We start from the raw sequence: 57671 nt of genomic DNA on the forward strand, positions 1-57671 counted from the left end.
GTCTTTCTGTTCAGTTATCAAAGTTCATTGCTTTCAAACTCAGTATTTATCTGTGTTTGAGAAGCTTTTGTGTCGCTCATCTCTCGTGGCGACTTGATTATAATATCACTTGTTATTTACTTTGTCAACACTTTTTTACATTTTTTTGAATTTTATTTTAAATTGTTGTAAAAATAATTTAAAACTCACTCATTCTTCATATCAATGCTCTGATTGCAAACAATCAAGTCCATCAAAAACATTCAATAAAGATAATGTAAACTGCATTAACGCTTCTGGTTAAATATTAACCCTGCGAAGCTTTAAGTAAATAACTTTTCATAACCAGCTTAAGAAATTCCATAGAAAAAGCTCGCAACCATATGGTTGTGAGCTTGATCCTGCCAAGCGGAGAAAGAGGGATTTGAACCCTCGCGCCGGTTGCCCGACCTACACCCTTAGCAGGGGCGCCTCTTCAGCCTCTTGAGTATTTCTCCAGATTCCATATATAAACGATTATGAAATTATGCTTTGACGTACTCACGCGTCAATCGCATAGCTGATTATAGCAGAGCATATTATTGTTGTCAATACATTTTTTATTATTCTTTTCTATATTCTTTAATTGCTGTTTCATATAAGTTATTACCTTCGCTGTCTATTACTACGACAACAGGGAAATTCTCAACCTCCAGTTCTCTTATTGCCTCTGTTCCAAGGTCATCATATGCAATAACTGTTGATTTCTTAATACATTTGGAAAGGATAGCACCCGCTCCGCCAACTGCCGCAAAGTATACTGCCCCATTTCTTACAATTGCATCTATTACTGCCTTGCTTCTTTTGCCTTTGCCTATCATTCCCTTAAGTCCAAGGTCTAAAAGGTCTGGTGCATATTTATCCATACGACTTGCAGTTGTTGGACCTGCTGAACCTATTGGTCTTTGTTCTCTGGCTGGTGATGGTCCCATATAATATATTATGTTATTCTTCATATCTATTGGAAGCTGCTCTTTTCTTTCAAGAGCCTCTGCCATTCTCTTATGAGCTGCATCTCTTGCTGTATAGATAGTTCCTGTTATATATACATAATCTCCCGATTTAAGACTTCTTGCATCTTCATCACTTATTGGTGCATTAATATATTTATCCATATTAATCCTCATTTCTGTTATATTAGTCTTTATATACGATGTAAGGCTCACAATGTCAAAATATGTCTATGCCTGCATAAAATAATACTTCTACCTTTTAGATGTGCCTTACATCTATTATATATATTGTTATATAAGCTATTATATTACCCTATGTGCGTGTCTGTTTACGTGACAGCACATATTAACTGCTACTGGAAGACCAGCTATATGTGTTGGGTATGTTTCTATATTTATGGCAAGTGCTGTCTGTGTGCCGCCAAGTCCACCCGGTCCTATTCCTAACTTGTTAATCTTTTCAAGCATTTCCTTCTCAAGTTCATTGACATATGGTACTGGTGAAGGTTCTTCTACATTTCTTGTAAGTGCTTTCTTTGCAAGAAGTGCACACTGTTCAAATGTACCACCAATTCCAACTCCTACTACCATAGGAGGACAAGCGTTAGGACCTGCATCTTTTACTGCTGTTAATATAGCTTCCTTAACACCTTCTATTCCGTCAGCAGGCTTTAACATAAATACCCTGCTCATATTCTCACTTCCAAAGCCCTTAGGTGCAACAGTAATATCCACCTTATCACCTTCTACAATATTGTAATGAATAACTGCCGGTGTGTTGTCTTTGGTATTCTCTCTTATAATAGGGTCTGATACTACTGACTTTCTTAAATATCCGTCAACATATCCCTGACGTACCCCTTCGTTAATGGCATCTGTTATATTACCATTAGTAAAATGTACTTCCTGTCCGACATTTATAAATATAACTGCCATCCCTGTATCCTGACATATAGGAATCATATCATTACCTGCTATATCAAGATTCTCGTTGAGCTGGTTAAGAACCTTCTTTCCTAATGGTGATTCTTCTGTGGCAACTGCATTTTTAAATACCTTTTTCATATCATCTGTCAAAAAATGATTGGCTTCTATACACATTTCTTTAATGTTCTGTGTGATTATATCCACATTTAACTCTCTCATATCCACATTCTCCTCTTAATAATTGGTCTGAATAGGCAAAAGCCACCAATTGTAATTGTATACAACTGATGGCTCTTAATTATAATTAATATTATTTATAACTATATTATTTATAATTATATTATTTATAATTATATTATTGCTGCTGGTCTTTTTCTGCCGCGTCTAGTAATCTGTCAATTGATTTATCCTGTATGTCCACAGCATCTTCTTGTGTATCTGTTGCAATATTTTCTTCAGAATAACCATTTTCATCACTGGCTTCACTGCCATTCTCATCAGATGGGTTCTTTCTTACTTTGGAAACTGTAGCAACTTTTACACCCTCATCAAGATTAATAAGCTTAACTCCTGATGTTATTCTTCCTAATGTAGATATATCCCTGCATGCAAGTCTGATTATAATTCCCTCAGTTGTAATAAGCATTACTTCTCTTGTATCGTCTACAGCCTTAGCACCTATAACATTACCTGTCTTTTCTGTTATCTTGTAACATTTAACACCTTTGCCACCACGATGCTGTACTGCATACTCATTAATATCAGTCTTCTTACCCATACCATTCTCAGATACGATAAGCATAGTATTACCCTGATTATTAAGCTGTACTCCTACCACTTCATCTGTATCCATAAGATTCATACCTATGACACCCATAGCTGACCTTCCTGTAGGTCTTACGTCTGTTGCCTTAAATCTTATGCACATACCAAGTTTAGTTACCATCATAACTTCTGTTGTATCATCAGTAAGTTTAACTTCAATAAGCTCATCATCATCTCTTAAAGTCATTGCCTGAATTCCATTCTTTCTTATGTTGGCAAATTCTTTGCAAGGTGTCTTCTTAACTATACCATTTTTAGTCGCCATAAACAGATAATCGTCATCTTTGATGTCTTCTATCTTAACTGGAACGACTGCTGTTATAGTTTCGCCCGGTGCAAGCTGTAACAGGTTGATTATAGCTGTTCCTCTGGATGTTCTTCCTGCTTCTGGGATTTCATAAGCCTTTAACTTATATGCTCGTCCTGTATTAGTGAAAAATGTAAGTACATAGTGTGATGTTGTCATAAACAAATCTTCAATGTAATCTTCTTCAAGTGTCTGCATACCTTTAATTCCCTTGCCGCCTCTGTGCTGGCTCTTGAAATTATCCGGTGTCATTCTCTTTACATATCCCATATTAGTACGTGCAATAACACAAGGCTCATCTGGTATAAGATCCTCCATAGAAATATCATACTCATCAAATCCTATAGATGTTCTTCTGTCATCTCCGTATTTGTCTGCTATTATTGATATCTCTGTCTTAATAACTGTAAGAAGCTTATTCTTATCAGCAAGGATTGCCTTATACTCATCAATCTTCTTCTGTAATTCAGCAAGTTCTGCTTCTATCTTGCTTCTTTCCAGACCTGTCAGGGCACGGAGTCTCATATCTACGATAGCCTGTGACTGTGCCTCTGTGAGATTGAACTCTTTCATCAGGCTTTCCCTGGCTGTCTGGACATTTTCCGAACCTCTGATTATTGAGATTACCCTGTCGATATTATCAAGTGCAATTATTAAACCTTCTAATATGTGAGCTCTCTCCTCAGCTTTGTTAAGGTCGTATTTTGTTCTTCTTGTAACAACATCTTCCTGATGCATAAGGTAATATTTAAGCATCTCGTAAAGATTAAGCACCTTAGGCTGGTTATCTACCAGGGCAAGCATAATAACGCCAAATGTATCCTGAAGCTGTGTATGCTTATATAACTGATTAAGAATAATATTAGGATTAACATCTCTTCTTAACTCTATAGCTATTCTCATACCCTCTCTGTCTGACTCATCTCTTAAATCTGTAATTCCGTCAATTCTCTTATCTCTTACAAGCTCAGCAATCTTCTCAATAAGTCTTGCCTTATTAACCATATATGGAAGTTCTGTAACAACAATTCTGTTCTTTCCATTAGTCATAGGCTCAATGTTAGTAACCGCTCTTACCTTAATCTTGGCTCTTCCTGTTCTGTAAGCTTCCTCTATTGCTGTCTTTCCTATAATTGTTCCGCCAGTAGGAAAATCAGGACCTTTGACAATCTCTAATATCTCCTCTAGCGAAGTATCTCTGTTATTCTCTATCTTATTATCAATTATCTTAACTACTGCACCTATTACTTCCCTTAAGTTATGTGGTGGAATATTAGTAGCCATACCAACAGCTATACCTGATGTTCCATTAACTAAAAGGTTAGGATATCTTGATGGAAGAACTGTAGGTTCTTTCTCTGTTTCATCAAAGTTAGGTATAAAATCTACTGTGTCTTTGTTAAGATCTGCTGTCATCTCCATAGAAATTCTGCTAAGTCTAGCTTCTGTATATCGCATCGCAGCAGCTCCATCTCCATCGACAGAACCAAAGTTACCGTGTCCATCAACAAGTGGATATCTTGTATTAAAATCCTGAGCAAGCTTTACAAGGGCTTCATATATTGATGAATCACCGTGTGGGTGGTATTTACCCATTGTATCACCTACGATACGGGCACACTTTCTATGTGGCTTATCAGGACCATTGTTAAGTTCAACCATAGAATACAATATTCTTCTCTGAACCGGCTTAAGACCATCTCTTACATCAGGCAATGCTCTTGAAGCTATAACGCTCATCGCATAGTCTATGTAATAATCTTTCATAGTCTTTTGCATATCTACTTCCTGAACTTTATCAAAGATATGTTCATCCATTAATATATTTCCTTTCTTTAACACATATAGTAAATATTATTCTGCCTAAATATCGAGATTTTTAACATATTTGGCATTAGTTTCTATAAATTCTCGTCTTGGTTCTACCTTATCACCCATAAGTGTTGAGAATGTAACATCAAGGTCTGCCTCGTCATCCTCTTTCATATCTACTCTTAATAATATTCTCTTATGAGGATCCATAGTTGTATCCCAGAGCTGTTCAGCATCCATTTCACCTAATCCCTTGTAACGCTGAACCTTGTTGTTCTGGTCACGTCCGATTTCAAGCATAATATTATTAAGTTCTTCATCACTGTAGGCATACCATACCTTCTTGTTCTTCTCAACCTTGTAAAGTGGTGGCTGTGCAAGGTATACATGTCCCTGTCTTATAAGCTCAGGCATAAATCTGTAGAAGAATGTAAGAAGCAGTGTTGCGATATGAGCACCATCAACATCGGCATCTGTCATAATAATAATCTTATGATATCTTAATTTGCTTATATCAAAATCTTCGTGTATGCCTGTACCAAAGGCTGTTATCATAGCCTTTATCTCTTCGTTGCCTAATATTCTGTCAAGTCTTGCCTTCTCAACATTTAAAATCTTACCTCTAAGTGGAAGGATTGCCTGTGTTGCACGGCTTCTTGCTGTCTTAGCTGAACCACCGGCTGAATCACCCTCAACGATGTATATCTCGCAGTTCTCAGGGTTCTTATCTGTACAATCTGCAAGCTTTCCTGGAAGTGATGTACTCTCAAGTGCTGTCTTTCTTCTTGTAAGATCTCTTGCTTTTCTTGCAGCCTCTCTTGCTCTTTGTGCAAGAAGTGACTTCTCACATATAGACTTGGCTACTGATGGATTCTGCTCTAAGAATATGCCAAGCTGTTCTGAAACAATGCTGTCAACGGCACTTCTTGCTATAGTATTACCAAGCTTCTGCTTAGTCTGTCCTTCAAACTGAGGGTCTTCAATCTTGACACTTACAATTGCTGTAAGTCCCTCTCTTATATCATCACCTGAAAGGCTCTGGTCGCTGTCTTTTAATATCTTATTCTTTCTTGCATAATCGTTGAAAGTCTTAGTCATAGCATTTCTAAAACCAGCAAGATGTGTACCACCCTCAGGTGTCTTTATATTATTAACAAATGTGTCTACAACCTCGTTAAAGCCGTCATTATGCTGGAATGCTACTTCTACCTGTACGTTATCCTTAACACCCTCACAGTATATAACCTGACTATAGAGAGGCTCTTTGCTCTTGTTGATATACTCAACAAATTCCTTGATACCACCCTCATAATGGAAAGTTTCTTCCTGTTCAATACCTTCTCTTAAGTCAGTAAGAACAATCTTAATTCCTTTAGTTAGGAATGCCATCTCTCTTAATCTGTGCTTTAACACATCGTATTCAAATATTGTTGTTTCCTGAAAGATTTCTTTATCAGGTAAAAATGTAACCTTTGTTCCTGTCTGCTCTGCTGGACAATCACCGACAACTCTTAAATCAAAGCATACATTGCCTCTTTCATAGCGCTGTTCATATATATGTCCATTTCTCTTAACTTCAACTTCCATCCATTCTGACAATGCGTTAACTACTGATGCACCAACACCGTGAAGACCACCAGATACCTTGTATCCTCCACCACCGAACTTACCACCGGCGTGAAGCATAGTGTATACAACTTCAATGGCAGGCTTTCCTGTTTCGTGGTTGATATCTACAGGTACTCCTCTACCATTATCTGTAACCGTTATTGAATTGTCTTTATTAATAAATACCTTAATAACATTACAGTATCCTGCAAGTGCCTCATCTACCGCATTATCTACTATTTCATAAACAAGATGGTGTAATCCTCTTGCAGATGTACTTCCTATGTACATACCAGGTCTTTTTCTAACGGCTTCAAGACCCTTTAATATCTGAATCTGATCTCCACCATAATTCTGCTCTGCCATATTACCTCATTTCTGCAGCCTCATCGCCGCACATTATGTGACTTACTGTTCCATTAGTTACTTTAAATACTTTATTAATATTAATTCTATTATTAATAAATTCGTCCAATCCTGTACAGGTGACTATTGTCTGTATATCTCCTATGCTGTTAAGCAGAAAATTCTGCCTGTTACTGTCAAGCTCAGACAATACATCATCTAACAGTAATATAGGTTTGTCCTTAATAATCTTCTTGACAAGCTCTATCTCTGATAACTTAAGTGATAAAGCTGCTGTACGCTGTTGTCCCTGAGAACCGTATTTCCTGACATCTTTTCCGTTAATGTTAAATACAAGGTCATCTTTGTGCGGCCCTGCACAGGAACATTTATACTTAATATCCTTCTTGCGATACTCTGATAAAGCACTGCCTAATTCATCTTCATTGACAAATGGCACATACTCTACAACAAGCTTTTCACTTCCACCTGTAAGCTTTGAATGTATTTCGCTAATAATAAGATTAAGTTCCCTTATGAACTTTTTTCTGCCTTCTATGATACATTTACCGTATCGCTCAAACTGCATATCCCATATATCAAGTGAGCTTATCATCTCCTCTGACGGATTAAATGCCAGTTCTTTTAATAATTTATTTCGCTGTCCAAGTACTTTATTAAAATTAACAAGATTACTAAGATATATTTTGTTAAGCTGGCTTAACTCCATATCCATAAAACGTCTTCTCTGCGAAGGTCCGTCTTTAATAATGTTAAGATCCTCTGGCGAAAAAAGCACAACATTAATTATACCAAATAAATCAACAGCTTTCTTTATAGGTATTCCATTAACAGCTATACCTTTTGGCTTATTGCTCTTTAAGTGCATATCAATACGATAACTTATATCATTCTTAATTACATTAGCTTTAATATGTGACTCAGACTCTCCGAATTTGACTATATCTTTATCTTTGCTTCCCCTGTGTGACTTAGAAGTCGCACAGAAATATATAGATTCTAAAATATTAGTCTTACCCTGTGCGTTATCGCCATATATAATATTGACATTTTTATCAAAATTCATATTCAAAATATCATAATTACGGTAATTTTTTAAATCAAGAGACTCTATTATCACAATTACACCTGCTGTTATTAATTATTTTTAATTAGAAGCTTATTGCCCTCAAATTCTACTATTTCGCCGCCAACAAGCTTTTTGCCTCTCTGTGTCTCGACCTTTCCGTTCACTTTAACAAGTCCGTCCTGAATGACTATCTTGGCTTCAACTCCAGACTCAACAAAGCCTGCGGCTTTAATTGCCTGTCCTAATTTGATGAATTCATCACCATTTCTGATTGTTATTTCTTCCATAATACGCTCCATTTCTAATATTTACCATTAAGCTGTAAAGTTTACTGGAAGTATTAAATATATATAAGACTGTTCTTTATCTCTTATAAAGCAAGGTGCTTTAGGATTAACAAGATAAATATCAACTGTTTCATCATCAATAACTCTTAAAGCATCTAAGAGGAACTTAGGATTAAATCCAATCATTAGATCCTTACCCTCTTTCTCAATATCAATATCTTCGTTAAGAGTACCGATTGCTGAATTAACATTAACCTCTAATGAGCCATCTGTAATATTAATGATAATAGGCTTCTTCTCGCCCTCCTTAATAAGAAGATTAGCTCTGTCTATTGAATCAATAAATTCTTTCTTATTGATAACGACCTTAGTACCATAATCGCTTGAAAGCATCTGGTTAATCTTAAAATATTCTCCTTCAATAAGACGTGATACAACAGTTGTATTATCGAATTCAAATAAAATGTGGTTATTAGTAAAGTATACATTTACCATATTTTCTGCATCAGTAGATAATATCTTACTAATTTCCTGTAAAGTCTTGCCAGGAACAACTACTTTAACGTCATCTGCACGTCCTTCAAGATTGAAGTTTCTAATAGCGATACGGTGTCCATCAAGACCTACAACTTTAAGTACATTATCAGATACTTCAAAAAGTTCACCTGTCATCATCTTGTTGTTGTCGTTAGGTGCAGTAGAGAAAATAGTCTGATTAATTACTTCTCTTAAATTAAACTGGGAAATAGTTATCATTTTATCTTTCTCTATGATAGGTAAATAAGAAAAATCATCTCCGGATTTACCGGCAATATTAAATTTACTCTTCTCACAGGTAATTAAAGATGTGTAATTAGCATCTGTAGTAATAGTAATCTCACTATCTGGAAGTTTTCTTACGATTTCAGAAAATAGCTTAGCATCAATAGCAACTTTACCTTTTTCTATAATCTCGCCTTCAACGATAGTTTCTATACCAAGTTCCATATCGTTACCAGTAAATTTAATAACGTTAGTAGTAGCATCAATAAGAATACATTCAAGAATGTTCATAGTTGTTCTTGTAGGAACGGCTTTCATTACAATACCAACTGCCTTATTCAAATCACTCTTAGAAAATACAAGTTTCATAATTGTTCAAAACTCCTTTCGGTGCCGTAAAGTTAATAACAGGCACATATATAAATATATATAATTCAGTAGTAGTTATAGTAGGGGCTGTGAATATGTTAAAAAGTCATACAAACCCAGTAAATATCAGCATTACACCATAGGATAACCAAGTTATTAGTAACTGTATTGCGTGTTAAAAACAATAAAAAAATGTTGATAAAAAATAAAATGAAAAATTCAAAAAAAAGTTATTAAATTTAATCAACATAAAAAGCACAGGCTATAAACAACATATCAATAATAATATGTGGATAAATCCACAATATGTTGATAACCATGTGGATAACTATGCAAATACAGGTGTACAACTGTTAATAACTCATGAAGGATTTATCTTTTTAATGATAATATCTATGGTATTGCGCATAGAATCATTCTTGACAACTTCCTGAGCTATCTTTTCAGCTCCGTGGATAACTGTTGTATGGTCACGGTTACCGAGAGCCTTACCAACTGCCTGAAGTGGAGCTGTGGTCATCTGACGGCACAGATACATAGCAATCTGGCGTGGATGAACAATGTCAGCTGTACGCTTAGATGATAAAAGGTCATCATATTTGACATTAAAATGGTCTGCAACCGTCTGGATAATAAGTTCAGGGGTTATCTCCTTTTTCGCATCAGGTGAGATAAGATCCTTTAATGTCTGTTCTGCAAATTCCACAGTTATAGGCGTATGTGAAAGCTTAGAAAATGCTGAAAGCTTAGTTAATGCACCTTCAAGCTCCCTGATACTTGACTTGATATGGGTAGCTACATAATCAGAAACTTCATATGGAATATCAAGTCCTGAAATCTCTGCTTTCCTATTAATAATAGCCATCTTAGTTTCATATGTAGGGATCTGTATATCGACCGGAAGTCCCATTTCAAATCGTGTTCTTAATCTTTCGGAGAGAGTTTCCATTTCCTTAGGTGGCTTATCAGAAGATATAACAATCTGCTTGCCGTCCTGATAAAGGGAATTAAAAGTATGGAAGAACTCCTCCTGAGTAGATTCCTTACCTATAATGAACTGTATATCATCAATAAGAAGAACATCTATATTACGGTAACGGTTTCTGAATGCAGCATTGCCTTTTTCTGCATTCTCTTTATTACGGATTGCATCAATAAGTTCGTTAGTAAATGTTTCACTTGTTACATACAACACCTTCTTGGAAGGATTGTTTTCTATTATAAAATGTGCTATTGCCTGCATAAGATGCGTCTTACCAAGTCCAACACCTCCATATATAAACAGAGGGTTATATACTTCCCCCGGTGATTCAGCAACAGCTAAAGACGCCGCATGGGCAAGGTTATTGTTATTACCTACTACGAATGTTTCAAATGTGTAGTTAGGATTAAGATTAAGAGAAATATTCTTATTAGGAGAACTCTCCTGTGCTGTCTTTTTAGCAGTTTCTTCATTTAAAGTATCTTCTGAAATAATTCTTAATTTATAATCTTTTTTCATAATCTCACTAATGGTTACTTCGAGAAATTTAAGATACCTTTTTTCAACATAGTTAGCAGACATCTGTGTGTCTGAAAGAAGAGTTATTTCATTATCACTGACTGAAATAACCTGAAGCGGCTTAATAAATGTTGTAAAAGAAAGGTTCTGTATATCACATTCGTTCTTAAAGGTGTTAAGAATTAAATCCCAGTTATTAATAATTTCGTTCATATTATTCGCCTTTCTGGCAGTATTAGAATGATTACAACATTCCTTTATAATCATAAAGCATTTAAGTGTTTTTTTCAACAGAATTGTGGATAACTTTTAAAAAATAAGGTATTGTAAACATGCTGTGTATAAGTTTATGCAGTTGAAAAATGTCGAAAATACGCAATTTGTCAAGAAAATTATAGAGTTAACCACAATATCCATGAGAGTTATGCACAAGTTTTGCACAATATGTTGATAACTCGGTATAAGCTGTTGATATCTGTGTATAAATCCACATGATTAAAAAAACGTCAAAAAAAGTTATGTTTTGCTTGACTTTGCTATATATTGCGAATATAATTAGAACGATGTTTTAAAAAAAAGTGCTTAAGCACATTGAAACTTGAAGAATATTCTTACCATATATAATAATGGTAGTGAAGGAGGTGCATAGATTATGAAGATGACATTTCAGCCTAAGACAAGACAGAGATCTAAGGTTCACGGTTTTAGATCAAGAATGAGTACTCCAGGTGGAAGAAAAGTTTTAGCAGCAAGAAGAGCAAAGGGAAGAAAGAGACTTTCAGCTTAATTGATTTTACAGCAGATGAGTACGTCAGTATTCATCTGCTTTTTTCTTTATTATTATATTTATTGTAAATGAATTGCTTAAATGAGTTATTTATTAGAAATAATTCATTTATTGAAGATTAACCAGAATTTAATTTAAACAAATAATTATATGGTGGAGTGTTTATGAAGTACAAAGATTTTGAAACATTGAAGAAAAATGAAGATTTTAAAAAGGTATACAACAAAAGAAACTCTTACGCAAACAGAGAGTTAATTATGTATATCAGCAAGAACGGAACGGATACGAAAAGACTCGGTGTATCTGTGAGCAAGAAAGTCGGGAATAGTATTGTCCGACACAGACTGGCCAGATTAGTAAGAGAAGCCTTCAGGCTTAACACTAATCATATACTTGATGGCATAGATGTAGTAGTTGTTGTCAAGGCTGGTCTTAAAGACAAGGGTTATACAGAAACTTGTAAATCAATGATTCATCTTTTAAAGCTTCATAATATGTATAGGTAGATTATAATGGGAAAGAAGATAGTTATTAAACTTATTAGATTTTATCAACTGGTGCTGTCGCCATATAAAGGAAGAAGTTACTGTAATTATGTTCCTTCGTGTTCCCAGTATGCAGTAGAAGCTATAGATATGTATGGAGTTATATTAGGTGGATGGTTGGCATTTAAAAGAATATTAAGATGTAATCCTTTTCATAAGGGAGGATTTGATCCTGTACCTATTGGTAAATATAAAAGAAAAAGATTACATTAATAACCAGGAGGTTCGATTTGTTTAATGCAATTATTATGCCAATAGCTAAGGTGTTAGGTTATATATTTAACCTTTTATTTGAAGCTTTGAGCTTTTTACACATTGGAAATGTAGCTGTTGCAATCGTATTATTTACAATTATTGTTAAGCTTTGTATGCTTCCACTTAGTATTAAACAGCAGAAGCTTACTAAGCTTAATGCAGTAATGAGTCCGGAAATTAAGGCAATTAATGCCAAATATAAGGACAAAAGAGATGATCAGAATGCAATGATGAAGATGCAGGAAGAGACTAAGGCTGTATATGAGAAGTATGGCGTTTCACAGATGGGTGGATGCGTACAGATGCTTATACAGATGCCTATCCTTTTGGCATTATACCAGGTATTCAGATTTATCCCTCTTTATATTTCACAGTTAAAGAACTTATTTATAGCATTTCTTAAAGATAACGGCGGTATTATGGCTTTTGATGGTTATGCAGATACTATGAAGCAGTTCGGTGAGAATATAGACTGGACTAATGTTGATACAGCAATCACAGAGATTAATAAGTTCAGTGCTGATAAGTGGGAAGCTTTAAGAAATGCTTTCCCTGCATTTAGCGATACAATAGCTAACAGCCACTCAAGTCTTGAACATATGAATACATTTTTGGGTATTAATATGTCACAGGAACCAGGATTTGGATTTACACTTGCAATCCTTATACCTATCCTTGCTGGTGTAACACAGTTCATAAGTGTAAAGGTTGCTCAGTCTGGACAGAATACAGAAGTTGATGACGATAACCCAATGGCAGCATCAATGAAGATGACAATGTACATTATGCCATTGATGTCAGCATTTATCGCAATTTCAGTACCAGCAGGTCTTGGTCTTTACTGGATAGCTACAGCAGTTGTTCAGACAATTATTACTGTATTTATCAATCGTTACTATGACAAGCTTGGTGCGGACGAGATTGTAAAACGTAATGTAGAAAAGCGTAATAAGAAGCGTGCGAAGAAGGGTCTTCCACCAGAAAAGATAGCTAAAAATGCTACAACAAGCACTAAGAATATGTCTGCCAGCAGAGAAAAGGCTGTAAAGTCTTTAGAGCAGATTAAGGCTGAGAATGAAAAGAAGGTTCAGGAAATAAAAGAATCATCTAAGTATTATAAGACAGCTAAGCCAGGAAGCCTTGCAGAAAAGGCTGGAATGGTTGCCAAGTATAATGAGAAGAATACTAAGAATGGCGGCAAGAAGAATTAGTGTATACAGAGCAGATTAAAAAAGTAACAGACAATATTTTATAATTAGATAGTGAGGGTAAAACAATGGAATATATTGAAGTTACAGGTAGGACAATAGATGACGCACTTACTAATGCGTGTCTTAAGCTTGAAACAACAAGCGATAACATTGAATATGAAGTTATTGAAAAAGGAAGCAACGGTTTATTCGGTATTTTTAATTCAAAGCCAACAAAGATTAAGGCAAGAGTTAAGGCTGGTGTAGGTTCAGTAGATGATGAATTTAGCAAGTTAGAAGCTAAAGAAAAGAAGTCAATTGATGACACAATCAAGAGTGAGATTAAGGCCGAATCTAAGAAAGAAGTTGTTAAAGAGACAGAAAAGGCTGTTAAGAAAGAAACAGCTCCTAAGGCAGATAATTCAAAGGTAAGTGCAACACAGGCAGTTAATGCCAGTGAAGAAGATTTAGAAGAAAAAGCTAACAACAATGAACCAAGACCAGTATTATCTAATGAAGAAATCGAATCAAGAATAAGAACATTTCTTGGTGATATGTTCAGTGCAATGGATATTCCGGTTGAAGTAAAGATAACATTCGATACAGAAGAAGAATGTGTCAATGTTGAACTTATTGGCGAGAATATGGGACTTCTTATCGGTAAGAGAGGACAGACACTTGACTCAATCCAGTATCTTACAAGTCTTGTACTTAACAAGGGTAAAGAAAAGTATGTAAGAATTAAGGTTGATACAGAGAATTACAGACAGAGAAGAAAAGATACTCTTGAATCACTTGCAAAGAATATTGCATACAAGGTTAAGAGAAGCAGACGCTCAGTTGCACTTGAGCCAATGAACCCATATGAGAGAAGAATAATTCACTCAGCATTACAGGGTGATAAGTTCGTATCTACAAAGAGTGAAGGTGAAGAACCATTCAGACACGTCGTTGTATATCTTGACAGAGAGAAGGCTGGCAATAACAGATATTCAGAGCACAGATACTCAGATAACAATAGATATTCAAGATAATATGTTTTAATTTAAAGATTGCTGTGGTATTATTACAACAGCAATCTTTATTATTTAATAGGAAATTCCAATAGAATTTCCTATTAAATAATAGGCACTATGTGCCAGTGATGCGCACTCGCGTGAAGCTGTAGTTTGTCGCAAGCGACAGCACTCGGCGCGCAAAGAGTCACAAAGTGACTCTTTGTTCTTAAATAGCAGGAAATTATTACGATAATTTAGAAGGGAATATGTAGTATGGAGCAGACAATAGCGGCAATATCGACAAGTACAATGTCTAGTGGCGGAATAAGCATAGTAAGAATAAGCGGAGAAAATGCAATAAGTGTTGCAGATACAATATTTGAAGCTAAGAATAATAAAAAGTTATCAAAAGCAGACAGCCACACAATTCACTATGGCGTGATAAAAGATGGTGATGAGGTGATTGATGAGGTGCTTGTATCAGTAATGAAAGCTCCTAATACATATACAAGAGAAGATGTGATAGAGATTAACTGTCACGGAGGAATACTTGTAACAAGAAAAGTATTAGATACAGTGTTAAAGAATGGTGCAAGACCTGCTGAGCCTGGTGAGTTTACTAAGAGGGCATTTCTTAATGGACGCATTGATTTATCTCAGGCGGAAGCGGTTATAGATATTATTAATGCAAGAAATGATTATGCACTTAAATCATCAGTTAATCAATTAGGCGGAAGATTATCAGAGAAAATCACAGCTATCAGGGAAGTAATACTTGATAATGTAGCATTTATTGAGTCTGCATTAGATGATCCAGAACATTTTGATATTAATGATAATGTTGATAAAATGACAAAAGATGTGGATAACTGTGTGGATAAGGTTGATAAATTGTTGAAAACTTCCGACAATGGCCGTATTATGCGGGATGGAATAAGGACAGTAATATTGGGGAAAACTAACGCGGGTAAGTCAAGCCTTTTAAATGCGCTTGCGAAAGAGGAACGTGCGATAGTTACAGATATAGAGGGAACAACAAGAGATGTTCTTGAAGAACAGATTAATCTGTCAGGAATTACGCTTAATCTTATTGATACAGCGGGAATAAGAAAGACAGATGATTATGTGGAGAATATAGGTGTTAATAAAGCTAAGAAATATGCCTCAGAGGCAGATTTGATTATATTTGTCATAGATGCTTCAAGACCACTGGATAATAATGATTACGAGATTATGGACCTTATTATGAATAAAAAGGTACTTGTATTATTGAATAAATCGGATATACAGGCGGTTGTCACCAAAGAAGATATATTGAAGCATTTGTCGTGTAATGTAATATCAGTATCAGCTAAAGAAGAAACTGGTATTGACGATCTGGAAAATGAAATTAAAAATATGTTCTTTAACGGCGAGATAGAAACTAACGAAGAAATATATATAACTAACCTCAGACATAAAAATCTTTTAAGAGAGGCGTTAGAAAGCCTTAAGCTTGTTAAAGGTGGAATAGAGGCAGGAGTAAGCGAAGATTTTTTAACTATTGATATGATGAATGCTTATGAGAAGCTTGGTCTTATCATTGGTGAGGAAGTCGAGGACGACCTTGCAGACAGGATATTCGAGAAGTTCTGTATGGGTAAATAGTGTCAGGTTGTATAAAGTGTAATTGATTATATAAAGTATATTTAATTATATTAAAGATATTGATAAATATATATGTAAAGTTATTAAAGAAATGTAGTAAAAGTTACATAGAAAGGTTAAGGTTATGCCTAATATTAAAGAAACTTATGATGTAATAGTTGTTGGTGCGGGACACGCAGGATGCGAGGCAGCTCTTGCAAGTGCCAGACTTGGACTTGAAACAATTATATTTACTGTCAGTGTTGAGAGCATTGCAATGATGCCTTGTAATCCTAATATTGGAGGAAGTTCTAAAGGACATCTTGTAAGGGAGATAGACGCTCTCGGTGGTGAGATGGGTAAGAATATAGATGCAACATTTATTCAGTCAAAAATGCTTAATGCCTCAAAAGGCCCGGCAGTTCACTCATTGAGGGCACAGGCAGATAAGTCTGATTACAGCAGGCGGATGAGATGCGTGCTTGAGAATACAGATCATCTTCATATAAAGCAGGCAGAGGTGTCTGAGATAATAGTTGAGGACGGTGTTATAAAGGGCGTTAAGACTGTGTCGGGTGCTGTATATGAGGCTGAATCGGTTGTATTATGTACAGGTGTATATCTTAAGGCAAGGTGTATATACGGCGATGTAAGCTACCATACAGGTCCTAATGGACTTCAGGCGGCTAATCATTTAACAGATTCACTTATTAAAAATGGAATTGAGATAAGAAGATTTAAGACAGGTACACCAGCAAGAGTTGATAAGCGTTCAGTTGATTTTAGTAAGATGACAGAGCAATTTGGTGATAAGAGAGTAGTTCCATTTTCATTTGAAACAGACCCTGAGTCAGTTCAGAAGGAGCAGGTAAGCTGCTGGCTTACTTACACTAATGAGGATACACATAAGATAATAAAGGATAATATTGACCGTTCACCTCTCTATTCAGGAGATATACAGGGAACAGGTCCTAGATACTGTCCATCTATTGAAGACAAGGTAGTAAGATTTGCTGATAAGGACAGACATCAGGTATTCATTGAGCCAGAAGGCTTATACACTAATGAAATGTATCTTGGCGGAATGAGCAGTTCAATGCCAGAGGACGTCCAGTATGCAATGTATAGAACCGTACCGGGGCTTGAAAATGTAAGAATTGTCCGTAATGCTTATGCTATTGAATATGATTGTATAAGTGCAATACAGCTCAAATCTTCACTTGAATTCAAGAAGATTAAAGGTTTATTTGCAGGTGGACAGTTTAATGGAAGTTCAGGTTATGAGGAAGCTGCAGCACAGGGGATAATAGCGGGTATTAATGCAGCACTATATGTTAAGGGAAAAGAACCTCTTATACTTGACCGTTCAGAAAGTTATATAGGTGTGCTTATAGATGACCTTGTAACTAAGGAATCATTTGAGCCATACAGAATGATGACTTCAAGAGCAGAATACAGGCTTTTATTAAGACAGGACAATGCTGATATAAGACTTAGCAAATATGGTTATGAAGTCGGACTTATATCTAAGGAAAGATATGACAAGCTTCAGTTAAAGATTAAGCTTATAGACGAGGAAATTGAGAGAGTAAAGGCTGTTAATATAGGAACCAGCAGTAATGTTCAGGACCTTTTAAGAGAAAATGGAAGCACTGAGCTTTTAACAGGTGTTACTCTTGCAGAATTAATTAAAAGACCGGAGCTTTCTTATGAAGTGCTTGCACCAATTGATAAAGACCGTACAGAGCTTCCTTGGGATGTTAAGGAGCAGGTTAATATTAATCTTAAGTATGAAGGTTATATAAGCCGTCAGATGCGTCAGGTAGAGCATTTTAAGAAGCTTGAGAAGAAGATAATACCAGACGGGCTTGATTATTATGCAATCAATGGATTAAGAAAAGAAGCTATGCAGAAGCTTGATAAGTTCAATCCAAGGTCAATAGGACAGGCATCAAGAATATCTGGTGTATCACCAGCAGATATATCGGTGCTTCTTGTGTATCTGGAGAGCTATAGAAGAAATAATAATTAATATAAAATATATTATACCAGGGGTAAAAGGTCTAAAACTATATGGGCTTGCTCATAGTTGGTGCTTTTTCCCTCAACATCAATATATATGATGGAAATTATTATATAGTAAAAAATGTTAGTGTATTAGAGGAGAAATTATGCCAAGTGCTATATTTAAAAGAAATTTAGAAAGCATAAATGTAGAACTGTCGGATAAACAGCTTGAACAGCTTGATAAGTATTATGAAATTCTTGTTGAGTGGAATAGTTTTATGAATCTCACAGGAATTACAGAGTATGAGGAAGTTATGTTAAAGCATTACCTTGATAGTCTTGTGTTAAAGCTGCCTATAGATGGCGGTAACCTCAATATTAAGCTTATTGATGTGGGAACAGGGGCAGGATTTCCAGGACTTCCATTAAAGATAGCTTATCCTGATACAGAGGTTGTGCTATTTGATTCTCTTAATAAAAGAATTAAATTCCTTGATGAAGTTATCGCACAGTTAGGCTTAAAAGGAATAAGCACAGTTCACGGACGAGCTGAGGATGGTGGAAAGTCTAAAGAATTAAGAGAACAATTTGATGTCAGTGTATCAAGGGCAGTCGCTGATTTATCAGTGCTTGCAGAATATAATCTTCCATTTGTTAAGGTTGGTGGATATTTTGTTGCATACAAATCAGGTGAGATTGATGAGGAGCTTGAGAAGTCTAAGAAAGCTATATTAATACTTGGAGGGCAGATTGAGAAAGTTGACAAATTCAAATTGCCTGAAACGGATATTGAGAGGTCACTTGTATATATAAAGAAGGTTAAGAATACGCCTAAGAAATTCCCGAGAAAAGCGGGATTACCTGCTAAAGAGCCGATAGGGTGATTGAATTAAAATAATATTTTATTGTGGTAGTTTGTTATATAGAATAACGCATATGTCCGATTTATTCAAAGTACTGATTAAGTAATAAGTTGTAGAGATAAAATGTATTGTATGTCTGATTTATTCAATAACATATTATATATGAAATGTTATATATAAAATATTATATATGAAAATACCTGTTAAAACAGTTAGGTGTGTTAGAAATTAGTTCTAATGTATATTTCTGTTTTAGCAGGTATTTTTATATATCTATGGCAGAAATTATTTAAGTTACTTAAACATAAATTTCATTTTCTTGCCAAACATATCTACAATAGTAGAAATTATTTAGGTTACTTAAACCTAATTACCAAATCTACTTTTTATCTGATATCTACAATAGTAGAAATTATCTTAAATATCAAAAATAGGTGTCACGCACCAATTTACATATCCAGGAAAATATCAGCCTGTTTGGCAAATTCTACAGGTTGTTCTATCTGTGGAAGATTCTTGCTGTTCTTAATCTCAACAACTTCTATTGCAGGGTTAAGATAAAGATACTCTGATACAGAAGTATCCTTGCTGTTCTCGCCAGTTATTATATATATGCAGTTATCAATATCAGATACGGCTTTGGCAATTGAGGCAGTAGTAAAATTGCATTCTGTGCTTGCAAAAAGAAATTTGCTTGAAGCACCAGAAAGATGTGCATTTTCATAATAAGCATTAAGGTAATCAACAGGAACTATTCCGTTGTCGAATACATTTTTGGAAAGAATATTATTCAGGCGGTCTTTTCGCATACATATATTGTATATAGTAGTCCCAATTACAGGTATATCAAGAAGTCTGCGTCTTATGCCAGCACGTCTGCCAGGTACGGCTTTGGCTTTAGATACAGCCTTAGGACTTACAAGAATTATTTTATTATATAAATCTTTCTTGATATATACTGAACTTATGACCATAGGAGCGGAGTCGCCGGTTGCTATTATATCTGTCTTTTTGCCAATTACATTTGTTATAAAATCATTTAAAAGCTGTGTATACATATAAGTTGTATATGTTATCTGTGGTTTATCAGAATGTCCACAACCTAATAAATCAACAACATACAGATGATGTTTCTTGGATAAATAATGGACTGTATTATCCCATTCGTAGCCAGAGCTATAAGACTTCAAATCGTGAATTAAGAGGAGTGGAGGATTGTCGTAATTGCCATATGTGGAATATGCAATATTGCCAAATTTCCAGCTATAGGTGTGTTTAACAGTTTTGCCGGTATAATTATTAATTGTTGCTGATTCAAATATAAATTTATTAATAATGTGTGAGGTTGTTACAACGGCTGTTCCCATACCAACCGCAAGCCCCAGTTTCTGCCATTTATTCATATATTAATCTCCATTCATATTAATATTTTATGATATTATAATTATAATCCATATATAATTATGTGACAATATGCCTATTAAGGCAAATTAATGACCATTTAGGACTAGAATATTATATAAAAAGCTTTATTTTTAGTGACAAATAAGTTAAAATTTGTATAAAAGCTCGAAATTAACCGATTTAACTGATAGGCGGGTGTTACATATGTCAGAGAAGGCTGTTGAATATTTAAGTAAACAGATTGAAAATATAAATAATAAATTAAAAGAAATATCTGATGATATTCATTGCGTTGATATAGAGATTAATACTATTAATGATAAAATAACATTAATAGACAACAATACTGATAAGACAGAGGATATGTTTATATCATTTGGCAATGAGGTATTTGAGAGAAATCAGAATAAATTATTAAAGAGTAAAATTGATGATTTATTAAAACAAAAAGAGATATATCAAGAAAATTATAACCAATTATCCGTAAAAATGGAAGAAATGCAGGATGTTATCAACAATAATGATATTGAAACCATGGAAAATGTGGATAATAACAGTGATAGTACCAATATATTGTGGTTATTGGAGGCTGACAGAAAGAGAATATCAAGGGATATTCACGATACAGTCGTACAGAATTTGACAGCACTTATTCATAAACAGGAATTTGCTATTCAGATTGCTGATAGGGATTTGAATAGAGCTAAAATAGAAATGAATAATGTAAAGGGTATTGTCAAAGAAAGTATTAATGAGCTACGTAATATTATATACCAGTTAAGACCTATGGAACTTGATGACCTGGGATTTAACGAGGCATTAATGAATCTTCTTGATAAATTAGATGATAGTCATAAGGATATTATTATGCACTATACAATAGATTGCACAGATGATATATCGCACGTTGTGTGTATGTCAACTTTAAGGATAATTAATGAATTAACCAGTAACTCGTTTAAACACGCTGACTGCAATAATATATATATTGATATTGCAACAGATGATAATAAACTTACTATTAGTTATAAAGATGATGGATGTGGTTTCGATTTTGAACAGATTGGCAAGGTTAAATCTAATAATACAGGTTATGGAATAAGAATGCTTGTTGAAAGGGTTAATCTGCTAAGAGGTAGTATTAACTATAACAAAGATGAGAAAGAGTTTGTTATTAATATACCTTTGAAATAATAATTTTTGAGGAGAGAGAAAATAATATGTCTGTTAATATTTTACTTGCAGATGATCATAAGATGATTAGAGAAGGTTTGAAACAGCTTCTTGAAATGTATGATGATATTAAAGTTGTAGGAGAGGCTGGAGATGGATTTGAATGTCTTAATCTTGCAGATAAGACACATCCTGATGTAATACTTCTGGATATTAATATGCCTAATCTTGACGGACTTCAGGTGCTTAACATAATTAAAACTCAGAAAATGGATTGCAAGGTTATAGTTCTTACAATTCATAATGAAATTGAATATTTGATTAAGGCTATAGACTTTAATTGTGATGGGTATATACTTAAAGACTCAGATTTTGATACATTGAAAAATGCAATTATGACAGTATACGAAGGACAGACATACATAGAGCCAACACTTGTTCCATTACTAAATGTACGTTTGGCAGAGAGAGATTTGATGAAAGACAAATCAAAAGAACTTACAAGACGAGAAGTGGAAGTACTTAAAATGATTGCTTCTGGTTCATCAAATAAAGAAATAGCAAGTACATTAAGCATTAGTGAGAGAACTGTTAAAAATCACGTTTCTAATATATTTAAAAAGATTGATGTATCTGATAGAACGCAGGCGGCAGTGTTTGCAATTAAAAATGATATTATTAAGTTAAAGTGATAGATTGGTGCTGAATATAAAAGATAAGTGCTTATTATTTGTTGTTGGAGTTGAATTCATTAGTAACAATAATAATAATTATAGGATAACGTAATGAATTGAATATAGTAGATAGATTTAATTAATGGAGTGGGTGATATGTTTCACGTGAAACATATCACCTGCTTTTTGTTGTTTAGGTTGTGAAAGTATAAGCTATAAAATATAAAAGTATTGCTTGAAATATAGAATTTGAAAGTATTAGCTGCAAAAAATCAAGATGTAAAGTAGGGTGGAGAGTTATATTGAATGGTTATATAATATTGTATGTTGGTGAAAATAATAATGTAAACAATAATAAAATATGTAATATAATAAATAATAAATAAAAATATTTGTTAAATAAAATTCAAAAACTTTAATGGTATTCAAGAAAATGTATTCAAGAAAATATAGATTAAAAGTTAGATGCTTTCTATTTATAGATTATATTGTACCCTTTTATTGATTATAGTATGAATATTATAAAACAATATTAGTTGCATAATTAAAAATACATAAATTAGCAGATTATATTGAGGTAAATCTATTGAAAAAAATAGATTTGAGTATTAAACTATAGATATGTGACTATTAATTAAAATGAATGTTTTACATCAAAATGCTTATTGTGTTTCACGTGAAACATTTTACACTTGCATTTCACATATAATGAATACATATCAATTAATTATAAGCACTATATTATTAATCGGAGGCTGATTATGGGGAGAGTAATAGCAATTGCTAACCAGAAGGGTGGTGTTGGTAAGACAACAACGGCAATTAATTTAACAGCTTGCCTTGCAGAGGCAGGACAAAAAGTTTTACTTATAGATATTGACCCACAGGGTAACGCAACAAGTGGAGTTGGAGTGGATAAGAATGAAGCAGACAAAACTGTATATGATGTAATTCTTAGAGAGTGTGATATATCCGAGGCAATAATTAAAGATGTATATGATAATATGGACTTACTTCCATCTAATATGAATTTAGCTGGAGCAGAGATTGACCTTATAGATGTTGAAGATAGAGAATATGTACTTAAAGAAGAAGTTGCAAAGATAAGAAGAAATTACGATTATATAATAATGGACTGTCCTCCATCTTTAAGTATGCTAACAGTAAATGCAATGACAGCTGCAGATACAGTGTTAGTACCAATACAATGCGAATACTATGCACTTGAAGGTTTGTCACAGTTAATCTATACAATTAATCTTGCTAAGAAAAAGTTAAATAAAAATCTTGAATTAGAAGGTGTTGTGTTTACAATGTATGACTCAAGAACTAATCTTTCATTGCAGGTTGTTGAAAATGTCAAGGATAATCTTAAACAGAATATATACAAGACAATTATTCCTAGAAATATAAGATTAGCAGAAGCTCCAAGTTATGGACAGCCAATAAATATATATGATACAAGATCAACAGGTGCAGAAAGTTATAGATTATTGGCACAGGAAGTTATGGAAAGAGATAAAGAAATAAAGGAGAAATAATATGCCAACAAAGTCAACTGGAACTAAAAGTTCTGCCAAAAGAAGTAAGACAAGTGGATTGGGAAGGGGGATTTCTAATTTAATACCAGAAGCACCTACAGAAGAAAATGTAGTTGTTAAAGAGGTAGTCAAAGAAGTTGTAAAGGAAGTACCAGCAGAAACTAAAGTGAAATTATCTTTGATAGAGCCTAATAAAGATCAGCCAAGAAAAGCATTTGATGAAGATGCGTTGATTGAATTATCAGAATCGATAAAACAGTACGGTGTATTACAGCCATTATTAGTTCAGAAGAAAGATAATTACTATGAGATTATAGCAGGTGAGAGAAGATGGAGAGCTGCTAAGCTTGCAGGTGTTAAGGAAGTACCAGTAATTATTAAAGACTATTCTTCACAGGAGATAGTGGAAATTGCTCTTATTGAAAATATTCAGAGAGAAGATCTTAACCCAATTGAAGAAGCTAAAGCATATCAAAGACTTATTAAAGATTATAGACTTAAACAAGATGAGGTTGCAGAAAAGGTTTCTAAGTCAAGAGCTGCAATTACTAACTCATTAAGATTATTAAAGCTTGATGAGAGAGTCCAGGATATGGTGATTGAAGGTAAAATCAGCAGCGGACACGCAAGAACAATTATAACAATCGAAGATAAAGATAAGCAGTATATGATTGCTCAGAAAATATTTGACGAGAAGTTAAGTGTGAGAGATGTAGAAAAATTAATGAAAGCACTTGAAGCACCAGAGAAACCAGAAAAGAAAGCTCCGAAGAATGATTTTGTCTATAGAGATTTAGAGCAGAAGATGAAGGCAATTATGGGAACTCAGGTTGTAATCAAGAATAAGAATAACAATAAAGGAAAAATAGAAATAGAATATTACTCTCAGGCAGAATTAGAGAGAATATACGAATTATTGCAGAAGATTAACTAAATAATACTTTCAAATATAATGAGCACAGAGTGCTCATCTTAAAAGTTCCTTGCGGAACTTTATATGTGCTGGAAAGCAGCACGAAAATTAAGAAATAATGAGCACAGAGTGCTCATCTTAAAAGTTCCTTGCGGAACTTTATATGTGCTGGAAAGCAGCACGAAAATTAAGAAATAATGATCACAGAGTGTTCATCTTAAAAGTTCCTTGCGGAACTTCATATGTGCTGGAAGGCAGCACGATATTTAAGATATAATACAAATATATTAAATATTAAAACGATAAATAATTAACGAAAGGAATAAAACAATGTTAGATGTATTTGGATTGTTTAGCGTACCAACATTATATGTGCTTATTGGAATAATCGTATTATTGATAGTGGCAATTATTCTTTCTATTGTAGCCATTGCGAAGTCATCGGCAATGAAGAAGAAGTACAACATTATGATGGAAGGCTCAGAAGGAAAGAGTATCGAGAAAATAATTAAAGAGTATACTGACGATGTGAAACTTTTAAAAGAAACATATGAGAACAATACAAAATCAATCAAAGATATATATGATAAGATGCAGTATACATTTCAGAAGGTTGGAATTGTTAAGTATGATGCTTTTCATGAAATGGGCGGTAAATTAAGTTTTGCAATATGTATGCTTGATAAAAATGATAATGGCTGTCTTGTTAATGTAATGCACAGCAATAACGGCTGTTTTGCGTATATTAAAGAGATTATTAATGGTGAGTCATTTATTGAATTAGGTGATGAGGAAGCCAATGCGTTAAAGCAGGCAGTTGCTGGAAGAATGGGTGATGTTGAGCTTAGCAGAGAAGTCAACGATATAGTTAATAATTAAAATGATGAAAATAATAATGGCAATACTAGAATAATAACGAATATAATAAAGTACATTAAAAGATACATAAATAAATATATAAAATGCTGGAAAATATATATAAAAAGGTGCATAATTAAAAGAGTATCAAATTCGTTATATGGAGGAAAAAATGTTAGATTTAAAATTTGTAAGAGAAAATCCAGATATTGTTAAACAGAATATAAAGAATAAATTTCAGGATAGAAAGTTACCTTTAGTTGATGAAGTTATTGAACTTGATGCACAGGCTCGTGCTACAAAGACAGAAGCTGATGAGTTAAGAGCTAACAGAAACAAGCTTTCTAAGCAGATTGGTGCTTTAATGGCACAGGGCAAGAAGGAAGAAGCTGAGGCTGTTAAGGCTCAGGTTAATACTGATGCTGACAGATTAAAGGAACTAGAAGCAAAAGAAACAGAACTTAATGAAAAAGTTACTAAGATTATGATGACAATTCCTAACATTATTGATCCATCAGTACCAATAGGTAAAGATGACAGTGAAAATGTAGAGATTGAAAAGTTCGGTGAACCAGTAGTTCCAGATTTTGAAATACCTTATCATACAGAGATTATGCAGAAGTTTAATGGTATTGACCTTGATGCGGCTGGAAAGGTTGCAGGTAATGGTTTCTATTATCTTATGGGCGATATTGCAAGACTTCACTCAGCAGTAATTTCTTATGCAAGAGATTTTATGATTGACAGAGGTTTCACATATTGTATTCCTCCATATATGATAAGAAGTAATGTTGTTACAGGCGTTATGAGCTTTGATGAAATGGATGCAATGATGTACAAGATTGAAGGCGAAGACCTTTACCTTATAGGTACAAGTGAACATTCAATGATTGGTAAATTTATTGATACAATTACACCAGAGGAAGAGCTTCCAAAGACACTTACAAGCTATTCACCTTGTTTCAGAAAAGAAAAAGGTGCTCATGGTATTGAAGAGAGAGGTGTATATAGAATTCATCAGTTTGAGAAGCAGGAAATGATCGTTGTATGTAAGCCAGAAGACAGCAAAATGTGGTTTGATAAGTTATGGCAGAATACAGTTGATATGTTCCGTTCCCTTGATATACCGGTTAGAACACTTGAATGTTGTTCAGGTGATTTAGCTGATCTTAAGGTTAAGTCAATTGACGTAGAAGCTTGGTCACCAAGACAGAAGAAGTATTTCGAAGTTGGTTCATGCTCTAACTTAGGTGATGCTCAGGCAAGAAGATTAAAGATAAGAGTACAGGGTCCAGACAAGAACAAGTATTTTGCACACACATTGAATAACACTTGTGTTGCACCTCCAAGAATGTTAATCGCATTCCTTGAGAACAATCTTCAGGCTGATGGAAGCGTTAGAATTCCAAAGGCACTCCAGCCATATATGGGTGGAAAGACAGAACTTAGCAAGTAATTAAATATTAAGAAACAAAATATAATTTAACAAGAGATATAGTCTGACAAGACATTTGATTTAATAACATATTTGGTTTCACAAGGTATTTAATTTAATAAGTTAATTAGTTAAACACATTTAACATAATTGTTATCCTGCGTTGATGATGAATTATATGTACTGGAAAGTATGATATAGGTGCATATAATTTGTCGTCAATACAGGATATTTTTAATTGTTATATATTATTTGATATATAGATTAATTTGTGTTATCTTTATAATATTAGATGTTTATTATGATAGTTTAGATGCTGGAAATGGAGTATGTATGAAACAGGTTAAGGTAAAAAATCTTAAGGGAAATGAGATAACAGCCCTTCCTATAGTGACAGATAGTGGCACAGTACTTATACATGCAGATGTTGTATTGAATTCAGAATTGATTAACAGAATTAGGAATTTGGGAATACAAAGTCTAAGCATTAAAGAATATCCTGATGAAATAATTGACCCTGGTGAATATGGTCATATAATTATTGGAACAGATGATAAGCTGGGTGAAGACGATGACATTTATTCTGATAATAGTAATGGCACAGGGATAGATAATGATAATAATTACAATAAAGAAATAGAAAATGTAAGCGAAGATGGCATCAGTAACACCGATAATAATGGTGGTGAAAGTGATTATTATCAAGATAAAAGCAATAATAAAAATGACAGCGATAATGTGAATAATGACAGCCATAATGCAGAGAACTTACACGATAATGAATTGAATAAATCGGACATAGATAGTAATGAATCCAATAGCAAAGCTAAATCGCATAGTGGTAATAGTTATTACAGACATATCTATAAAGTTGAAGAAACGACTAATAATTCGAGGAAAGTTGTTAAAAATGTCCTTGAGAAACACATTTACAAGCATAATCAGGATTTGAAAATATTAGGTTTAGAGGCTGAACGAATTATTGAATCTGTGCTTTCAGAGCCAGAGGTTATTAACAATATAACAGAGATAAGAAATTTATCAACAGATATGTATACACACTGTATCAACGTGTGTTCATTATCTACAATTATGGCGTTAAGACTTAAAATGAGTGATAAGCAGGTTAAAAATGTATCCATGGGAGCGATGCTTCACGACATAGGTTTAAGATACATTAAGACACCATATATGAACACCAATGAAACATATATGAATACTAAAGATGCAATAGAATATAAGAAGCATACTATATTTGGGTATAGTTCTGTTCAGGACGAGGATTGGATACCGGATATAGCTAAAGAAATAATACTTTTACATCACGAAAGAATAGACGGCAAGGGATATCCATTTTCTCATAAAGGAGATAAACTGAAAATGGAAGTTAAGCTTGTATCTTTATGCGATGATTTTGACAGTCTTATAAGTGGTGTGGGTAATCCTAAGCTCAAGATATATGAGGCTATTGAGTATATTAAAGCTAATCAGGGATTGAAATATGATGCAACAATAGCAGAGAAGCTTCTTGAAACAGTAGCAGTATATCCTGTTGGAATTAAGGTTATTACAAGTGAGGGTGAAACGGGCATTGTTGTAAGGCAGAATAAGAAGTTTACTGACAGACCGGTAATTAAAATGTTAAAACATTCAGATGGATCTTTATATGAAGATGAGGTGGAAAAAGATCTTATGGAGTATCTTACACTGTTTATTGTAGATACTGAGTAATACAGGAATGAAGGATTGTTATGAATTTATATATAAAGGCTATAGGATTTGAGCAGGTGGATTCGGACTTTGAAGAGCAGATGATACACGCAGGTATTCTGGACAGTTTGGAGAAGGGGCTTGTTATAAAGAATAATGAGCTTAACCGTGGTGCGGTCATAGTAAGAATAAGCGAGTCTACAGGTTTGTACATATACGGAAGATTTAAAGATAAAGAATTCATATATGAATATTATTTTCCATTTGTTATTGGAAGAACAAGATGTGATAATGATGAGATTACAATAGAAAGACATCTGGATAAGGAATCCTATGCAGTTGTATGTGATGAGTCAAAGACAGGTGTTACCCTTATATTTTATCTGCAAAATGTAATGGATTATCTGGATTACATTTGTGATGAAAAAGGTCTTAACCAGAAAGATTACGATATAGATTCGAGAAGCTATGTATATAAAATTCCAATAAAGAATAAAATGGTAAGCCTTACGGCATTGTCACTTGGCGGAATAATTATGCTTCCAACAAGAAATAATAAGTCAGATTCTGTCAGAATGAAGAAGGAGAAGGACGACAGACAAAGACTTATACAGGCGGCTAAGAAGGGTGACGAGTCGGCAATAGAGAGCCTGACAATAGAAGATATAGATACATACAATGAGCTTTCACACAGAATTGTAAAGGAAGATGTATTTTCAATAGTTGATTCTTCATTTATGCCTTGTGGTGTTGAGTGCGACCAGTATCAGGTAGTCGGCGAGATACTTGAGTTGTCTGAGGAGATTAATCATTACACCAAAGAGAAAATATATATAATGGTTATCGAATGTAATGATCTTAATATGACTGTTGCCATTAACCAGGCTCATCTGCTTGGAGAACCCGCTGTTGGCAGGAGATTTAAGGGGCAGATATGGCTGCAGGGAAGTGTTAAGTTTAATAATTAAAATATTTGCCTGAAATGGACAGATGTGATATAATTAAATAAGTGGCGTTAAGCTCACATAATAAAAATGGTTACCGTAGCCTGAAGGCTGAAAAGCCCTGATACGGAGCTTGTTCTCTTAGTTAAATGGATATAACGAGCGCCTCCTAAGCGCTAGTTGTGGGTTCGATTCCCGCAGGGAACATTAATTTCTTGCAACAATGATTGTGAAAATTCATTGTTGCATTTTTTATTTTATGGTGATTGTGAGCACCATAAAAATATATAAATGAGTAGTTGGAACACCGAAAAAATAAAAGGGGGCACAGGGAACTAAATCCATTCTTAAAAAAATCATACAAAAACTACATCAATAAGTATAAATTTCTATTGCATTTAAAATTGAATTGTGATAGTTTTATTAATGTCAGATGGACAATAATTATGAGACTGGGTATATGAGGTTTTTACCCGGTTTTTTGTAATGTGATTCAGAAAAATTTATTAAACAAATAAAAACAAAAGAAAGGGAAATTATATGGCAAAGTTAAGAAAATGGATAGGTAATTTAAAAGTTTCAGCGAAATTGCAGGTATACCGGATGGCGGTATTAGTGATGACAGCTTTTTTTGTATTGGTGGCACTTGTATCAACATTAGTGATTCGTTCGACTATACATAGTATTACGGAAGTGTGGTCTCCTTCACTTGAGTGTCTGCAGGAATTACAAACAATAACTGCTAAATATAGAATCAAACAGTATCAGCATCTTGTAGAAACAGATACAGCAGCTATGGCAGCCTGTGAAAAAGAAACTAATGATATGGAGAATCAGATAAAGGATATATCTTCTAAGTTAGAGAAAATAATTAATTCAAATAAGAAAGCACAGGTAGGTAAAGCTGATTATGAAAAGGCAAGCTCTGCATGGGAGGATTACAGGTCAGCCTCAGATAAAATATATAAGCTTAGTAGAGAAGGCAAACAGGCTGATGCTGCTAATCTTATGATTGGAAGCGTGTATGAAAGTAATAAGGAATTTGTAGAAAAGTTAAATTCAGTACGCGATGATTTTCAGGCGGAATTAGATACGGCAAAAGTAATTGCTAATATATGTACAATAATTATTTTTATTGTCATTATCATAACAGGATTAGCGATTGCAGTGATTGCAACAATTATAGGAAAGATAATATCAGACTCAATTACAGAACCAGTACGTCAGATTGATGAGGCAGTTGCCAGCCTTAGAAAGGGTGAGCTGTCTAACGTGGATATGCTTACATATGAATCTGATGATGAGTTTGGTGAAACAATTACAAAGCTTAAGGAAGCTATGAATATACTTTCAGATTATGTAAGCGAGATTTCACGGGAGGTTAAATTCATAGCACAGGGTGATTTAACAAGAAATGGTGATGATATTACACCGTTTCTGGGTGATTTTTCAGAATTAAAGGATTCGCTTCTGTATATTTTAAAGCGTTTTAACAGTACATTGTCAGAGATAAGCAGTATTGCAGAACAGGTTACACATAATGCGAAAGAAGTAGAAAGTGCATCTAAGTCGTTAGCAGATGGTGCAACAGAGCAGGCAGGAGTTATCCAGGAACTGAATGCAACGATAGATACAGTTGTTGACCTTGCAGTGGATACAGCAAGTGAAACAAAGAACGCATCTGAACGTGTAAAGGCTTCTGCAAACAAAGCAAACGAAGAAAAAGAAAAAATGAATGTTTTACTGACAGAGATGGAACATATTACAGAAATATCCAAGGAAATAGGTAATATTATTACCGATATTGAAGATATTGCTTCCCAGACTAATCTGTTAGCACTTAATGCTTCTATTGAAGCTGCAAGGGCAGGTGAAGCAGGAAAGGGATTTGCGGTAGTTGCAGACCAGATTGGAAAGCTTGCAGCAGATAGTGCTAATTCAGCGGTTAATACAAGAGAATTAATTGATAAGACTTTAGTTGAAATTCAAAAAGGAAATGAAATTACAATAACAACAGCAGAAGCTTTTAACCAGATTATTTCAGATATGAATTCTTTTGCAGAAATGGCACAGAACACAATGGAGAAAGCTAACACTCAGGCAGAGTCATTAGAACAGATTGGACAGGGAATAGAACAGCTTTCAGGTGTGGTACAGGGTACTGCAGCATCTTCAGAAGAGAATACAGCAATAAGTATTAACCTCGCAGAGGGTGCAGATAAGATGAATGAACGCGTGAAAAGATTCAAGTTATTCTAAAAAGTATAGCTGGCTGCATGAGGGAATCTCTTTCTGACAATCAGAGAATATATCATCTGGTAGAAAAACATAATTAACTGAAGGAGATGAAGATGACGGTAAGTGCAGATGAAAGGAAAAATACTAATGAAAGTATATATAGATTTTGATGATGTATTATGTGAAACAGCAAAACATTTTACAAAACTTGCAAAAGAGTTATTCGGAATTGATGTGCCTTACCGTGAAGTGCAGTTTTTTAATCTGAAAAAGACTTTTGATTTGAGTGATGAACAGTATGAAGAGATGATGATAGCAGGGCATCTGCCAGAGAATCTGTTAAATTATGAGGAAACTACAGGGGCAGCAGATACTATTAATAAATGGGTTGATGAAGGCCACGAAATCTATATTATCACGGGAAGACCTTTTAATTCGTATGAGCCATCACGAAAATGGCTTGATGAACACAATCTTAAAAGAGTTCCATTATACTGTGTTGATAAATATGGTCGTGAAACCAGTAAACAGGACTATGCATATAATATGACTTTAGAGCAGCTTTATAATATGACATTTGATTTTGCAATAGAGGATTCGCCGTCAGCTTTTGAGCACGTTATGCATTTTGATAATTGTAAGGTGGCAGTGTTTAACCGCCCTTGGAACATACACGAAGAACTTCCTGATGACAGATTTGTGAGGTGCGAAGGGTGGAAAGAGATTGACAGGTTATTTGAGGAATATTTTAAGCAACAGACGGATAATTAATAATATGATAACAGCCACCAGTATAATAATATGTTTACCTGACAGGAGCATATTACAATAAAGCTGGCGGCTGTTATTATATTATTATGTACAATAACGGAAGGTGCGGTCAGTTATAATTCTTGCAAATATAAGTCCAAGTGGAAGTGCTATTATTATCATAACTGCGGAGGTGAACCACGAAACCGCTTCTGTCAGTGACATAATTCCAAAGTTATATATTGCACGGTACAGGTAAAGTCCAGGAACCATAATAACAATGGAAGGCACGGTTAATGATATACGTGGATAACCATTATATTTTTTTATAAATGAAGCAAGCAGTCCAGCAGTTACAGCTCCGATAAATGCGGCAGCGGCAGCAGGTATTGCAGTAAAGTCAACAAGTTCAAGACGGAGTGTGTTGGCAATAGCACCAATAACAGCAGTGGTTGCCGCCATTGGAATAGAGCTGTTAAACATAATTGAAAATCCAAATACACCGCAGAAGCTTGCAATTAATCTTAAAATAAGATGAGTTATATTGCCAATATTCAGGCTGGAGAATTCCTCAGGTTGTAAATGAAGAATTAATGCCATAATCCACGCAAATACAGTTGCCACAAGAACTATGATTGCTGAATAAGTAAGTCTTTCAATACCTGAACGAATGTCAAGCTTGGCAAGGTCAATTCCACTTGTAATAAATGGAAATCCGGGTATTATAAAGAGCATAGAGCATATATATCCGGCTTCGTGTACTGACGGTATGTTAAACAGCAGAATGGCAAGTTTAAGCAGTATTGCATATATAAGACACGAAGCTGATATAGAAGCAGCTATATTTAAAAACAAAGTAAAATGGTGTTTAATAAGCTTGGTTCTTATCAGATTACCTGCACCGGCGGCGATAAAAGCGAAAAGCATTTCAATAGGTCCGCCACCAAGAAGAAATGTGAACGCACAGCACGCAAGAGCGGCGGCAAGTCCAAGCTTGACCGGTGAATACAGGGTATGTATCTGTTCAATTTCATCAAGACGTTTATGAATTATTTCACCGGTAAGATGAGCTTCTTCGTTTGGAAAGTTATCGACAAACTGCTCCATACGGTAAAGCTTTGATGTGTTGACACCTGTATTAGCTATGCTGAGTGACTGGGATACGCAGTCATTTCCATCAAAACAGTTAAATTCAATAGACATAAGTCCAACATCAACAGTACAGGTTACGCCAAGCTCCTTGGAAAGTCTGTTCATAGATGTACGCACACGCCACGCACCAGTACCACACGAGAGCATAATCAAGCCGACACGTCCGATAACAGAAGCCTTTTCGATAAGGTCAGCATCGGAAATCAGTGCATTGCTGTCAGCATTGGTATAGTCGTGCCAAGGTATCTCCATATGATTTTTTTCCATAATATCTATATAATTAGTCTTTGGCATATATAATCTCCTCAGCTTTCTTAACGTGATTTTCAAGATTTTTCAAAAAGATAGAATTAGGAAGGAATATTCCCAACTCATCAAAATGCTTGTTATTATCTATATATGAGTCCTGACCATAGAAGATATACGCCATAGGAAGATTTTTCTCAAGTTCAAGCATAAGGTCCCATACAGCACTGTAGGCTTCGGCTTCAGTTTCTTTAAGTTTTACTGTGTCAGGAAGCTCACGGATAAGCAGTATGCCTGTATTTTCTTCAATAATCTGCTGTTCAATAATAGATGGGTCATCGCCATATATATGACTGTATCTGTAGGCTTTGGCAAGAAAGATATTCTTATTATTATGAAGATTTTGGTAAATGTTATAAAAATGCTGATAGTCTTTTTCGTGAACAGTATTCTTATATTCTGGTAAGAGAATACCATTATCGTCAGTCATAATAATTGGATTTTGTTTTCCGTCAGCATTGAAGCGATATGGAATAAGAAAAGAATTTCTCAGTAAGTCAAACAGTGTGTTCTGGCTTATAGCCATAAGAAATGCAGATAAATCCTTGTTAGTGTAGCAGTTAAATAATGCCTCGGTAAATTGTAGTGGCGAAAGATCAGTACCAGAATCGTCATTGCAAAATAAATTATCACAGAATGTCTGAAAAAGCTTGTTATATGCCCACTTATCGCTTAAGATTTTATCAAATAAAACCTCAGCTTTTTCTTCTCGTGGAAATATTGTTTTTTCTATCATAAATATCCGACCTTTCTTATATTTTTATTTCGACAGTTATTATACTATCGAATCGGCAATAAGTGAAAAATATAAATAATATAATTGCCATAACATTATGGTATAACGAGCACAAAAGTGCTCATCTTAAAAGTTCCTTGCGGAACTTTATATGTGCTGAAAACCGCACAAAATTATGGCATAATGAAAAAATATCGGGGAAGTCTAAGCTGACAAAGGAGAATGGTATATGTTTGCAGGAGTGTAATTCGTAAGTCTTAAAATCAAGATAGTTGAATTCTTAAATAAGCTGTACTATAATTACGCTAAAATATTATCAAAATTATTTGAAAGGTGAACAACGTGAAACAGATATACAGAGTAGATAAGAGTGGTAATCTCGCACAGGCTATAAGTGAGATTACTGCACCAAAATTATTATTATTGATGTCTAATAATGAGCAGTTTGAGCAGCATGTAGAAGAGCTGGAAAGACATTTTCCAGGTGTTCCAAGCATTGGCTGTATTGGAGGAAGCTACGGAGGACAGACGGTTGTAGCTGATAATGGCGTAGCAGTTATTGCTATGGAGGGGAATTTAAGTGTAGTGACTAATGTACTTGAGCAGGCTTCGACTATGCCTGTAAAGTATATTGGGAGACTTGAGGAAGATATTAATAAGGTTGCCGCATCACAGAATAATACAATATGTATTGACTTTTGTTCAGGTAATGATGCGTGTGTGCTTACTACAATCTACAGTGTTCTTGGAAAGAAGCATATATCACTTGTAGGTGGAACTGGTGATGGAGGAAAAGTATCAGTTAATGGAAAGATCTATGCTGATGCTGATGTATATGCACTTATTCGTAATAATGATGGTAAGATTAAGGTTTATAAGGAGAATATATATAAGCAGGTTCCAGCTTGTCGTTTTATTGCATCTAAGACTGACCGCAGTAAGTATCTTATAGGAGAGCTTAATGGAAGACCAGCCAGAAAAGTATATCAGGATATATTAAATATTGGTGATAAGGAGATGGCGACACAGACATTTAAGAATCCGTTAGGTAAGATGAATGGTCAGGATATATGTATAATATCTATTAAAGAAGTTGTTGGCGATAAACTTGAGTGTTATCGTCAGGTTAATGATTCTGATGTTCTTACATTACTCGAATTACAGGATATATCCCATGTTGTTGAAAATACTATTAATCAGATAAAGAAAGATTTTACACACATATCAGGTGTATTTTCTATTAATTGTGTATTAAGATATTTACTCTTCTCACAGGAGCATTATTTTGAAACATATCTTAAGTCTATGTCCGTATTAGGAGACCACGCTGGTCTTATAGGTTATGGGGAGCATTACAACCAGCAGTTTGTTAACCAGACAATGACTTGTGTAGTATTTGAATAAATGTTACTGTTTAAAGTCCATTTTGCAAATGAAGTAAATTTAATACTCATAAAATGACAGCAAATATCAAAAAGAGGAGGAGATTATATGTTTGGCAGAAAATTAAAAACACAGAAAGAAAATGTTATATCGGCACAAGAAGAAACTTTAGATATGCACCCAGTCATACACGTTGCAGACAGTATTATTGAATATCAGAAACAGCTTGCAGAGAGGGAAGTAGAATCACTTGATGAGATGGCAGATATACAGAAAGCATTTGTGCTTGCAACTAAAGAGAATGAAAGATTAAAAGACCAGGTACAGGAATTATCATCTGTATTTGCTGATGTAGGTCAGATTGCAACAAGCTTTGACGGTGTAAAAAATGAAATTGTTGACTCTGTAGGAGAGGCACAGAAAAAGGTAGATGAATTAAAGAATAGTTCAAAAGAAGTAAGCAGGAGTTTTGATGAGATAAAGAGTGCATTTGCAGGTGTTCAGGTATCTGTACAGCAGATTAAAGATTGTATGCAGCAGATTATAGCAATTGCGAATCAGACTAATATGCTTGCACTCAATGCTTCTATTGAGGCGGCAAGAGCAGGAGAGCAGGGAAGGGGCTTTGCGGTTGTTGCCAACGAGGTCAAGAACCTTGCAGAGGAGATAAAGACACTTGTAAGCACAGTTGAGGGAAGTATCTCTGAGGTAGAAAGGGGTACAACACAGCTTAATAATAATATTGAGGAATCACAGTCAGTATTTGGAAAGAATGTTGAAGATGCAGATGCAGCATATGGAGTATTTGAACAGATTATAAAAGCAGCAGATGCAGCTAAGGAGGTTCAGGAGGAGATAGGCGAGGTTACACAGTCTTCTGAAAAAAGACTTTCAGATGTTAAAGACTGCTTTGATGACCAGGAACAGCAGTTACAGAAGGTGCTTGCACATATTGAGCGTGCCAACGACTTAGGAACAACCAAGAGTTCTATGTTTGAGGATATGAATAACCTTGTATCCCAGCTTGCTCCTATTGCCAAAGATATACAAAATAAATATCAATAATTTACTGTGAAGGGAATTGGTTATGAATTATATAGTGTTAGACCTTGAATGGAATCAGAGCTACAGAGGAAAAGAATATTCTATAGAAGAAATGCCATTTGAGATTATACAGATAGGAGCTGTAAAGCTTGATGAACATAAGAATATAACCGGACGGTGGGAAAGAATAATCAGACCTGTAGAATATGTTAAACTTCACGGTAAAGTATCAGAAATGCTTGAAATTACTGAAGATGAACTCAAAATGGGAGATGATTTTGCAAGTGCGGCGAAAGAATTTCTTGAATGGTGTGGTGATGACTATGAATTTATAACCTGGGGAAGTTCAGATCTTACAGAGTTTCAAAGGAATATGAAGCATTTCGGGGTTGAGAACAATTTTCCATTTCCATTTATGTATTATGATCTGCAGAAGTTATACAGCAAGGTATACTCAGACGGCAAGACAAGAAGAAGTCTTAAGATGGCTATTGAGGAGCTTGGTTTCAGCGAGGATGCAGAGTATCATTCAGCAATTAATGATGCTGTATACACGGCAAGGATATTCCAGCAGATGGATTTTGACAGCGTAAAGGTGTATGAGAGCATTGACACATACAGAATACCTAAAGATAGAAAAACTGAGATATATGCCAACTTTGGGACATATGAGAAATATATTTCAAGAGGTTTTAAGACAAGGGATAATGCAGCTGATGACAGGGTTGCAAGGTCGTGCAGGTGTTATATATGTGGCAGGTCTATGAAAAGACTTATAAAATGGTTTGCGACAACTTCAAAGACATATTATTCAGTATTTGTGTGTGAAGAGCATGGCACATTTAAGGGAAAGCTTAAGGTTAAACATAATGATAACGGATTGTATTATGATGTAAGAATTGTTAAGCAGACAGATGAAAAAGGGGTTGATAAGATAATAGACAAGCAGGTTAAGGAACGCGAACACAGAAGACGTAAGAGATTGGAAGAACACAAAAGAAAGAAATTACTTAAATAATATTCTATTATGTCTGCCGTGTAAAATAACTAATTAAATATAAATAAAAAAGGCAGTAATCTTAATTATATATAATGCTTTGAAGGAAAGGATATTTCTGGGAATTATATATAATTAAGATTACTGCCTTTTTGAATATGACAGGATATCTGTTGAATGAAATTGCTGCATCAACAGATGCTGCTATATAACTGCATATATTATAGCTGCCGCAATAACAAGCTGTATTATTGCAAATCTGAATACGACCTGTGCATCAGACCAGCTCTTGTTCTTTCTCATATGGTCGTGGATAGGTGTTCTTATATTCTGCATAATCTTTATATGAAGAAATCTCATAAATGAAACCTTAATAAGACCAAGTCCGCCATCAATTATAAGAACTATGGCAAGTGGAATGTAAAGCAGAGGGCTGTGTAACTTAAGAAAAGCAAATGCTATAAATATTCCTATTGCCCTTGAGCCTGCATCGCCCATAAGCAGCTTGCTAGGTGATGCGTTAAACCACAGATAACCAAGAATACATACTACCATAATAAGTATTGTGTGGCGGAATGAGCTTTCAATGTCAAATATCATAAATAATACATAGGCAGATGAAAGTGTAATTGCCGAAAGAGTTCCACATAAGCCGTCAACACCATCTGAGCAGTTAGTTACATTTATGCTGACCCATATTAATATAACGATGAGAACACCGTATATGATTGGGTTAAGTGTAACTGTAAGCTTAAAGAGTGATATGTCAAATGTGTTAGGATTATAGTGGAGATATGTAACTGCCGCCATAACCGCAATTACGAAATCTATAATACCTTTTTTAAGCTCGCCCCAAGGTGATGACGAAGCATCATCAAGGTAACCTGAGAGCATTGCTGCAAGTACAAGTATAAGATAAATGATTATCTCAGAACTTAAATTGACAAATATCATACAGGTTATTGTAAATACGAGGATAAATATAATTCCTGCTCCTCTTGGCTTGCCGACTGACTTTGAGCCATTAATTGCGTAAGCTCTGCCGCCATCACGGGGAAGGATATTTTTACCCATATATATAGCAAGGCACGTTATTGCAAATGCAAATATTATGCTGGCAAAAGTCACAACATTAATATAATTCGGACTTATCAGATAATAAATCATAATTATGAATTCTCCTTTGATTATTAATAGTTTTATGATAAATTCCTATAATTATGATGTCAAGTGAAAGATAGAAGTAATTAATTGGATTATCAAAATATATGAGAAATTTTATTATAAAAATGACCAATTGTCAAAAAATTAATAGTATTTAATTTAATGTTATGATAAAATAATGTTAATACAAAAGTATATGCGAAGTAATATTATTAATGTGGAAGGGCGGAGTAATATATGGCTGTGACAATTAATTATGAACAGATAAGAATAACTGAGTTAGACTCATATCTTTTTGGACAGGGAACACACTACGAGATATATAATAAAATGGGTGCACATATAGCGAAGAAAGATGGAAAGCCCGGAGTATATTTTGCGGTATGGGCACCAGCGGCGAAGGACGTGTACGTCATAGGTGAATTTAATGACTGGAAAGCCTATGGCTATGATATGAAGAAGATTTCAGATGGTGGAATATATGAGTTATTTATAGAGGGTGCTAAGGCTGGACAGATGTATAAGTACCTTATTATTTCACAGAGTGGTGAGGCTATTTACAAGGCTGACCCATATGCCAATGCGGCACAGTTAAGGCCAGAGACAGCATCAATTATTACTGACCTTAATGGATTTAAGTGGACAGACAGCGTATGGGTTGAACGTAAGAAGAAAGAGAACCATTTAAAGTCAGCAATGTCTATATATGAATGTCATCTTGGTTCGTGGAAGAAGCAGGAAGATGGTACAGAGGACGGTTATATGAATTACCGTGATATAGCACCAGACCTTGCCAAGTATGTATCAGATATGGGATATACACATATAGAGCTTATGGGAATTGCAGAGTATCCATATGACGGCTCGTGGGGTTATCAGGTTACAGGATATTATGCACCAACAGCAAGATACGGAAGTCCTAAGGATTTTATGTATTTTGTGGATTATATGCACAGCAAGAATATTGGTGTAATACTTGACTGGGTACCAGCACATTTTCCAAAAGATGCACATGGGCTTGCGAACTTTGACGGAAGCTGTGTATATGAATATGCAGATCCAAGAAAGGGCGAACACCCTGATTGGGGAACTAAGGTATTTGATTACAGCAAGAATGAGGTATCGAATTTCCTTATTGCCAATGGAATGTTCTGGGTTGATAAGTTCCATATTGATGGCTTAAGAGTAGATGCAGTTGCTTCTATGCTTTATCTTGACTACGGAAGGACAGAAGGCAACTGGGTTCCTAACCAGTATGGCGGTAATGGTAATCTTGAAGCTATGAGTTTCCTTAAGCATTTTAATAGTATGATGAGAAAGAGATTTCCACAGGCTGTTACAATTGCAGAAGAGTCTACAGCATGGCCAATGGTAAGTGGTGACCCTGATAACGGAGAATGTCTTGGATTTACATTCAAGTGGAATATGGGCTGGATGCACGATTTTCTTGAATATATGAAGCTTGACCCTTATTTTAGAAAGTTTAATCATGGTAAGATGACATTTTCTCTTATGTATGCTTACAGCGAGAATTTTATACTTGTATTATCGCACGATGAAGTTGTTCACCTGAAATGTTCTATGTTAGGCAAGATGCCTGGTGACAGAGAGGACAAGTTCGCTAATCTTAAGCTTGCATATGCTTATATGTGTGGACATCCGGGCAAGAAGCTTTTATTTATGGGACAGGAATTCGGACAGTGGAACGAGTGGAGTGAGAAGCGTTCTCTTGACTGGTATCTTCTTGAGGATGAGAGCCACAAGGAATTAAAGGATTTTACAAGTGCGTGCCTTAAGCTTAATAAGAATTACAGATGTTTATATGAAACTGATTATAATTCAGAAGGCTTTAGATGGATTAATGCCAATGACAAGGACAACAGTGTATTCTCATTTATAAGAATAAGTCCGGATAAGAAGAAGCATTTGTTATTCGTTCTTAATTTCACACCTGTTGAAAGACCAAGTCATAGAATTGGAGTGCCAATTAAGGGCAAATATAAGCTTGTATTAGGTGATGATATGAAGAACCAGCAGAAGATAATTGCAAGTAAGAAGGGTGAGTGTGATGGCTATGGTGAGTCACTTCTTGTGGATTTACATAGGTATGGAATAGCTGTGTATGAGTTCAATGGTGATGTGGAAGCACACAAGCCTACAATAATATAATAATAATATAAGAGATATATAAGAGCAGTTTAAATAGCAGTCTGATATATAAGTCAGATATCAGGTTGGCAGGATTTAAGTGAAGCAGGTATATGGTATTGATGTAATTATTAATGTGGTTGATTACATTTATGCTGTAATCTGCTTCATTTTGCTTATTTTTTTGGTGGAAGTAACCGAAATATAATACAGGTTATTTTATAATCAGGCGATAGAATTATCTAAGCAGGATATATAGGCTGTTATTAGGAAATGGAATAACCGGCTGTAGATTAGCCGCAGATAATGTATGGAGGATAAATATGTCTGTATCAATATACGCAGGTAATTTTAACAAGGATAATAATGTTAAAGAAACATCTATTAATTATAAGGAAAATGTAAGCAACAGGACTAATGGTGTCAATGGGATATTTAATGGTGTTGTTATGTCAGAGGGACAGGATAACAGCAGGCTGGCAGATAACACATATGAGTCGTTATTAAAGGAAGCTGATGATGTAAAACAGCAGATTATGAATTCTGCAAGTACAGCACAGATAAGCTTCAAGGCACTTGTTAAAAAGCTTTCTGGTATGGAAGCAGTCGATATAGCAGGTGATGGATTTAATATAACAGATGCCTCTAAGGATGATATGGTATCAATTATTGATAAGATTAGAATTGAGCTTGCAATGCACTCAGACAGCTATGTTGCATATGGAACTGGCGTAAGCTCTGATGCAATTGAGAGTGTTGCAGGGGCAGGTGCAGCTAATGAATTAAAGCAGAGATTAAGCGGTGCTGGAATAAGCGTTGATGACGATACTGTGCAGCAGGTACAATCAGCACTTGATGAGGCGGCTTCAATAACAGAGCTTTCAGAGAGTGCTAAGTATTATATGATTGCCAATGATATTGCACCAACTATTGACGGAATATATAAGGCAGAAAATGCTGTCAGTACAAGACCGGCTAACAGCGGATATGAGATTTCATTTAAGGAATTTAATGCTATGCGTCCACAGATTGAGTCGCTTATGAATAAAGCCGGGCTTGAAGTGAACTTAAGAAACCTTAATAATGCACAGGATTTGATTAATAATAATATACCAGTCACAGAAAAGACTTTAAAATATAAAGCTGTTCTTGACGTACTTAATTTAAATGGTCTTGATACACAGGATGGACAGGATAGTGTATTATCAAAGATTGCTGACCAGCTTGCTATTGGTGAAGACCCTAAAGATACTCCACTTACAAACGATCCATCTATATGGGATAATGTAAAGAACGCAATAGTAACACTGGCTAATGCAAGCTATGATGATATTGTAAATGTTGTTTCATCTGGAAAAGCATTTACAATAGCAAGTCTGAAGGTCGTAATGCAGGTAGGCTGGAGTGAAACAGCAGAAAGCCGGCAGGCTGTTAACAATCAGATGACTGTTAATAACCAGATGTCAGGTGACTGGCAGGGTAATGTAAACAGTCAGATGTCAGGCGGCTGGCAGTGCAATGTTAATAACCAGTATGGTTATGTGCAGGATACGGGCTATAATCAGGGTGTATATAATAATCAGATGGGCGGTAATTATGCATACCAGCAGCCATATGGTTACAATGCACAGAAAGCTTATAACACACTTGTTGAGGCAAGGCTTTTACTTACAGCAGGTACAGGTGTAATTCTTGAAAAGAGTAATACATCACTTCTCTACACGCCTCTTGAACAGATTAACGAGCAGATTAAAGCTCTTGAAGCTAATGGAACATTATATGCTGGCAATACACAGATGTATAATGATGTCCTTGATGTAAGAAAGGCACTTTACGATATTGAGACTGCACCAGCACAGATGTATGAAAAGCTTATGAAGAGTGACCCATATAAGTTGAGTATTTCTATGGTATCAGGCATTGCGAGTGGAATGACAAGCCGTTATGCCAAGGCAATAGATACATATGAAACAACAGGTACTAAGGTAAGAGAAGACTTAGATGACTCTATTATTAAGGCTGTTAATAACAGTGCAGAGGGTATAATGGACGAACTCAATCTTGAGAATACTCAGGAGAACAGAGATGTTATCAAGCTTCTTGCTTCTAATAACATAGATATCAATAAGGAAAATGTTGAGAGGGCAAGAAGAATATATACAACCCTTAATAATCTTGTTGATAATATGAAGCCGGAAACTGTTGTTAAGATGATAGATGACGGAATCAACCCAATGAATACTGATATATGGACAGTTAATGATTATCTTAGCAGTATGAATCAGGGTGCTACTAAGGATAATGAGGAGAAATATTCAAAGTTCCTCTACAAGCTTGACAAGACAGGTGGAATTAACGAAACTAAGAAAAAGCAGTTCATCGGTATATACCAGATGATGAATATATTTACAAGAGATGCTGGTGTGTGTGCGGGTGCTCTTATGAAGCAGGGCAAAGAGATTACTATGGGTAATCTTATCAGTGCCTACACAAGCCGCAAGCACTCTGGAATAGATGTAACTATTGATGATTCAGTAGGTCTTGGAGATAAGGAAACTATCAGTTACTTTGAGTCATTATTTGCAAAGTCACAGAAGTTTATCACTCCTAATACATTGAAGAATTCGGACAATGAGTCACCAATTGAACATCAGAATGTTGAAGCATTTGCTAACGGACTTGCTGAACATTATGATGAAGCAGTGGAAAATGAACTTGACAGCAGTTACATAGAAGAAGTAACTAAGAAAGCAGAACAGGCTGATGCTGAGGTTGTAAGGGAGTTAAGAAGAGCTGGAATTAATGAGAACATTGGTAACATTAATGCGGTTAATGAACTTATGGCTACAGGACAGCTTATGGCTTACACAAGAAAGCACGGAAACCATGGCAGTAAGTCAATATATGGAGAGAACATAATTGATAGCAATGACAAGCTTAAGGAAGTGTTAGACAGCAGGGATAAGCTTGAGGCTATGTATACTAACCTTGAAGAAGCTGCTGGTGATGAACTTGAAGAAGCTATAGAGAGCTCACTTACAGGAACTGCTGAAGACCCTGTTGATTATGATACATTTGAAGAATTAAGAATAAGCAACAGACAGATTAGATATATAAGCAATCTTGCAAGAAGAAATGATTACCGTGTCCCTTATGTTAAAAATGGACAGGCAGGTCTTATCAATCTTACATTTGTTGCAGATGATAATGACAAGGGAAAGATATCTATTAAGATGAATACAGCTTCGTGGGGTGAATTGTCAGTAGAGGCAAAGGTTACACAGTCAGACGTAAGTATGTATGTAAAGCAGGATTCAAGAATTGTGCTTTCCGAAGACAGAAGCATTTATAAGTATTTCCAGCAGATTGAGGGAGATCTTAAAGAACAGTTCGGTTATGACAATGTAAGAATTAATTGTGTAAGAGTTCCAGATGTTAAATATACTACATACGAGGACTCAGGAGCAAAGATTCCATCAGATCGTCTTTATAAGATCGCTTCAGCAATAACAGGAGTATTCTTTGGGGCATAAGAGCGGTTAAAGAATTACAGGATATGTCCGATATATAAAATGTATGATTTGACGAATTCAAAGGATAACGCCAGTAGATGTGGCGGGAATATAAAATCAGGAGAATAAAAGTATGAGAATTAATACTAACGTATCAGCCATTGTATCTAACAATGCGTTACAGAAGGCACAGGATGCACTTTCAAGCTCTATACAAAGACTTTCATCAGGATATAAGATTAACAGTTCAGCTGATGACCCGGCAGGCTGTGCTATTTCAGAGAAGATGAGAGTTCAGATAAGAGGTCTTGATCAGGCTAAGAATAATACAACAGATGGTATCTCTGTTATCAATACAGCAGAAGGTGCTATAGTAGAGATACAGTCTATGCTTACACGTCTTAAGGAACTTACAGTTCAGGCGGCTAACGATGTTAACTCTGATGATGAGCGTGAAGCTATCCAGCAGGAGATTGATAATGTTAATCAGGAAATAGACAGAATATCTGAGCAGACAGAATTCAATACACAGCCACTTATTAATGGTAATCTTTCAAGAAGAGTATATTCAGATTATCAGGGTGTGAACCAGCTTAAGATATCTGACAGTTTTACTGCTGGAATATATGGAGTTACAGTAACACAGGATGCAAGACAGGCAATAGCAGTAGGTGATACTATTACAATGTCAGGCACAGCTAAGGTAACTGCTGATCAGGCAGGAACAATATCTATTAATGGATATAACATTGATATTGTAGAAGGTGATACACTTGATACAATTATGGATAAGGTTATGGATGGTGCTAATATGGCGGGTGGAAGAGCATTTGCTGTATCAAGCCTTGCTAATGATACGAAGACTAACGGAAGTGATTATGCAGGATATAAGCCAGATACATCTTACACAGGCAACAGACTTGTTATAATGACAGAGCAGTATGGAAGAGATCAGCAGTTAGATGTAACATGCAGTAATAAAGACCTTGCTGCTATGCTTGGTATATCAGATGCTTACAATGAAGATGGTTCAGGCATACACGCAGAAGGTAGTGATGTTGTAGCTGAATTCGCTAATGAAGTTGATGATGCAGGCAACCCAACAGGTAAGAGAGTTGGATTTGAAGATTCAGCTATTATCTCAACCAAGGGTACTAAGATTACAGTTAAGGACGTTAATAATAAGGAATTCGTTATGGATGTTCCGGGTAATGTTGCAGGAACAACATTTAATGATACAACAGCAGCTAAGCAGAACGGAAAGTCACAGGCAGCAGGTGGAACAGCTACGGATATTAATCAGGAAGTGACTGATGTCGGAACTATGAGTATTCACGTTGGTGCTAATGAAAATCAGGTTATTGTTCTGGATATTCCTAAGATAACTACTTACACAATAGGTACAGATAATATCAATGTAATGACAAGCTACACAGCACAGCTTTCAATAGGGTATGTAGACGAAGCTATTAATTATGTCAACTCTGCACGTTCAAAGCTTGGTGCATATGAGAACAGATTTGACCATACTACTAAGAACCTTGAGGTTTCAAGTGAGAATGTTACTAAGGCTTTATCAGCTAAGATTGATACAGATATGGCTGAGGAGATGACAGAGTATACATCACAGACAGTTCTTACACAGGCAGCTACATCAATACTTTCACAGGCTAACCAAAGACCATCAGAAGTATTACAGCTTCTTCAGAACTAATCTGTCAGGGTGAATTGATTGGAGATGTGAAGTATGGATAGAGAAGCTATTAAGACATATTCATATAGAATATCGCAGGCGACACGTTCAGAGCTTGTAGTAATAGTGTACGACATAATAAGAGATTATCTTAAAGATGCAGTGTCAACATCAGATAATGCAGTATTTAAAGAGAAACTACACATGGCTATGAGAGGTATAGACCAGCTTATAACAGGTCTTGATATGCAGTATGAGCTTTCAGGTAATCTTTATGTACTCTATAACTATATGAAAAGAACTCTTATCGGTGCACAGGTTTCATATGATAAAAATGTTGTCAATTCAATATACGATATGCTTGGACAGCTAAGACAGTCATTTTATGAAGTAAGCAGACAGGATAATTCAGCACCTCTTATGAAGAATACAGAAAAGGTGTATTCCGGACTTACATATTCTAAATATGGTGCAGGCAATGAAACAGCAAGTGATACGCTTATTAACAGAGGATATATGGTATAATGAGCACAAAAGTGCTCATCTTAAAAGTTCCTAACGGAACTTTGTATGTGCTGAAAAGAAGCACGAAAATTATGGTATAATGAGCACAAAAGTGCTCATCTTAAAAGTTCCTAACGGAACTTTGTATGTGCTGAAAAGCTGCACAAATAATATAATTAATTAAAATAAAAAGGGTTACTGCTTTGACCAAAAGACATTCAGATAATGATTGTCTGGCTAGGGCAGTAACCCTTTTGTAGTATTTTGGTGATTTTCTAGAAACGGAGCTTGCGCTTAGAGTATTTACTACGTTTCTTAGAAAGTGAAGCATTGTTAATAATTGTAAATATAATAAGTATTACAGCTACAATTCCAGCTATAACCCATATATTAATCTTAATACAGCGTTTTGGTGATAACTGTGTTGAGTTGTTCTTGGCACTAAGGTATGGCAGAAGGCTTTCATTGGAATTATCACCGCCTGTTATGGAGAGTGTGGTAGAACCAACAACATTATCACCATAAAGATAATTAAGCTTAGCGGCAAGCCTGCCCTGCTCATTAGTTATATCGTAATTCTTATCAAGGCTCATTGTAACGCTTGAAGTTGAACCGCTGTTAGGAATTGTTATAAATGAGGCATTCATATTAAAGTTAAGTTTTGACTTATTAAATACATCTGATGAGTAGTAGTTATCAGTAGAGAATAACGAGCTTATCTGTGTGTCAGATGTAGTCGATTTCTTAAAGTTATTAAATCCCCAGTCAAATAATGAACGTGTATCTATAAATCTTGTAGAGTCATCTGGTGAACGGAATACAACGCATATAAGCCTCATTCCATCTTTTTCAGCAAATGTTACCAGAGTCATTAAAGATTCATCAGTAAATCCGGTCTTTCCACCTTTGCAGTATTCATAGTAGAACTCGCGTCCTTTAAGCATCTTATGACGGTGTTTTATTGTTCTGGGTGTAGATGTTACATTAGTGGCAGGAATTGTATAGCTTGAGGAAGTTGAGTCAATGTTTACAAACGAAGCGTTGTTATAACAGCCTCGTGCAATCATAGCCATATCGTAAGCACTTGTGTAGTGGTTAGGATTGTAAAGGCCACTGGCATTAGCAAAATGTGTTTCAATTGCACCAAGCTCACGAGCTTTATTATTCATCATATCCACAAACGCATCTATTGAGCCAGCGACTTTCTCAGCAAGTGCATATGCAACTTCATTGGCTGAATACAGAAGAAGTGCATATAAGGCCTGTTCAACAGTAAGTTCTTCCCCGGCCTTCATACCAAGGTTGGCATCTTCAATCGGATTAATTGAATTAGCTGCGGCAGTAGAAAATGTAAGTGTATCACTGAGATTACAGTTCTCAATAGTAAGAAGTCCTGTAAGGATTTTAGTTGTTGAAGCTGGATAGCACTTACGGTGTGCATCTTTTTCGTATAGTATAGAGCCTGTATCTGCATCGACTAATATTGCACTCTCACAGGTAATATCCGGAGCCTGTGGCCACGAAACAGAAGTGTCTGTTGATACCTCGTTAGATATAACAGAACTCTTGGCAGCAGTTGTTCCATTAGATATAACATAGCTGCTGGCGGCAGTTGTTCCGCTTGTTATTCCAGCTGCAAAAGCTGGTGTTACAGATGTTGCCACAATTGCTGTACAGGTAATAATGCTTGCAGTTCTTACAAGGCATTTTCTGAATTTATTAAATAGAACTGAACACTTATTAACAGAGTGTTTCGTTGTTTTATTAGAATTATTAAACATTACAATCTCCCATCGTTAATGATATTATGAAGTAAGTGTTAAAGGCACAAAATGCCATTTATTATACTGATATGTTCATATTATACATATTTGCTTGTAATATTAACATATTTATTAAGATTATGAAACTAAATTTGCAGGCGAATATTTAAAGCTGTGTGGAATGGGATTTTGGTGATGTTTTAATTTACCTTTGACATACTTATTATATTAAAGTAAAATATCTTGGTTTGATGTTATAAAAATGGTTGTAAGCTTATACAGTATAAAGAATGAATGGAGATTATTATGAGATTAAGAAATGTACCGGGTGCAAGAGAAGTTATGGTTGAGAACGAATATGTATTCACGGAACCAGAGGGAATGTGCGGAACCTGGAAAGAGGTATTTGGAAATGATAACCCTATACATATAGAGATTGGAATGGGAAAGGGAACATTTATAACAACTCTTGCAGGGATGAATCCAGATATTAATTATGTTGGAATAGAGAAGTATTCAAGCGTACTATTAAGAGCAGTTGAGAAGCAGGACGAATTACAGCTTCCTAACTTAAGATTTATAAGAATGGATGCAGAGAATATTAATGAAGTGTTTGGTGTTGATGAAGTGGATAGAATATATCTTAATTTCTCAGACCCATGGCCAAAGGACAGACATGCTAAGAGAAGACTTACATCAAGACAGTTCTTTGCAAGATATGACAAAATGCTTAAAAAAGAGGGCAGGGTTGAATTCAAGACAGACAATAGGGTGTTGTTTGACTTTTCAGTTGAGGAAGTAAAGGAAGCTGGCTGGAATCTTGTAGAGTGTACTTATGACCTTCACAGTGACGAAAGGCTTAATGAAGGAAATGTTATGACAGAATACGAGAAGAAATTCTCAGATATGGGAAATCCTATATGCAAGCTTATTGCAGACAGATAAGATAGATTGAATTATTAATACATATCAGGCCGTTAATAAAATAGATTAAAATGTTATTGTAAGATAATTAAATGTATTAGTATCACATATGACTTTGTTGAATATTATATAGTAGAAACGTTTTTAACTAATATTTTAAGAATATATCATATTCAGGAAAGGAAATGGTATGGGATATCACAGACATTGTAACAGGTGTAATCCGATTAACAGACTTAATGAGTACATTTATTACCACAATAGATTAAACCGCAGGATTGTGCGTTTTAAGAGGTCGTGGGATGAAATATATAAAATAATAAATGGCTGCTGACCTTAAGATATATGTACTGGTAATACTGAAAAAATCAGTAATAAAGGTACATATCAAGGTCAGCAGCCATAATTTTTTGATTCTACATTTCATCAGGTGAGTCGTAAGGCTGGACACTGATATTACGTTTTTTGAGGAAATGCTCAACTACAAGGTTCGTAATATAGCATATAACTGCCATAACAGGAACACCGAGGAACATTCCTAATACGCCGAAAAGTGCTCCACCCACAACAATTGCGAATATAACCCACAGAGGCTTAAGTCCTGTGCTTTCGCCAAGTATCTTAGGACCAAGGAAAAGTCCGTCAAACTGTTGTATAACAAGTATCAGGATTGCAAAGAATATAACCTGGATAGGATTTACAATAACAATTATGATACCGCCCATAACACCACCGATGTAAGGTCCAAAGTAAGGAATCATATTAGTAATTCCAACGATAACGCTTATAAGCACCGTGTAAGGGAACTTGAATATAGTCATACATATAAAGCAGATGATACCGATTATTAATGAGTCAAGTGCCTTGCCATACATAAATTTTAAGAAAATAGTACCACTTTCCCTGCATATCTTTCTTGTAGTATCAGCCGCATTTTTCGGAAATACAGCATAAAGCACACGCTTAAAATTGTAGAATATATTCTTGTGGTCAGATATCATATACACAGAAACCATAATTGCAATTATGAGGTTGACCAGTCCCTTAACAATAGCCATAGATGTATTAACTACATATGGGAGCAGATTGGTAAGCATATCTGTAAGATATGATATAACCTTAGGGTAAAGGTTGTTTAATTGTTCATTAATGACTGCATAATCAATAAATCCCAGGTCAGCGTGTTTATCTTCAAATGAATTAACAAGGCCAGTGATATTGTTGTACCACACTGGAAGCTTGTCCACGATATCGGTAATGCTTGTATACAATTGAGGAATTATAAATACCATAAGGATTGTAATAATTCCGATTGCAATAATGTAAGTTATAAGTATCGAAAGATATTTAGAAAGCTTGTCCGACTTCAAATGGCATTTTTCCTTGAACAAATGTCTGTAGAAAAATCTTACAAGTGGGTATAATATAAATGCTATGAACGCACCAATTACAAATGGTGATATAACATTAAAAATGTATTTGATAATATTAAGTGTGTTATTAAACCCGCCAATAAGCTTGAATATAAGTATTGCACCAAGGACAAATAAGAGTCCGTATATTACAATAGTAAAATATCTGCTGTTGGGCTGGAACTTATTCTTGTATACAATGTGGTTGTCACCAGCGGAGTTATTATTATCAGGTGAATTAAAATAGCTTGTATCGTTATTATTGTCTTTATCCATACAAATCCTCGCAATCTTATTTAATTAAGGATATATCAAGAATATTGTACTCCATATAAGCGGTTAAAAAAACCCCATAATAGTTAAATATTATTAAAAATAATAAAAAAAATTATATTGTTTTTAAATAAATACAAAAAAAGGCTTGCTTTTTTGTTAATAACACGTTAATATATTTTTTGTTGTTACGGCAGTTGTAACATAATAATATATGCACCGCTAGCTCAGTTGGTAGAGCACCTGACTCTTAATCAGGGTGTCCAGGGTTCGAACCCCTGGCGGTGCACTTGTAAGTTTAATGCTTGCAATAATTTAATATACGCACCGCTAGCTCAGTTGGTAGAGCACCTGACTCTTAATCAGGGTGTCCAGGGTTCGAACCCCTGGCGGTGCATTTGTGAAAGTCTTTTGATTTAGTCGATGGAGCTAGGTTGAGGGGCTTTTTTTGTGCGTTGAATTTCTATGATTTGATATTTTTTCTGAATTTTTGAATTGATTCCTTTTTTTCTGAAAAATTCCAGATATGGATTGTATAAATAGTATATTTAGTGTTACAATACAAGTGGGTACACATATGAAACTATTATTTGAGACAAATACGAAGGGGAAGATATAACACTAATATACCAGTGTTATGACTGCTAATCAGGTTAAAGACTGATAAGACGTTATGTAATATTAAGAAAGCATTTAGTTATTGGTATTACTGATATAGCTTATTTATCTGGAATGATTTTGTGCGTAGTATTGTTATATTGATGTTGTGTCGGAAAAGAGGTTCATATGAAGAAAAAAGGGAATAGACATAAGACACAAAGAGCACATAGAAGAGCATTGAAAAGAGCCGCCATAATTACAATGGCAGGGGCAGCGGTTATTATAGGGGCATATTCTTTAAAGGTATATGACTTCAGAATTAAATATACGCAGACAGCAGATTATATGAAGGGCAATGAAGAGAATGTAACAAAGGGAGTTGTCACATATGAAGAAGCAACTAATAGTAACCAGACTACAGCGGCAGTAAGAAGTTCTTATAAGAGGCTTGATGTAGAATGTGTACTTCAAAATCCTGAACTTCCAACAGGCTGTGAGATAACAGCTTTGACGACAGTTCTTAATTATCTTGGCTATAATGTAGACAAGCTGACAATGGCAGATTATTACCTGGATAAAGGAAAGATGGGCGAGGTGTCGCCTTATAAAGCATTTGTCGGCAATCCAAGAGATGAAGATTCGTGTGGTGCGTTTGCACCAGTATTAGTCAATTCAGCGACAAAGTATCTGAAATCGCAAAGATCATATATGAATGTATACAATATAACGGGAGCAGAGTACAACGAGCTTCTTGATTATGTAGATGACGGACATCCGGTGTTAGTATGGGAGACAATGTATATGAAAGAGCCATATGAATCCTGTACATGGAATATAGACGGAGAGAATATTATGTGGCTTTCACGTGAGCACGCTATGGTGCTTATAGGCTATACACAGAGTACATATATTATGGCAGATCCGTTAAGGGGCATATGTGAATACGATAAAGAACTTGTAGAAACACGATATAAAAGTATGGGAAAGCAGGCAATAGTTATATATTAATGATTGATATGTGAAGTTTAATAATTAATATTTAAGATTGATAGTTGATATTTAATGTTAATAATTGATATATAAAGTGAGTGTGTCAGTCGTGTCAGCCATTTATTACCACATATACATTTTATAAATCATCACAGTCGGGGGAATACTTCCATTATGGAGGTGATGAGTGTGTACCCAGCGTATGATGGTGATAAAGATTATGATTATGACACAGCCCAATATACGTTTCCTCATAGAAAACGCACTTATAATGAGGAAGATAACAGCGAAGATTATTTTGAGAACGCGGTATATGAGGACAGTATGAACTTCTCATCTATGGCAGATTACGAAGACTTTCTTATATGGGGAACTGATAATAAAGACCAGTTCATATAAACAGATTATAAAAGATTTATTAATCTTTTAAGCTTCAATTGACTAGAGTTTTACAGATGTTATATGATAAGCGAAACGTAAGGAATTTATTGTCTGTGCGTTTCGCTTATTTTTATGTAATAGAATACAGAGCAAGCTGTAATTAACATTGTATGCAGAAATGAGGAGTAGTATGTACGGTTATGTTGTTGTTAATAAGCCTGAGCTTAAGATAAAAGAATATGATATGTATCGTTCATACTATTGCGGATTGTGTGAGGAGCTGCTTTCAGATTATGGTATTAATGGGCAGATATCCATAAGCTATGATATGACATTTCTGCTTGTACTGCTTACAGGGCTGTATGAACCGGATACAACATATAAGGAAGCAAGATGTATCGCACACCCTGTTCATAAGCACCCGGTAAGACGCAATAAGATTTCAGCATATGTTGCGGATATGAATGTCCTTATGACTTATTATAAATGCGTTGATGACTGGCAGGATGATAGGAAGCTTATGAAGAAGCTGCTTGCCTCGTCTTTGACTAATAAGGTTAAGAGGATTGAGAAAGCATATCCCCAAAAAGCACGCATTATTAAGGCGGCACTTGATAGAATGAGTGAGCTTGAGAATAATAATGAGAGCAATATTGACCTGCTTGCAGAACAATTTGGCATAATAATGGCACAGATTTTGTGTATGAAAAATGATGAGTGGTACGATACATTAAAAGTGATGGGTAATTCACTTGGAAGATTTATATATATTCTTGATGCGTATGATGACCTTTTGGAAGATAAGAAGAAGGGCAGATACAATGCACTCAGGACGTATGAGAATAATAAGGATTTTGATATATTTATAGAAAATGTGTTAAAATCACATATGGCACAATTTGCCGCAGGCTTTGAGAGCCTTCCTATTATTGAGAATGTCGATTTATTAAGAAATGTAATATATTCAGGAGTCTTTACAAGATTCGGGATTGCTAAGAATAAAAGAGAACAAGTGGAGGAAGTATGACCGATCCGTATTCAGTGTTAGGTGTATCAAGAGATGCAACTGACGAAGAGATTAAAAAAGCATATAGAACATTAAGCAGAAAGTATCACCCTGATGCGAATATCAATAATCCTAATAAGGATAAGGCAGAGGAAATGTTTAAGACAATTCAGCAGGCTTATAACCAGATTATGAAGGAAAAGCAGGGTGGATATACATCATCAGCTTACAGTCAGAACAGAGGTGGCACAGGAAGCTATGGCTATGACGGTGATTATCAGAATAACCGTAATGGACAGAGCGGCAATGGTTATGATGATTTTGGCGGCTTCTGGGGCTTTGGACCATTTGGCTTTGGCGGATATTATGGAGGGGGTTCTAATTCCGGATATTCAGGTGGTGCTTCTAATATGAATGGCAATGATGATACGACAGTTCATTTAAGAGCGGCGGCTAACTATATTAACAATGGTGGATATGATGAGGCACTTAACGTGCTTTCTGCTATTCAGGACAAAGATGCCAGATGGTACTATTATAGTGCTATGGCTAACTCAGGCAAAGGCAATCAGGCAACAGCGATGGAACACGCCAGAAGAGCAGTAGAACTCGATCCTGACAATATGCAGTATCGTATGTTCTACCAGCGTATGAATAGTGGCGGTGAATGGTATTCAGGAAGACAGCAGACATATCAGAATCCAGCAGGTGGAATGGGAAGCTGGTGTATGAAACTTATATTTATCAACCTTATGTGTAACTGCTGTCTTGGCGGAGGCGGCTTATGCTGCCCGGGAAGATACTACTAAGCGGTTCTCCCAGTTCTTTAAGTAATCAAATAGAATATCAATATGAACAGGTCCGGTTTCAAGAATATAACGGTGGAATTCTTTTAAGGAGAAGTTATCACCGAGATCTTTCTGGGCCTGTTTTTTTAGTTCCTCAAAACCTAAAAATCCAAGAACATATTTGCAGTAATTAGCAGGATTAGCAATAAATGCTGTATACATCTCGTGTGCAGCTTCGGCACTGCTAAATCCATAATCGGTAAGGAATGAGGAAAGCTGTGCTTCAGTCCAGCCGTAATAATTCACTCCGATATCGCCCTTGGCATAGAGGCAGAGTATAAGTGCATAATTGCACTGGACCAATGAATTAAGCAGAGTATTATCGCCAGCATATTCATATGAATGAACTTCAACATAGGAAGCCCAGCCCTCAATATAGCCGCCAGGTTTAATGACATTTCTTATCAAAGAAGGGCTTGTTGAGGCAAAATACTGTGTCTGGTATAAATGTCCCGGATACCCCTCGTGTGCCAGCGTAGGATACAAATCACTGCTGTCAGTGCCGGCTGAATTAATGTATATAGAGTTAATGTCAAGATTATCAATCTGTGGCATAAAGTACATAGCAGGGCTTGCATAGTCATTAAGTGCTTCAGATACATAATTAATATTATAATTGACATCATTTAAGGCAGGATAATCATCAGTTATCTTCTTTTTTAAATCCTCAATAATCTGGTCTGGTTTATCAATTCCAAAGGAAAATGTGCCAAACTGGCTGTTAAGTGATGGATCTTTTCTTAAAAGCTTCTGCATAACAATTGAATAGCTTCTTATATAGGAGTCAAGCAAATCATTGTATTCGTCAATTGATTTACTCCAGCCAAGACAGTTTTCAAGAAGTCCCTCAAAGTATCTTGCACCATTAGGGTAATTGCATATTCCACCAGAATACTGGTTAGTTCCCTTGAATGAAGCAAGAGTCGTTATAAGTGCGTTATAACCTGGAATTACATGGTTAATAACGGCATCTTCGTTCTGCTTCTTGTATACATTTTTCTCATCATCAGTAAGGAAAATGAGGTCGTCAACACGGGAGTTAAAAGTACCAATAAACATACCTTCAGCATCACCGGCAGAGTCAGCGATAGACTTGCAGGAGCTTATGACCTCATCAAGAAGGTCATCGCTTAGGGTATATCCCCTGACGCTTCTTAATGCCTCGAATTCAAGCAGATTATTAAAATATCCATCCACATCACTTAGGAGCTGTATATATTCTTCAACGTCCTTTTTCTCCATAAATGTATATTCAGAAAAAAGGAGCGGAAGCTGTATCTGTATGCCGATTGTAGGAGTGAGGTCGGTGTTAAGAAGATACAGGTCGCTGTAATTAAGGGTTGTATACAGATATTTGTTTAATAAGTCATAGGTTATCTGCTGGCTCTTGGAAAGTGAAGCCTTGTCAAAAGCGTTGAGCTTTGTTATGTAGTCTGTTATATCTGATGTATCATCAATATTATCAATATCAATACGTCCGAGTGTTATATCGTAATCATCAATTCCATATTCGCAAGGATTTTCCAAAAGTGCGTGCAGTGAGAGTGAGTCGCTTGAGGCAAGCTCACGAAAAAGACTGTCGGTAAAAGCGTTGAAGCTTTCGTTATCAGCTGCATTGTATTGCTCATCAGCATTGTTATAACGTGAAGCAGACCCGCCAAATGGAGTGCAGGCACTAAATGAACAGGCTGTGATTACTACTGCACCTGTTATGGCAGCAGCTTTTTTAAAGAAAGAATAAATGTTAGTTTTATGTTTTATGTAACTGGATTTTAATGTCAGCATATAATAATCCTCATTTCTGCGGACATACCGCGTAGTCAGATTCGGGAAGGTGCATATAAGCTCCTGATACAACATTTTCTTAATCATACACTAGATTATATGTATAATAAATGTTTTTCATTAAAGAATATTTGTTTATTCGTTTGACATATTCTAAAAAGCTGGCTATCATATATAGAATAATGATAACGGAGGTTACGGATATGCCACAGAATAAAGGTCCATTTTATATGACAACAGCTATCGCATATACATCAGGAAAGCCACATATTGGTAATACTTATGAGATAGTTCTTGCCGATAGTATTGCAAGATTCAGACGTCAGGAGGGCTAT

At 35.3% G+C, this 57671-nt stretch carries 46 protein-coding genes and 4 tRNA genes (1 of these 50 running past the window's edge); 34 read left to right on the top strand and 16 right to left on the bottom strand.

The genetic code is table 11. The annotated features are described in order from the left end of the window. Positions 1–388: 388 nt before the first annotated feature. The 9 genes from WMO14_RS12070 to dnaA form a co-directional block, all read right to left on the bottom strand. Positions 389–476: transfer RNA gene (locus tag WMO14_RS12070), tRNA-Ser, on the bottom strand. 105 nt (positions 477–581) lie between these two features. Next, the gene (locus WMO14_RS12075; RefSeq protein WP_082421671.1) at positions 582–1145 is read right to left on the bottom strand and encodes a Fe-S-containing hydro-lyase; all 564 of its coding nucleotides are present in this window, start codon (positions 1143–1145) and stop codon (positions 582–584) included. A 129-nt stretch (positions 1146–1274) separates the two neighbouring features. After that, positions 1275–2117 carry a fumarate hydratase gene (locus WMO14_RS12080; protein WP_022501172.1) on the bottom strand — a complete coding sequence of 281 codons (843 nt, stop codon included), beginning with the start codon at positions 2115–2117 and terminating at the stop codon, positions 1275–1277. A gap of 136 nt (positions 2118–2253) precedes the next feature. Continuing rightward, positions 2254–4848 carry a DNA gyrase subunit A gene (gyrA, locus tag WMO14_RS12085; RefSeq protein ID WP_116444302.1) on the bottom strand — a complete coding sequence of 865 codons (2595 nt, stop codon included), beginning with the start codon at positions 4846–4848 and terminating at the stop codon, positions 2254–2256. A gap of 45 nt (positions 4849–4893) precedes the next feature. Then, positions 4894–6816, bottom strand: coding sequence for a DNA topoisomerase (ATP-hydrolyzing) subunit B (gene gyrB / locus WMO14_RS12090; RefSeq protein ID WP_055177331.1), 1923 nt, complete (start codon positions 6814–6816; stop codon positions 4894–4896). Position 6817: 1 nt separating this feature from the next. After that, a complete protein-coding gene (gene recF, locus WMO14_RS12095; protein ID WP_022501175.1) occupies positions 6818–7936 on the bottom strand; it encodes a DNA replication/repair protein RecF in 1119 nt (372 codons plus the stop codon). A gap of 17 nt (positions 7937–7953) precedes the next feature. Continuing rightward, on the bottom strand, positions 7954–8172 hold the full coding sequence (locus WMO14_RS12100; protein ID WP_022501176.1) for an RNA-binding S4 domain-containing protein: 219 nt from the start codon (positions 8170–8172) through the stop codon (positions 7954–7956). Positions 8173–8199: 27 nt separating this feature from the next. After that, on the bottom strand, positions 8200–9303 hold the full coding sequence (gene dnaN, locus WMO14_RS12105; RefSeq protein WP_055307002.1) for a DNA polymerase III subunit beta: 1104 nt from the start codon (positions 9301–9303) through the stop codon (positions 8200–8202). 361 nt (positions 9304–9664) lie between these two features. Continuing rightward, a complete protein-coding gene (gene dnaA / locus WMO14_RS12110) occupies positions 9665–11017 on the bottom strand; it encodes a chromosomal replication initiator protein DnaA (RefSeq protein ID WP_022501178.1) in 1353 nt (450 codons plus the stop codon). Positions 11018–11456: 439 nt separating this feature from the next. On the opposite strand from dnaA, the gene rpmH reads away from it, so the two are divergent. The 8 genes from rpmH to rsmG all read left to right on the top strand — a co-directional run bounded on the left by rpmH (position 11457) and on the right by rsmG (position 19096). Next, complete coding sequence (gene rpmH / locus WMO14_RS12115) at positions 11457–11591, top strand: 50S ribosomal protein L34 (RefSeq protein WP_022203928.1); 135 nt, start codon at positions 11457–11459, stop codon at positions 11589–11591. Between the two features lie 164 nt (positions 11592–11755). Continuing rightward, complete coding sequence (gene rnpA, locus WMO14_RS12120) at positions 11756–12097, top strand: ribonuclease P protein component (RefSeq protein ID WP_349153907.1); 342 nt, start codon at positions 11756–11758, stop codon at positions 12095–12097. A 6-nt stretch (positions 12098–12103) separates the two neighbouring features. Beyond that, on the top strand, positions 12104–12349 hold the full coding sequence (yidD, locus tag WMO14_RS12125) for a membrane protein insertion efficiency factor YidD (RefSeq protein ID WP_055177337.1): 246 nt from the start codon (positions 12104–12106) through the stop codon (positions 12347–12349). A 17-nt stretch (positions 12350–12366) separates the two neighbouring features. After that, entirely contained in the window at positions 12367–13602 is a 1236-nt protein-coding gene (locus WMO14_RS12130; protein WP_318295700.1) for a YidC/Oxa1 family membrane protein insertase, read from the top strand. 65 nt (positions 13603–13667) lie between these two features. Beyond that, on the top strand, positions 13668–14615 hold the full coding sequence (gene jag, locus WMO14_RS12135) for an RNA-binding cell elongation regulator Jag/EloR (RefSeq protein ID WP_055177343.1): 948 nt from the start codon (positions 13668–13670) through the stop codon (positions 14613–14615). A gap of 237 nt (positions 14616–14852) precedes the next feature. Continuing rightward, positions 14853–16226 carry a tRNA uridine-5-carboxymethylaminomethyl(34) synthesis GTPase MnmE gene (gene mnmE / locus WMO14_RS12140; protein ID WP_116444301.1) on the top strand — a complete coding sequence of 458 codons (1374 nt, stop codon included), beginning with the start codon at positions 14853–14855 and terminating at the stop codon, positions 16224–16226. Positions 16227–16350: 124 nt separating this feature from the next. Next, positions 16351–18237 carry a tRNA uridine-5-carboxymethylaminomethyl(34) synthesis enzyme MnmG gene (gene mnmG, locus WMO14_RS12145; RefSeq protein WP_022501184.1) on the top strand — a complete coding sequence of 629 codons (1887 nt, stop codon included), beginning with the start codon at positions 16351–16353 and terminating at the stop codon, positions 18235–18237. A 139-nt stretch (positions 18238–18376) separates the two neighbouring features. Beyond that, positions 18377–19096, top strand: a complete 720-nt coding sequence (gene rsmG, locus WMO14_RS12150; RefSeq protein ID WP_349153908.1) for a 16S rRNA (guanine(527)-N(7))-methyltransferase RsmG — start codon at positions 18377–18379, stop codon at positions 19094–19096. Between the two features lie 428 nt (positions 19097–19524). Here rsmG and WMO14_RS12155 read toward each other — a convergent pair whose 3' ends face one another. Further along, positions 19525–20478 carry an alpha/beta fold hydrolase gene (locus WMO14_RS12155; RefSeq protein WP_055177354.1) on the bottom strand — a complete coding sequence of 318 codons (954 nt, stop codon included), beginning with the start codon at positions 20476–20478 and terminating at the stop codon, positions 19525–19527. Positions 20479–20683: 205 nt separating this feature from the next. Between WMO14_RS12155 and WMO14_RS12160 the strand changes: the two genes are divergently transcribed. The 11 genes from WMO14_RS12160 to WMO14_RS12210 all read left to right on the top strand — a co-directional run bounded on the left by WMO14_RS12160 (position 20684) and on the right by WMO14_RS12210 (position 32736). Further along, positions 20684–21673, top strand: coding sequence for a histidine kinase (locus tag WMO14_RS12160; protein WP_055177357.1), 990 nt, complete (start codon positions 20684–20686; stop codon positions 21671–21673). Positions 21674–21699: 26 nt separating this feature from the next. Then, positions 21700–22344, top strand: a complete 645-nt coding sequence (locus WMO14_RS12165; RefSeq protein WP_055177360.1) for a response regulator — start codon at positions 21700–21702, stop codon at positions 22342–22344. Between the two features lie 743 nt (positions 22345–23087). Further along, on the top strand, positions 23088–23867 hold the full coding sequence (locus tag WMO14_RS12170) for a ParA family protein (RefSeq protein WP_055177364.1): 780 nt from the start codon (positions 23088–23090) through the stop codon (positions 23865–23867). 1 nt (position 23868) lies between these two features. After that, positions 23869–24801 (top strand): ParB/RepB/Spo0J family partition protein, encoded by a 933-nt coding sequence (locus WMO14_RS12175; protein ID WP_055306997.1) that lies wholly within the window; start codon positions 23869–23871, stop codon positions 24799–24801. Positions 24802–25110: 309 nt separating this feature from the next. Next, positions 25111–25659 (top strand): DUF4446 family protein, encoded by a 549-nt coding sequence (locus tag WMO14_RS12180; protein ID WP_090141296.1) that lies wholly within the window; start codon positions 25111–25113, stop codon positions 25657–25659. 151 nt (positions 25660–25810) lie between these two features. After that, on the top strand, positions 25811–27094 hold the full coding sequence (gene serS, locus WMO14_RS12185) for a serine--tRNA ligase (RefSeq protein ID WP_022501192.1): 1284 nt from the start codon (positions 25811–25813) through the stop codon (positions 27092–27094). 312 nt (positions 27095–27406) lie between these two features. Next, entirely contained in the window at positions 27407–28804 is a 1398-nt protein-coding gene (locus WMO14_RS12190) for an HD-GYP domain-containing protein (protein ID WP_055306995.1), read from the top strand. Between the two features lie 20 nt (positions 28805–28824). Next, positions 28825–29751, top strand: coding sequence for a DUF3881 family protein (locus WMO14_RS12195; protein ID WP_022501194.1), 927 nt, complete (start codon positions 28825–28827; stop codon positions 29749–29751). Between the two features lie 111 nt (positions 29752–29862). Further along, positions 29863–29934: transfer RNA gene (locus WMO14_RS12200), tRNA-Arg, on the top strand. Positions 29935–30267: 333 nt separating this feature from the next. After that, positions 30268–31986, top strand: coding sequence for a HAMP domain-containing methyl-accepting chemotaxis protein (locus WMO14_RS12205; protein WP_349153909.1), 1719 nt, complete (start codon positions 30268–30270; stop codon positions 31984–31986). Positions 31987–32112: 126 nt separating this feature from the next. Next, a complete protein-coding gene (locus WMO14_RS12210; protein ID WP_055177378.1) occupies positions 32113–32736 on the top strand; it encodes a 5' nucleotidase, NT5C type in 624 nt (207 codons plus the stop codon). 84 nt (positions 32737–32820) lie between these two features. Here the strand turns inward: WMO14_RS12210 and WMO14_RS12215 are convergent, their stop codons facing one another. Beyond that, positions 32821–34161: a threonine/serine exporter family protein gene (locus tag WMO14_RS12215; RefSeq protein ID WP_055306994.1), complete on the bottom strand. Its 1341-nt coding sequence runs from the start codon at positions 34159–34161 to the stop codon at positions 32821–32823. Beyond that, positions 34148–34909, bottom strand: coding sequence for a DUF4866 domain-containing protein (locus WMO14_RS12220; protein WP_055177384.1), 762 nt, complete (start codon positions 34907–34909; stop codon positions 34148–34150). Before WMO14_RS12220 ends, WMO14_RS12215 begins: the two co-directional genes overlap by 14 nt. A gap of 342 nt (positions 34910–35251) precedes the next feature. On the opposite strand from WMO14_RS12220, the gene WMO14_RS12225 reads away from it, so the two are divergent. The 3 genes from WMO14_RS12225 (at position 35252) to WMO14_RS12235 (ending at position 38354) form a co-directional block, all read left to right on the top strand. Next, positions 35252–36313 carry an FIST signal transduction protein gene (locus tag WMO14_RS12225; RefSeq protein WP_349153910.1) on the top strand — a complete coding sequence of 354 codons (1062 nt, stop codon included), beginning with the start codon at positions 35252–35254 and terminating at the stop codon, positions 36311–36313. Between the two features lie 87 nt (positions 36314–36400). Continuing rightward, positions 36401–37357 carry a methyl-accepting chemotaxis protein gene (locus WMO14_RS12230; protein WP_055177388.1) on the top strand — a complete coding sequence of 319 codons (957 nt, stop codon included), beginning with the start codon at positions 36401–36403 and terminating at the stop codon, positions 37355–37357. A 22-nt stretch (positions 37358–37379) separates the two neighbouring features. Further along, positions 37380–38354, top strand: coding sequence for a 3'-5' exonuclease (locus WMO14_RS12235; protein WP_022503131.1), 975 nt, complete (start codon positions 37380–37382; stop codon positions 38352–38354). A 183-nt stretch (positions 38355–38537) separates the two neighbouring features. Here WMO14_RS12235 and WMO14_RS12240 read toward each other — a convergent pair whose 3' ends face one another. Continuing rightward, the gene (locus WMO14_RS12240; protein WP_022503130.1) at positions 38538–39500 is read right to left on the bottom strand and encodes an MraY family glycosyltransferase; all 963 of its coding nucleotides are present in this window, start codon (positions 39498–39500) and stop codon (positions 38538–38540) included. Between the two features lie 234 nt (positions 39501–39734). Between WMO14_RS12240 and glgB the strand changes: the two genes are divergently transcribed. The 4 genes from glgB to WMO14_RS12260 all read left to right on the top strand — a co-directional run bounded on the left by glgB (position 39735) and on the right by WMO14_RS12260 (position 47375). Beyond that, on the top strand, positions 39735–41666 hold the full coding sequence (gene glgB / locus WMO14_RS12245; protein ID WP_022503129.1) for a 1,4-alpha-glucan branching protein GlgB: 1932 nt from the start codon (positions 39735–39737) through the stop codon (positions 41664–41666). A gap of 302 nt (positions 41667–41968) precedes the next feature. Then, complete coding sequence (locus WMO14_RS12250) at positions 41969–45178, top strand: DUF6240 domain-containing protein (RefSeq protein WP_349153911.1); 3210 nt, start codon at positions 41969–41971, stop codon at positions 45176–45178. Between the two features lie 112 nt (positions 45179–45290). Next, a complete protein-coding gene (locus tag WMO14_RS12255; RefSeq protein WP_022503127.1) occupies positions 45291–46871 on the top strand; it encodes a flagellin N-terminal helical domain-containing protein in 1581 nt (526 codons plus the stop codon). Positions 46872–46904: 33 nt separating this feature from the next. Beyond that, entirely contained in the window at positions 46905–47375 is a 471-nt protein-coding gene (locus WMO14_RS12260) for a flagellar export chaperone FliS (RefSeq protein WP_022503126.1), read from the top strand. A gap of 254 nt (positions 47376–47629) precedes the next feature. On the opposite strand, the gene WMO14_RS12265 is transcribed toward WMO14_RS12260, so the two are convergent. After that, the gene (locus WMO14_RS12265; protein WP_055177395.1) at positions 47630–49135 is read right to left on the bottom strand and encodes a D-alanyl-D-alanine carboxypeptidase family protein; all 1506 of its coding nucleotides are present in this window, start codon (positions 49133–49135) and stop codon (positions 47630–47632) included. Between the two features lie 288 nt (positions 49136–49423). Between WMO14_RS12265 and trmB the strand changes: the two genes are divergently transcribed. Next, positions 49424–50062: a tRNA (guanosine(46)-N7)-methyltransferase TrmB gene (gene trmB / locus WMO14_RS12270; RefSeq protein WP_022503124.1), complete on the top strand. Its 639-nt coding sequence runs from the start codon at positions 49424–49426 to the stop codon at positions 50060–50062. A 395-nt stretch (positions 50063–50457) separates the two neighbouring features. On the opposite strand, the gene WMO14_RS12275 is transcribed toward trmB, so the two are convergent. After that, positions 50458–51729 carry an AI-2E family transporter gene (locus tag WMO14_RS12275; RefSeq protein WP_022503123.1) on the bottom strand — a complete coding sequence of 424 codons (1272 nt, stop codon included), beginning with the start codon at positions 51727–51729 and terminating at the stop codon, positions 50458–50460. Between the two features lie 213 nt (positions 51730–51942). On the opposite strand from WMO14_RS12275, the gene WMO14_RS12280 reads away from it, so the two are divergent. The 6 genes from WMO14_RS12280 to WMO14_RS12305 all read left to right on the top strand — a co-directional run bounded on the left by WMO14_RS12280 (position 51943) and on the right by WMO14_RS12305 (position 55512). Further along, positions 51943–52015 (top strand) — tRNA-Lys (locus WMO14_RS12280). 35 nt (positions 52016–52050) lie between these two features. Beyond that, positions 52051–52123 (top strand) — tRNA-Lys (locus WMO14_RS12285). A 389-nt stretch (positions 52124–52512) separates the two neighbouring features. Beyond that, positions 52513–53334 carry a C39 family peptidase gene (locus WMO14_RS12290; protein WP_022503122.1) on the top strand — a complete coding sequence of 274 codons (822 nt, stop codon included), beginning with the start codon at positions 52513–52515 and terminating at the stop codon, positions 53332–53334. A gap of 171 nt (positions 53335–53505) precedes the next feature. Then, positions 53506–53715, top strand: a complete 210-nt coding sequence (locus WMO14_RS12295) for a hypothetical protein (RefSeq protein ID WP_349153912.1) — start codon at positions 53506–53508, stop codon at positions 53713–53715. Between the two features lie 172 nt (positions 53716–53887). Continuing rightward, a complete protein-coding gene (locus WMO14_RS12300) occupies positions 53888–54724 on the top strand; it encodes a DUF5685 family protein (RefSeq protein ID WP_349153913.1) in 837 nt (278 codons plus the stop codon). Further along, on the top strand, positions 54721–55512 hold the full coding sequence (locus tag WMO14_RS12305) for a DnaJ domain-containing protein (protein WP_022503119.1): 792 nt from the start codon (positions 54721–54723) through the stop codon (positions 55510–55512). The genes WMO14_RS12300 and WMO14_RS12305 overlap by 4 nt, the downstream gene beginning before the upstream one ends. On the opposite strand, the gene WMO14_RS12310 is transcribed toward WMO14_RS12305, so the two are convergent. Then, the gene (locus tag WMO14_RS12310; RefSeq protein WP_349153914.1) at positions 55486–57336 is read right to left on the bottom strand and encodes a DUF885 domain-containing protein; all 1851 of its coding nucleotides are present in this window, start codon (positions 57334–57336) and stop codon (positions 55486–55488) included. The two genes, WMO14_RS12305 and WMO14_RS12310, sit on opposite strands and share 27 nt — an antisense overlap. 203 nt (positions 57337–57539) lie before the next feature. Between WMO14_RS12310 and metG the strand changes: the two genes are divergently transcribed. Further along, positions 57540–57671, top strand: the start of a protein-coding gene (gene metG, locus WMO14_RS12315; protein WP_349153915.1) for a methionine--tRNA ligase. The gene runs 1875 nt beyond the window's last position; only the first 132 of its 2007 coding nucleotides appear in the window; its start codon is at positions 57540–57542; the stop codon falls past the right edge of the window.

Origin of the sequence: Lachnospira rogosae (ex Hitch et al. 2025), from assembly GCF_040096455.1 — a bacterium.
Classification (GTDB): Bacteria; Bacillota; Clostridia; order Lachnospirales; family Lachnospiraceae; genus Lachnospira; species Lachnospira rogosae.

Bases quoted from the DNA above. Each gene is read 5' to 3' on its own strand.
- WMO14_RS12075 (WP_082421671.1), bottom strand. From the start codon at position 1,145: ATGAGGATTAATATGGATAAATATATTAATGCACCAATAAGTGATGAA.
- WMO14_RS12080 (WP_022501172.1), bottom strand. From the start codon at position 2,117: ATGAGAGAGTTAAATGTGGATATAATCACACAGAACATTAAAGAAATG.
- gyrA (WP_116444302.1), bottom strand. From the start codon at position 4,848: ATGGATGAACATATCTTTGATAAAGTTCAGGAAGTAGATATGCAAAAG.
- gyrB (WP_055177331.1), bottom strand. From the start codon at position 6,816: ATGGCAGAGCAGAATTATGGTGGAGATCAGATTCAGATATTAAAGGGT.
- WMO14_RS12100 (WP_022501176.1), bottom strand. From the start codon at position 8,172: ATGGAAGAAATAACAATCAGAAATGGTGATGAATTCATCAAATTAGGA.
- dnaN (WP_055307002.1), bottom strand. From the start codon at position 9,303: ATGAAACTTGTATTTTCTAAGAGTGATTTGAATAAGGCAGTTGGTATT.
- dnaA (WP_022501178.1), bottom strand. From the start codon at position 11,017: ATGAACGAAATTATTAATAACTGGGATTTAATTCTTAACACCTTTAAG.
- rpmH (WP_022203928.1), top strand. From the start codon at position 11,457: ATGAAGATGACATTTCAGCCTAAGACAAGACAGAGATCTAAGGTTCAC.
- rnpA (WP_349153907.1), top strand. From the start codon at position 11,756: ATGAAGTACAAAGATTTTGAAACATTGAAGAAAAATGAAGATTTTAAA.
- yidD (WP_055177337.1), top strand. From the start codon at position 12,104: ATGGGAAAGAAGATAGTTATTAAACTTATTAGATTTTATCAACTGGTG.
- jag (WP_055177343.1), top strand. From the start codon at position 13,668: ATGGAATATATTGAAGTTACAGGTAGGACAATAGATGACGCACTTACT.
- mnmE (WP_116444301.1), top strand. From the start codon at position 14,853: ATGGAGCAGACAATAGCGGCAATATCGACAAGTACAATGTCTAGTGGC.
- mnmG (WP_022501184.1), top strand. From the start codon at position 16,351: ATGCCTAATATTAAAGAAACTTATGATGTAATAGTTGTTGGTGCGGGA.
- rsmG (WP_349153908.1), top strand. From the start codon at position 18,377: ATGCCAAGTGCTATATTTAAAAGAAATTTAGAAAGCATAAATGTAGAA.
- WMO14_RS12155 (WP_055177354.1), bottom strand. From the start codon at position 20,478: ATGAATAAATGGCAGAAACTGGGGCTTGCGGTTGGTATGGGAACAGCC.
- WMO14_RS12160 (WP_055177357.1), top strand. From the start codon at position 20,684: ATGTCAGAGAAGGCTGTTGAATATTTAAGTAAACAGATTGAAAATATA.
- WMO14_RS12165 (WP_055177360.1), top strand. From the start codon at position 21,700: ATGTCTGTTAATATTTTACTTGCAGATGATCATAAGATGATTAGAGAA.
- WMO14_RS12170 (WP_055177364.1), top strand. From the start codon at position 23,088: ATGGGGAGAGTAATAGCAATTGCTAACCAGAAGGGTGGTGTTGGTAAG.
- WMO14_RS12175 (WP_055306997.1), top strand. From the start codon at position 23,869: ATGCCAACAAAGTCAACTGGAACTAAAAGTTCTGCCAAAAGAAGTAAG.
- WMO14_RS12180 (WP_090141296.1), top strand. From the start codon at position 25,111: ATGTTAGATGTATTTGGATTGTTTAGCGTACCAACATTATATGTGCTT.
- serS (WP_022501192.1), top strand. From the start codon at position 25,811: ATGTTAGATTTAAAATTTGTAAGAGAAAATCCAGATATTGTTAAACAG.
- WMO14_RS12190 (WP_055306995.1), top strand. From the start codon at position 27,407: ATGAAACAGGTTAAGGTAAAAAATCTTAAGGGAAATGAGATAACAGCC.
- WMO14_RS12195 (WP_022501194.1), top strand. From the start codon at position 28,825: ATGAATTTATATATAAAGGCTATAGGATTTGAGCAGGTGGATTCGGAC.
- WMO14_RS12205 (WP_349153909.1), top strand. From the start codon at position 30,268: ATGGCAAAGTTAAGAAAATGGATAGGTAATTTAAAAGTTTCAGCGAAA.
- WMO14_RS12210 (WP_055177378.1), top strand. From the start codon at position 32,113: ATGAAAGTATATATAGATTTTGATGATGTATTATGTGAAACAGCAAAA.
- WMO14_RS12215 (WP_055306994.1), bottom strand. From the start codon at position 34,161: ATGCCAAAGACTAATTATATAGATATTATGGAAAAAAATCATATGGAG.
- WMO14_RS12220 (WP_055177384.1), bottom strand. From the start codon at position 34,909: ATGATAGAAAAAACAATATTTCCACGAGAAGAAAAAGCTGAGGTTTTA.
- WMO14_RS12230 (WP_055177388.1), top strand. From the start codon at position 36,401: ATGTTTGGCAGAAAATTAAAAACACAGAAAGAAAATGTTATATCGGCA.
- WMO14_RS12235 (WP_022503131.1), top strand. From the start codon at position 37,380: ATGAATTATATAGTGTTAGACCTTGAATGGAATCAGAGCTACAGAGGA.
- WMO14_RS12240 (WP_022503130.1), bottom strand. From the start codon at position 39,500: ATGATTTATTATCTGATAAGTCCGAATTATATTAATGTTGTGACTTTT.
- glgB (WP_022503129.1), top strand. From the start codon at position 39,735: ATGGCTGTGACAATTAATTATGAACAGATAAGAATAACTGAGTTAGAC.
- WMO14_RS12250 (WP_349153911.1), top strand. From the start codon at position 41,969: ATGTCTGTATCAATATACGCAGGTAATTTTAACAAGGATAATAATGTT.
- WMO14_RS12255 (WP_022503127.1), top strand. From the start codon at position 45,291: ATGAGAATTAATACTAACGTATCAGCCATTGTATCTAACAATGCGTTA.
- WMO14_RS12260 (WP_022503126.1), top strand. From the start codon at position 46,905: ATGGATAGAGAAGCTATTAAGACATATTCATATAGAATATCGCAGGCG.
- WMO14_RS12265 (WP_055177395.1), bottom strand. From the start codon at position 49,135: ATGTTTAATAATTCTAATAAAACAACGAAACACTCTGTTAATAAGTGT.
- trmB (WP_022503124.1), top strand. From the start codon at position 49,424: ATGAGATTAAGAAATGTACCGGGTGCAAGAGAAGTTATGGTTGAGAAC.
- WMO14_RS12275 (WP_022503123.1), bottom strand. From the start codon at position 51,729: ATGGATAAAGACAATAATAACGATACAAGCTATTTTAATTCACCTGAT.
- WMO14_RS12290 (WP_022503122.1), top strand. From the start codon at position 52,513: ATGAAGAAAAAAGGGAATAGACATAAGACACAAAGAGCACATAGAAGA.
- WMO14_RS12300 (WP_349153913.1), top strand. From the start codon at position 53,888: ATGTACGGTTATGTTGTTGTTAATAAGCCTGAGCTTAAGATAAAAGAA.
- WMO14_RS12305 (WP_022503119.1), top strand. From the start codon at position 54,721: ATGACCGATCCGTATTCAGTGTTAGGTGTATCAAGAGATGCAACTGAC.
- WMO14_RS12310 (WP_349153914.1), bottom strand. From the start codon at position 57,336: ATGCTGACATTAAAATCCAGTTACATAAAACATAAAACTAACATTTAT.